General features: G+C 71.4%; 49 protein-coding genes and 1 pseudogene (1 of these 50 cut by a window edge). 29 read left to right on the forward strand and 21 right to left on the reverse strand.

Features of this window, described 5'->3' with window-relative positions:
• The first annotated feature begins 785 nt into the window (after positions 1-785).
• The 4 genes from F7R91_RS21525 (at position 786) to F7R91_RS21540 (ending at position 4,150) form a co-directional block, all read left to right on the forward strand.
• On the forward strand, positions 786-2,009 hold the full coding sequence (locus tag F7R91_RS21525; protein WP_150950725.1) for an NAD(P)-dependent malic enzyme: 1,224 nt from the start codon (positions 786-788) through the stop codon (positions 2,007-2,009).
• A 232-nt stretch (positions 2,010-2,241) separates the two neighbouring features.
• Positions 2,242-3,207 (forward strand): zinc-binding dehydrogenase, encoded by a 966-nt coding sequence (locus tag F7R91_RS21530; protein WP_150950726.1) that lies wholly within the window; start codon positions 2,242-2,244, stop codon positions 3,205-3,207.
• Positions 3,208-3,368: 161 nt separating this feature from the next.
• Positions 3,369-3,578, forward strand: a complete 210-nt coding sequence (locus F7R91_RS21535) for a helix-turn-helix domain-containing protein (protein ID WP_018571396.1) — start codon at positions 3,369-3,371, stop codon at positions 3,576-3,578.
• On the forward strand, positions 3,578-4,150 hold the full coding sequence (locus tag F7R91_RS21540; protein ID WP_150950727.1) for a Clp protease N-terminal domain-containing protein: 573 nt from the start codon (positions 3,578-3,580) through the stop codon (positions 4,148-4,150). Before F7R91_RS21535 ends, F7R91_RS21540 begins: the two co-directional genes overlap by 1 nt.
• A gap of 350 nt (positions 4,151-4,500) precedes the next feature.
• Here the strand turns inward: F7R91_RS21540 and F7R91_RS21545 are convergent, their stop codons facing one another.
• On the reverse strand, positions 4,501-5,562 hold the full coding sequence (locus F7R91_RS21545) for a PadR family transcriptional regulator (RefSeq protein WP_150950728.1): 1,062 nt from the start codon (positions 5,560-5,562) through the stop codon (positions 4,501-4,503).
• Position 5,563: 1 nt separating this feature from the next.
• Positions 5,564-6,490, reverse strand: coding sequence for a DUF4097 family beta strand repeat-containing protein (locus F7R91_RS21550; protein ID WP_150950729.1), 927 nt, complete (start codon positions 6,488-6,490; stop codon positions 5,564-5,566).
• A 146-nt stretch (positions 6,491-6,636) separates the two neighbouring features.
• Here F7R91_RS21550 and F7R91_RS21555 point away from each other — a divergent pair, with 146 nt between their 5' ends.
• Positions 6,637-7,485: a hypothetical protein gene (locus tag F7R91_RS21555; protein WP_150950730.1), complete on the forward strand. Its 849-nt coding sequence runs from the start codon at positions 6,637-6,639 to the stop codon at positions 7,483-7,485.
• A 521-nt stretch (positions 7,486-8,006) separates the two neighbouring features.
• Here the strand turns inward: F7R91_RS21555 and F7R91_RS21560 are convergent.
• Positions 8,007-8,186, reverse strand: a complete 180-nt coding sequence (locus F7R91_RS21560; RefSeq protein WP_023586593.1) for a DUF6104 family protein — start codon at positions 8,184-8,186, stop codon at positions 8,007-8,009.
• 188 nt (positions 8,187-8,374) lie between these two features.
• On the opposite strand from F7R91_RS21560, the gene F7R91_RS21565 reads away from it, so the two are divergent.
• From F7R91_RS21565 to fxsT, 8 genes are all read left to right on the forward strand, one after another.
• Positions 8,375-8,734 (forward strand): CU044_2847 family protein, encoded by a 360-nt coding sequence (locus F7R91_RS21565; RefSeq protein WP_150950731.1) that lies wholly within the window; start codon positions 8,375-8,377, stop codon positions 8,732-8,734.
• Positions 8,727-9,665: a S1 family peptidase gene (locus F7R91_RS21570; RefSeq protein ID WP_150950732.1), complete on the forward strand. Its 939-nt coding sequence runs from the start codon at positions 8,727-8,729 to the stop codon at positions 9,663-9,665. Before F7R91_RS21565 ends, F7R91_RS21570 begins: the two co-directional genes overlap by 8 nt.
• Complete coding sequence (locus tag F7R91_RS21575) at positions 9,563-10,681, forward strand: VMAP-C domain-containing protein (protein WP_150950733.1); 1,119 nt, start codon at positions 9,563-9,565, stop codon at positions 10,679-10,681. Before F7R91_RS21570 ends, F7R91_RS21575 begins: the two co-directional genes overlap by 103 nt.
• 148 nt (positions 10,682-10,829) lie before the next feature.
• Entirely contained in the window at positions 10,830-11,828 is a 999-nt protein-coding gene (locus F7R91_RS21580; protein WP_150950734.1) for an AAA family ATPase, read from the forward strand.
• A gap of 3 nt (positions 11,829-11,831) precedes the next feature.
• The gene (locus F7R91_RS21585) at positions 11,832-15,107 is read left to right on the forward strand and encodes an SAV_2336 N-terminal domain-related protein (protein ID WP_150950735.1); all 3,276 of its coding nucleotides are present in this window, start codon (positions 11,832-11,834) and stop codon (positions 15,105-15,107) included.
• Positions 15,104-15,256 carry a hypothetical protein gene (locus F7R91_RS42110; protein WP_161070013.1) on the forward strand — a complete coding sequence of 51 codons (153 nt, stop codon included), beginning with the start codon at positions 15,104-15,106 and terminating at the stop codon, positions 15,254-15,256. The genes F7R91_RS21585 and F7R91_RS42110 overlap by 4 nt, the downstream gene beginning before the upstream one ends.
• Positions 15,253-16,476 carry an FxsB family cyclophane-forming radical SAM/SPASM peptide maturase gene (locus F7R91_RS21590; protein WP_150950736.1) on the forward strand — a complete coding sequence of 408 codons (1,224 nt, stop codon included), beginning with the start codon at positions 15,253-15,255 and terminating at the stop codon, positions 16,474-16,476. Before F7R91_RS42110 ends, F7R91_RS21590 begins: the two co-directional genes overlap by 4 nt.
• 94 nt (positions 16,477-16,570) lie before the next feature.
• Positions 16,571-19,531, forward strand: coding sequence for an FxSxx-COOH system tetratricopeptide repeat protein (fxsT, locus tag F7R91_RS21595; RefSeq protein WP_150950737.1), 2,961 nt, complete (start codon positions 16,571-16,573; stop codon positions 19,529-19,531).
• A 432-nt stretch (positions 19,532-19,963) separates the two neighbouring features.
• Here fxsT and F7R91_RS21600 read toward each other — a convergent pair whose 3' ends face one another.
• The 4 genes from F7R91_RS21600 to F7R91_RS21615 form a co-directional block, all read right to left on the reverse strand.
• Entirely contained in the window at positions 19,964-23,788 is a 3,825-nt protein-coding gene (locus tag F7R91_RS21600) for a multifunctional oxoglutarate decarboxylase/oxoglutarate dehydrogenase thiamine pyrophosphate-binding subunit/dihydrolipoyllysine-residue succinyltransferase subunit (RefSeq protein WP_150950738.1), read from the reverse strand.
• Between the two features lie 287 nt (positions 23,789-24,075).
• Positions 24,076-25,176, reverse strand: coding sequence for a HAMP domain-containing sensor histidine kinase (locus F7R91_RS21605; RefSeq protein ID WP_150950739.1), 1,101 nt, complete (start codon positions 25,174-25,176; stop codon positions 24,076-24,078).
• Entirely contained in the window at positions 25,173-25,910 is a 738-nt protein-coding gene (locus tag F7R91_RS21610; protein ID WP_150950740.1) for a response regulator transcription factor, read from the reverse strand. The genes F7R91_RS21605 and F7R91_RS21610 overlap by 4 nt, the downstream gene beginning before the upstream one ends.
• Positions 25,911-26,030: 120 nt before the next feature.
• Positions 26,031-26,717, reverse strand: coding sequence for a spermidine synthase family protein (locus F7R91_RS21615; RefSeq protein WP_150950741.1), 687 nt, complete (start codon positions 26,715-26,717; stop codon positions 26,031-26,033).
• 120 nt (positions 26,718-26,837) lie between these two features.
• Here F7R91_RS21615 and F7R91_RS21620 point away from each other — a divergent pair, with 120 nt between their 5' ends.
• Both F7R91_RS21620 and lon read left to right on the forward strand, forming a co-directional pair.
• Positions 26,838-27,638: a rhomboid-like protein gene (locus tag F7R91_RS21620; protein WP_150950742.1), complete on the forward strand. Its 801-nt coding sequence runs from the start codon at positions 26,838-26,840 to the stop codon at positions 27,636-27,638.
• Positions 27,639-27,733: 95 nt separating this feature from the next.
• Positions 27,734-30,166: an endopeptidase La gene (gene lon, locus F7R91_RS21625; RefSeq protein WP_150950743.1), complete on the forward strand. Its 2,433-nt coding sequence runs from the start codon at positions 27,734-27,736 to the stop codon at positions 30,164-30,166.
• A 73-nt stretch (positions 30,167-30,239) separates the two neighbouring features.
• Here lon and F7R91_RS21630 read toward each other — a convergent pair whose 3' ends face one another.
• Positions 30,240-31,100, reverse strand: coding sequence for a lysozyme (locus F7R91_RS21630; RefSeq protein ID WP_150950744.1), 861 nt, complete (start codon positions 31,098-31,100; stop codon positions 30,240-30,242).
• Between the two features lie 149 nt (positions 31,101-31,249).
• Between F7R91_RS21630 and F7R91_RS21635 the strand changes: the two genes are divergently transcribed.
• The 3 genes from F7R91_RS21635 to F7R91_RS21645 all read left to right on the forward strand — a co-directional run bounded on the left by F7R91_RS21635 (position 31,250) and on the right by F7R91_RS21645 (position 32,840).
• A complete protein-coding gene (locus F7R91_RS21635; protein WP_150950745.1) occupies positions 31,250-31,741 on the forward strand; it encodes a MarR family winged helix-turn-helix transcriptional regulator in 492 nt (163 codons plus the stop codon).
• 68 nt (positions 31,742-31,809) lie between these two features.
• Positions 31,810-32,640 (forward strand): helix-turn-helix domain-containing protein, encoded by an 831-nt coding sequence (locus tag F7R91_RS21640; protein WP_150950746.1) that lies wholly within the window; start codon positions 31,810-31,812, stop codon positions 32,638-32,640.
• Complete coding sequence (locus F7R91_RS21645; protein WP_150950747.1) at positions 32,637-32,840, forward strand: DUF397 domain-containing protein; 204 nt, start codon at positions 32,637-32,639, stop codon at positions 32,838-32,840. Before F7R91_RS21640 ends, F7R91_RS21645 begins: the two co-directional genes overlap by 4 nt.
• A 1-nt stretch (position 32,841) precedes the next feature.
• Here the strand turns inward: F7R91_RS21645 and F7R91_RS21650 are convergent, their stop codons facing one another.
• Positions 32,842-33,630, reverse strand: coding sequence for a protein phosphatase 2C domain-containing protein (locus tag F7R91_RS21650; RefSeq protein WP_150950748.1), 789 nt, complete (start codon positions 33,628-33,630; stop codon positions 32,842-32,844).
• 378 nt (positions 33,631-34,008) lie between these two features.
• Here F7R91_RS21650 and F7R91_RS21655 point away from each other — a divergent pair, with 378 nt between their 5' ends.
• Genes F7R91_RS21655 through F7R91_RS21675 form a run of 5 tightly spaced genes read left to right on the forward strand, consistent with a single transcriptional unit; the run spans position 34,009 to position 39,561 of the window.
• On the forward strand, positions 34,009-36,729 hold the full coding sequence (locus F7R91_RS21655) for a sensor histidine kinase (protein ID WP_225320733.1): 2,721 nt from the start codon (positions 34,009-34,011) through the stop codon (positions 36,727-36,729).
• Complete coding sequence (locus tag F7R91_RS21660; protein ID WP_150950749.1) at positions 36,726-37,229, forward strand: roadblock/LC7 domain-containing protein; 504 nt, start codon at positions 36,726-36,728, stop codon at positions 37,227-37,229. The genes F7R91_RS21655 and F7R91_RS21660 overlap by 4 nt, the downstream gene beginning before the upstream one ends.
• Positions 37,226-37,660 (forward strand): DUF742 domain-containing protein, encoded by a 435-nt coding sequence (locus F7R91_RS21665; RefSeq protein ID WP_150950750.1) that lies wholly within the window; start codon positions 37,226-37,228, stop codon positions 37,658-37,660. The genes F7R91_RS21660 and F7R91_RS21665 overlap by 4 nt, the downstream gene beginning before the upstream one ends.
• Positions 37,641-38,282 carry a GTP-binding protein gene (locus F7R91_RS21670; protein ID WP_150950751.1) on the forward strand — a complete coding sequence of 214 codons (642 nt, stop codon included), beginning with the start codon at positions 37,641-37,643 and terminating at the stop codon, positions 38,280-38,282. The genes F7R91_RS21665 and F7R91_RS21670 overlap by 20 nt, the downstream gene beginning before the upstream one ends.
• Positions 38,283-38,307: 25 nt before the next feature.
• Positions 38,308-39,561: a styrene monooxygenase/indole monooxygenase family protein gene (locus F7R91_RS21675; RefSeq protein WP_150950752.1), complete on the forward strand. Its 1,254-nt coding sequence runs from the start codon at positions 38,308-38,310 to the stop codon at positions 39,559-39,561.
• A 17-nt stretch (positions 39,562-39,578) separates the two neighbouring features.
• On the opposite strand, the pseudogene F7R91_RS21680 reads toward F7R91_RS21675, so the two are convergent.
• From F7R91_RS21680 to F7R91_RS21695, 4 genes and pseudogenes are all read right to left on the reverse strand, one after another.
• Positions 39,579-40,148 (reverse strand): annotated as a pseudogene (locus F7R91_RS21680) (coiled-coil domain-containing protein); the annotation flags it as partial.
• Between the two features lie 142 nt (positions 40,149-40,290).
• A complete protein-coding gene (locus F7R91_RS21685; RefSeq protein ID WP_150950753.1) occupies positions 40,291-40,656 on the reverse strand; it encodes a hypothetical protein in 366 nt (121 codons plus the stop codon).
• Between the two features lie 10 nt (positions 40,657-40,666).
• Entirely contained in the window at positions 40,667-41,320 is a 654-nt protein-coding gene (locus F7R91_RS21690) for a TetR/AcrR family transcriptional regulator (protein ID WP_150950754.1), read from the reverse strand.
• Between the two features lie 71 nt (positions 41,321-41,391).
• Positions 41,392-42,330, reverse strand: a complete 939-nt coding sequence (locus F7R91_RS21695; RefSeq protein WP_150950755.1) for an AurF N-oxygenase family protein — start codon at positions 42,328-42,330, stop codon at positions 41,392-41,394.
• Between the two features lie 89 nt (positions 42,331-42,419).
• Between F7R91_RS21695 and F7R91_RS21700 the strand changes: the two genes are divergently transcribed.
• From F7R91_RS21700 to F7R91_RS21710, 3 genes are all read left to right on the forward strand, one after another.
• Complete coding sequence (locus tag F7R91_RS21700) at positions 42,420-43,529, forward strand: ferritin-like domain-containing protein (RefSeq protein WP_150950756.1); 1,110 nt, start codon at positions 42,420-42,422, stop codon at positions 43,527-43,529.
• Positions 43,530-43,584: 55 nt separating this feature from the next.
• On the forward strand, positions 43,585-44,460 hold the full coding sequence (locus tag F7R91_RS21705; RefSeq protein WP_150950757.1) for a hypothetical protein: 876 nt from the start codon (positions 43,585-43,587) through the stop codon (positions 44,458-44,460).
• Positions 44,461-44,567: 107 nt separating this feature from the next.
• Positions 44,568-45,203 (forward strand): Uma2 family endonuclease, encoded by a 636-nt coding sequence (locus F7R91_RS21710; protein WP_150950758.1) that lies wholly within the window; start codon positions 44,568-44,570, stop codon positions 45,201-45,203.
• Here the strand turns inward: F7R91_RS21710 and F7R91_RS21715 are convergent.
• Positions 45,200-45,706: a DUF3291 domain-containing protein gene (locus F7R91_RS21715; protein WP_150950759.1), complete on the reverse strand. Its 507-nt coding sequence runs from the start codon at positions 45,704-45,706 to the stop codon at positions 45,200-45,202. The two genes, F7R91_RS21710 and F7R91_RS21715, sit on opposite strands and share 4 nt — an antisense overlap.
• A 166-nt stretch (positions 45,707-45,872) precedes the next feature.
• Between F7R91_RS21715 and F7R91_RS21725 the strand changes: the two genes are divergently transcribed.
• The gene (locus tag F7R91_RS21725; protein WP_191971586.1) at positions 45,873-47,864 is read left to right on the forward strand and encodes a sensor histidine kinase; all 1,992 of its coding nucleotides are present in this window, start codon (positions 45,873-45,875) and stop codon (positions 47,862-47,864) included.
• Here F7R91_RS21725 and F7R91_RS21730 read toward each other — a convergent pair.
• The 6 genes from F7R91_RS21730 to F7R91_RS21765 form a co-directional block, all read right to left on the reverse strand.
• A complete protein-coding gene (locus F7R91_RS21730) occupies positions 47,841-49,313 on the reverse strand; it encodes a peptidoglycan D,D-transpeptidase FtsI family protein (RefSeq protein ID WP_150950762.1) in 1,473 nt (490 codons plus the stop codon). The genes F7R91_RS21725 and F7R91_RS21730 overlap by 24 nt on opposite strands.
• Positions 49,310-50,680 carry an FtsW/RodA/SpoVE family cell cycle protein gene (locus F7R91_RS21735; RefSeq protein WP_150950763.1) on the reverse strand — a complete coding sequence of 457 codons (1,371 nt, stop codon included), beginning with the start codon at positions 50,678-50,680 and terminating at the stop codon, positions 49,310-49,312. Before F7R91_RS21735 ends, F7R91_RS21730 begins: the two co-directional genes overlap by 4 nt.
• A gap of 43 nt (positions 50,681-50,723) precedes the next feature.
• Complete coding sequence (locus F7R91_RS44285; protein WP_408056053.1) at positions 50,724-51,605, reverse strand: SH3 domain-containing protein; 882 nt, start codon at positions 51,603-51,605, stop codon at positions 50,724-50,726.
• A gap of 79 nt (positions 51,606-51,684) precedes the next feature.
• Positions 51,685-52,956, reverse strand: coding sequence for an ATP-binding protein (locus tag F7R91_RS21755; protein ID WP_150950764.1), 1,272 nt, complete (start codon positions 52,954-52,956; stop codon positions 51,685-51,687).
• Positions 52,953-53,681 (reverse strand): hypothetical protein, encoded by a 729-nt coding sequence (locus tag F7R91_RS21760; RefSeq protein WP_150950765.1) that lies wholly within the window; start codon positions 53,679-53,681, stop codon positions 52,953-52,955. Before F7R91_RS21760 ends, F7R91_RS21755 begins: the two co-directional genes overlap by 4 nt.
• A 139-nt stretch (positions 53,682-53,820) precedes the next feature.
• A complete protein-coding gene (locus F7R91_RS21765) occupies positions 53,821-54,327 on the reverse strand; it encodes a protein-tyrosine phosphatase family protein (protein ID WP_150950766.1) in 507 nt (168 codons plus the stop codon).
• Positions 54,328-54,431: 104 nt separating this feature from the next.
• On the opposite strand from F7R91_RS21765, the gene F7R91_RS21770 reads away from it, so the two are divergent.
• Positions 54,432-55,235: a nuclease-related domain-containing protein gene (locus tag F7R91_RS21770; RefSeq protein WP_150950767.1), complete on the forward strand. Its 804-nt coding sequence runs from the start codon at positions 54,432-54,434 to the stop codon at positions 55,233-55,235.
• Positions 55,236-55,399: 164 nt separating this feature from the next.
• Here F7R91_RS21770 and ligD read toward each other — a convergent pair whose 3' ends face one another.
• Positions 55,400-56,281, reverse strand: coding sequence for a non-homologous end-joining DNA ligase (gene ligD / locus F7R91_RS21775; protein WP_150950768.1), 882 nt, complete (start codon positions 56,279-56,281; stop codon positions 55,400-55,402).
• A 72-nt stretch (positions 56,282-56,353) separates the two neighbouring features.
• On the opposite strand from ligD, the gene ku reads away from it, so the two are divergent.
• On the forward strand, positions 56,354-56,944 hold the 5' portion of the coding sequence (gene ku, locus F7R91_RS21780; protein WP_456243069.1) for a non-homologous end joining protein Ku. It continues 480 nt past the right edge of the window; 591 of the gene's 1,071 nt are visible here — the first part of the coding sequence; the start codon lies at positions 56,354-56,356; the stop codon falls past the right edge of the window.

Below are 56,944 nucleotides of genomic sequence, written 5' to 3' on the forward strand. Positions count from 1 at the left end.
TCGGCCAGCGGCGCCGCGGCGCTCGCCTCCGACGTACTGTCACTGCTGCCCTGGTCCGTCTGGTCACCGCAGGCGGTGAGCAGCAGCGCGCCTGCGACCGCGATCGCACCGACCGCGGCAATCCGGGAGCGCGCGGCGGTGGTACGACGGGTGGTGCTTGCGGTCATGGTGGGTTCCTCCGGCGGATGGGTGGAGTTGCCGATGGGGCTGAGCAGCCGCCGAGGGGTCGACGGTTGCCGTTGGGTTGACGAGAACACACACCTTCGAGTGTGGCGACCTCGTGTGATTACGGCATCTTGCCATTCGGACGAAGCCATTCAGGGGACCCGACATGTCAAAATCGGATAACGGGTGACCCCCGAACCACACCAGGTCGGTACATCACGACCGCACCTTCTGCGGGAATCTGCCCCTCGGGCCGGAAGATCTGCGGTCCATCTCAGGATATGGATGTTCGATTCGGATCGTTTGCGACTGTTTGGGTGTTGGTTGAATCTTCGTCAAGTGCTCGTCGCGGACTTGTCCAGATATCTGCTCATGATTCGTGTCACCGCTATGCGACCGTCGCGCTCCGGAATGTGACCTTGCACGTATTGGACTCGTCCCGGCGCAGTCCGTCCGGTAAGAAGGTTCTTTACACCCCTCATCCGGGGCTCAGGGCGCGTGTGCGGCGCGCCCGTCGCGTATGTCCCTTACGTAACACGACCTGGGCCGTGCGCGGTGCCCGCCCACTTCTCAACCAGGAGTGGCCACCCTCAACCATGAAGACCTAAGGGGTAAGACAAGTGGCAGCGGAGATCGTCAATCCTCGCAGCGACAACGACAGTTCGGATCAGGACGGGGCCGAGCCCCTCGATTCCTTCGATCCGGCGTTCGCGCTGCACCGCGGCGGCAAGATGGCTGTGCAGGCCACCGTGCCGGTCCGCGACAAGGACGACCTGTCCCTGGCGTACACGCCCGGCGTCGCGAAAGTGTGCAGCGCGATCGCCGAGCAGCCCGACCTCGTCCACGACTACACATGGAAGTCGTCGGTCGTCGCCGTCGTGACGGACGGTACGGCGGTGCTCGGACTCGGGGACATCGGCCCCGAAGCCTCCCTTCCGGTGATGGAGGGGAAGGCGATCCTCTTCAAGCAGTTCGGCGGCGTGGACGCCGTCCCGATCGCCCTGGCCTGCACCGAGGTCGACGAGATCGTCGAGACCGTGGTGCGCCTCGCGCCGTCCTTCGGCGGCGTCAACCTGGAGGACATCTCGGCGCCGCGGTGCTTCGAGGTCGAGAAAAAGCTCCAGGAGCGGCTGGACATTCCCGTCTTCCACGACGACCAGCACGGTACGGCGGTCGTCACGCTGGCGGCGCTGCGGAACGCGGCGAAGCTGACCGGGCGGGGCCTCGGGGACCTGCGCGCGGTGATCTCGGGCGCCGGCGCGGCCGGTGTCGCCATCGCGAAGATGCTGGTCGGGGCCGGGATCGGGGACGTCGCCGTCGCCGACCGCAAGGGCATCGTGTCCGCCGACCGGGATGACCTCACGCCCGTCAAGCGGGAACTGGCCGGCTTCACCAACAAGGCCGGGATCACCGGGTCGCTGGAGACGGCACTGCAGGGCGCCGACGTCTTCATCGGCGTCTCCGGCGGTACGGTGCCGGAGCCGGCGGTGGCCTCGATGGCGGAGGGCGCCTTCGTCTTCGCCATGGCCAACCCGAACCCCGAGGTGCACCCGGACGTGGCGCACAAGTACGCGGCGGTCGTCGCGACCGGGCGGTCGGACTTCCCGAACCAGATCAACAACGTGCTGGCGTTCCCGGGGATCTTCGCGGGTGCGCTCCAGGTGCGGGCCTCCCGGATCACCGAGGGCATGAAGATCGCGGCGGCGGAGGCGTTGGCGGCGGTCGTCGGCGATGATCTTGCCGCTGACTACGTCATCCCGTCCCCCTTCGACGAGCGGGTCGCTCCCGCGGTGACGGCGGCGGTGGCCGCGGCTGCGCGGGCGGAGGGTGTCGCTCGCCGGTGAGGTGAGGTGCTCCGACGTGTGAATGGCCCCGCCCATTTGGCCCCGTCCATCTGGGCGGGGCCATTCCTTTACCCGCCCACCGGTCCGTTCGGGTGACTTTGGGGGTGGACGTCAGGTGTACGGCCCGTCCGGCGTCCGAGGGCGAGGCCCCGCCCGGTGCCCGAGGCAAGAGGGCATGTGTCACAGAGCTCCGTTGTTCCCCGTGCAGCCGGCGGAGCCTATCGTCAAGGTCATGTTCGCTGCCTACGCCGCCCGAATCGACCGCGACCAGCCGCTGACCGGCCTCGAACTGGGGGAGCGTCCGGCTCCCGAGGCCCGGGCCGGCTGGAGCGTCGTCGACGTCAAGGCCGCCTCCCTCAACCATCACGACCTCTGGTCCCTGCGCGGCGTCGGCCTCCCCGAGGACCGGCTGCCGATGATCCTCGGCTGCGACGCTTCCGGCGTGGACGAGGACGGCAACGAGGTCGTCCTGCACTCCGTCATCGGCCAGACCGGTCACGGCGTAGGTCCCAGGGAACCCCGTTCCATCCTTACCGAGCGCTACCAGGGCACCTTCGCCGAGCAGGTCGCCGTACCGACGTGGAACATCCTTCCGAAGCCCAAGGAGCTCTCCTTCGCGGAGGCCGCCTGTCTGCCCACGGCCTGGCTGACGGCGTATCGGATGCTCTTCACGAACGCCGGTGTACGCCCCGGTGATTCCGTTCTCGTTCAGGGGGCCGGCGGTGGTGTCGCGACGGCGGCCATTGTGCTCGGGAAGGCGGCGGGGCTGCGGGTCTTCGCGACCAGCCGGGACGAGGCGAAGCGGAAGCGGGCCCTGGAACTGGGCGCGGTGGAGGCGGTGGAGCCGGGTGCGCGGCTGCCGCAGCGGGTGGACGCCGTCATCGAGACCGTCGGCGCGGCGACCTGGTCGCACTCGGTGAAGTCCCTGCGGCCCGGCGGCACGCTGGTGATCTCCGGCGCCACGAGCGGTGACCGGCCCTCGCACGCCGAACTGACCCGCATCTTCTTCCTGGAGCTGAAGGTCGTCGGCTCCACGATGGGCACGAAGGACGAGCTGGAGGACCTGCTGTCCTTCTGCGCCGCGACCGGCGTACGTCCCGTCATCGACGAGGTGCTGCCGCTGGACCGGGCCCGGGAGGGCTTCGAACGGCTGGCTGCAGGGGACCAGTTCGGCAAGATCGTGCTGTCGAACGTGTAGCGGTTACTGTCGGCCTGCCCAGGCCCTCCTCAAGGCTTCCTCGCGGCCGGTCCGGTTCCCGGGCCGGCTGTTGCCGTATACGGCATGTCGCATGCCGTATGCCGTTTGCCGCATGTCAACCGTGGTTGACAGGTTCGGGCTTGTCAACGTAGGTTGACGTCATGACCGAAGCAACGGATCTCGCTGAGCGTGCGGGAGACCGCGACCCCCGGGTCGGGCTGCGTGCCGTGGCCGCGCTGCGCAGGCTGCTGGAGCAGCTGGAGGCCGTGCAGGTGCGCAGTGCGCGCAACCAGGGCTGGTCGTGGCAGGAGATCGCCGCGGAACTCGGTGTGAGCAGGCAGGCCGTGCACAAGAAGTACGGGAGGCAGTGATGTTCGAACGGTTCACGAAGGACGCCCGTGCCGTGGTCGAGGGCGCGGTGGGGCATGCCGAGCGGGAGGGCGCGGAGCGGGTCGAGGAGACGCATGTACTGCTCTCGCTGCTCGACCGTGAGGGCACTCGCGGATCGTTCGCGCTGGCCTCGCTGGGTCTGCCGCCCGGCGGGCGGGAGGCGCTGGTGCGCGACCTGGCCGAGGCCCGCCGCCGTGGCGGCCTCTCCAAGGCCGACGCGGATGCCCTGTCCGGGCTGGGCATCGACCTGGCGGAGATCGTGTCCCGGGTCGAGGAGGCGCACGGCGAAGGGGCGTTGGGGGCCGTGGGCCGGGGCGCCCTCTTCGGGGGACGGTCCGGGCGGCGGCCGTTCAGCCGCGGGGCCAAGGACCTCCTCACCGCAACGCTGCGCGTCGCCCTGGCGCGCCGAGAACGGGCCATCGGTGACGAACACATCCTCCTGGCCCTGACGCTCCGCCCCGGCGTCCCCGCGGAGACCCTGGCCGACCACGGGGTGACACACAGCTCCCTGACACAGCTGCTGTACGGGGAGGGGGAGGCAAAGGCAGGCTGAATGCTTTGAACGGAACGGCCGCGAGGGGCAACCCCCGGGGGTGCGGGGCTGTACCGGTGTGGGGGTCCGCTGCGTGGGGGGCGACCTGTTGCAGGCGGCCCGCGTCCGCCGCTCGGTCGAATCGCCCGAGCTGTTTCGCCAGGCGGCGGGCCTCGCCGAGTTGTTCGCGTGTGGCGCCGTGGTCGCGGGCCGCGCCATCGGGCGCTGGCGACAGCACCCCTGAGATGCGGGGCTGTGCCAGTGTGCGGGCCCGCCGCGTGGGGGCGACCTGTTGCAGGCCACCCGCATCCGCCGCTCAGACGAATCGCCCGAGCACTTTAGCCTGGCGCCCAGTCCGAGCCCCCAGAGGCTCAGGCCTTGGGTGCACGCAGCAGCGCCCCGATATGAGCCGCCGCCGACGACAGATGGCGGCGGGCCTCGCGGAGTTGGTCGGCTGTGACCCCGTGATCGCGGGCCGCATCGCGGATGTCGTCACGGAAGCGGTCGAGCAGGCGGTCCAGATCGCGTGCCGGGTCACCGGAGGGATCCGCGCTCTCGTGGGCCCAGGCCGGTTCGTACTCGGCCGGGAAGTCCTGCGGGGTGTGCGAGTAGTCCGGCCGTGAGGCCTGCTTCTCGGCGCCGCCGCGTGCAAAGCCGAAGTCCTTTCCGAACTCCTTGCCGTAGTCCCTTCCGAACTCGCCGAACTCCTTGGCGAGTTCGGTCAGCCCCTCGCGCACGCCCGTCGGCCAGTCGCCCCGCGAGAAGTGGTCCTGCACCTGCTCCTGAACCCGCCGGGCGATGCGCTGCATCTCCTCCTGTGCCTGGGCCCGGGCCCGGTCCTGTGCCTCCTTGGCCTGGCGCCTGGCCCGCTGGGCCTCCTCGCGGGCCCGCCGGCTCTCGTCCTTGGCGCGCCGGGCCTGCTCCTTCCACTCCTGCTTGACGCGGCGCATCTCCTCCTTGGCGGCGCGCCACGCCTCCTTCTCGTCCCGATCGGTGAAGTCCCCGAAGGGGGAGTCTTGTTCGCCGCCGGCCCTGGTCCCATTGCGCCGGGCCTCGCTGGCCGCCGCCCGCATCTCGCGCCGCAGGTCGCCCGCCGCGCCACGCACATCGGCCCGGATCTCGGCGGCGAGTTCGGCGACCGACTCGCGGATCTCCAGTTCCAGGTCGGCCAGTTCGCCGCTGCGGTCGGCCAGTTCCTCGCGGCCCAGGTCGGTGATGGCGTACACCTTGCGGCCGCCCTCGGTGGTGTGCGTGACCAGGCCCTCGGCCTCCAGCTTGGCCAGTCGCGGGTACACGGTGCCCGCCGAGGGCGCGTACAGCCCCTGGAAGCGCTCCTCCAGGAGCCGGATCACCTCGTAGCCGTGGCGCGGGGCCTCGTCGAGCAGCTTCAGCAGGTAGAGGCGGAGGCGTCCGTGGGCGAAGACGGGGGGCATGTCAGAGCACCTTCTTGTCGGTCGTGCCGTCGGCCGGGGTGCTGGTCGAACCGCCGCCCGGACCGGAGACGGCATTCTCCCGCGAACCGGGGTCCCCGGTGTCCCGCTGCTCCTGCTCGTCCTCGGCCGGCGGCCGGCGCAGGAGGGCGATGGAGCCGGAGACGGTCGTTGCGCGCAGTCTGCCGGTGCCCGCCCCCAGACGGCCGGTGATCTTGTGGGCGCCCCACTGGCCGTGCACCCGCAGACCGTCGAAGGCGTTGGAGATCGTGCCGCTCGCGGTGTTCGCCTCGACCTCGGCGTCCGCCGGGGCGGGCAGCCGGATGGCGATCTCGCCGGAGACGCTGGTCAGGCTGATGTCGGTGGGGCCGTCCGGATCGAGGTCGACGATCATGGAGCCGCTGACCGAGTCGGCCCGCACGGAGGAGCCCGCGCCCTCGACGACGGTGAGGTCCCCGGAGACGGAGTTGAACCGGAGGTCGCCGGTGACCGCCTGGGCCTCCAGGTTCCCCGACACGGTGTCCGCGCGGACGGGGCCGGAGACGGCGACGAGGGTCGTGTCGCCCGTGACCCCCTTGATCGCCGAGGGTCCGCGCAGCCCGGACACGACGGCGCCGGCGCCCACCACACCCACCTCGACCCGGGTGTCGGCCGGCACGGCCAGGGAGACGACGGCACTGCGCCGCCAGCCCTTGCGGTCGAGCCACTTGAGGAAGCCCTTCCAGGGCAGGTCGTCGTACGCCACGGTGAGCGTGCCGGCCTGCTGGGTGACGACCAGGGGCGGTCCCACGATCTCGGAGACCTCCAGGCGGGCGGAACCCTCGTCCGTGCCCACCACGTTCACCGTTCCGTTGACCACGCGTACGTGGAGCTCTTTCACGGGCTCGTCGAACGTGAGCTTCCTCGGCTCTGTGACGGACCACTCGGACATGATCGACCTCCCCGTAGCGACGCGCCATATCGCGTCTTCCCGCTATTCACGATATATCGCGGCCGGGGAAAGTCAAGGCACCCGTTCCGGGGATGTCGAGGCTGCGAAAACGCTCAAACGGGGGTGGATCGCCCTAACGTGTGACTATGTCGACGGAACCTGCCCGTACCGGACCCGCCGGTGCCGCCCCCGGCGCCCTGCTCCTGTGCCGGGCCGCGCCCGAATCCGTCGCCCCCGCCGCACGGCTGCTGCGCGAGCGGATGCTGCTCGCGCGCGCGGGTGACGACTGGTGTGCCCTCGTGCCCGAGGGAAAGCCCTGGCTGCACGGTGGCGAACCGGTCGACCAGGTACTCACCGGCTGGGCCGCGGCTCTGGCCGTCGGCGCTTCCTGGCCCGTACTCGCCCTGTGGTGGGACGCCGACCACGCGGGCTTCACGCTCGCGTCCGGCTTCCGCCGCCCCGTCGGCTACGTCTGGCTCGCGAACGGCACTCCGGCCGGCGAGGACGAGGCCATGCGTACCTTCGCCGCCCGCCTCGGGCTCGACCCGGTCCTGGACGTACAGTCGCTGGACGAGCTGACGAAGCCGGACGCGGAGGCCGACGCCCGCGCCCGTCTGCACGGTCTGCTCGCGGTCCTCACGCGCGCGGGCGTGTCCTTGTCCGCCGGCCTCACCCCGGGCGAACCTCCGGAGCTCCTTCGCGAGACGGCCCTGGGCCGTCCGGACGCCCACGCCGTCGAGTGGCCCGACCCGGGCGAGGTGCTCCGCACCGGACCTGGCGCAGCAGCAGGCGGCCGACCGGGCCCGTACGTCCCCTGGCCCTGGACGGGTGGCCCCCAGGCCCGCACCCTGGCCCTCGCCCAGATGGCGGCCGGCATCCCCGTCACGGTCTGGGGCCTACGGCGCCGCAGCGGCGGCTGGATCACGGCGGGGGCGCTCCTGCTGGCCCATGGCGCGCTGGGGTTCTTCTATGGCCTGGCCCATCCGCTCGATTGACGGGCGTCGGCAGGGAGGTGCGGCCGTCGGGGCTCCCCAGCGGGGGAGTCCTCTCTCCGCGGCCGGGCGCGTGCGGCGCTGCAGCGCTGGCTGGATTGCGGCGGGGGTTCTCCGGCTGGCTCCCGGTGCGCTGGGGTTCTTCTACGGCCTGGCCCATCCGGTCGACTGACGGGCGTCGGCAGGAGGGGCGGTCGCCGGGGCTCCCCAGCGGGGGAGTCCACTCCGCGGCCGGGTGCCTGTCGCGCCAGCGCCAGCTGGATCTGCTGGCCCACCCGCTCGACTGACAGGCCTGGACAGAGAGGGGCGGCCATCCGGGCCCTCAGCGGGGGAGTCCTCTCTCCGCGGCCGGGTGCCTGTGGCGCCGCAGCGCTGGTTGGATCGCGGCGGGGGGCGCACCCTCCTCCTGCCCCACGGCGCGCTGGGGCTCTGCCGCGCCCTTGACCCGCCCGCTCGACTCACGCCTCGGCAAGAGACGGCCGCCGCACACGGCCCCCGCCGACGCCCCCGCAGGAAAGCCCGTCCTACTCCTCGTCCTCGTCGTCCAGTCGCGCCAGCCACGTCGCCAGTCGCTCCACCGGTACCTCGAAGTCCGGGTTCAGGTCGACGAACGTCCGCAACTGCTCGGCGAGCCACTCGAAGGTGACCTCTTCCTCGCCGCGCCGCTTCTCCAGTTCTTCGATGCCTCGGTCGGTGAAGTACAACTCTTGCTCCTGATGCGGACGGGACAGCCCTGGGGCCTACTCCCTCAGGGTAGGCCGTGGCACTCGGCGCCCGCGCCGCGCGGGTCGGGTGCGTCGTCCGCAACCAAGTGGGGTATGAGCCTCGTCGCAGTTCAAGTGGGCGCCGGTCACGGCAGGTCGGCCGGCGGAGAGCTCGACGGGGGAGCGGGATGAGTCACATCCAGGATGTCGAACTTCCGGACGGTACGGTGATCACCGCCCGGATCGGGGCGGGGGACGCGTACGGCGACCAGGAGGACGTGGGTTTCACCGAGGCCGCCGTCGCCAAGATCGAACAGCTCCAGGAGCTGATCAAGGGCGTCGGCGCCACCGTCCTCGACGCGGCCCGCACGGCCAAGCCCCACGAGGCCGCCATCACCTTCGGTGTGGAGCTGACCGCCAAGGAGGGCCTGGCGGTCGCCGTACTCGCCCGGGGTGAGGCCAAGGCCTCCCTGGAGGTCACGCTGACCTGGCAGTTCGACCGCAGCCCCGCGGCACAGGACGACGGGGACCCGGCCGCGCATGACTGAGCGGAACGACCGCCTCTACGAACTGGTCCGGGCCGCGACCGTCCATCTTCTGCCCACCGGGGCCGACACGGGCCCGCTGTGGGGCAGCGGCTTCTTCGTCGCGCCCGGCTGGGTGCTGACCGCCGCCCATGTGCTGCGCCCCCACCTGGCGGCGGACCGCGACACCGTGTTCCGGGTGCGCGGCGAGGGCGTGGACGCCGAGGCCCGGCTCGAGCAGTGGCTGCTCACCGACCCACGGCGTCCCGTCGTACCCCTGGAGGAGGACCTGGCGCTGGTGCGGCTGACGGGTGACGCCGACGAGCATGCGCACGAGTGTGTGTGGCTCGCCGACCGGGCCGCGCGTCACTCCGGGGCCCTCAAGGCGTGCGGTTACTACCCCGGACCTCCCGAGACGCACTTCAGGATCGTGGACGCCGAGATCAACGGCCACGAGGACACGTACGGGCTGATCATCAAGCCCGACATCGACTTCCCGAGCGGTGTCTCGGGCGGTCCGCTGCTCGACCCGGAGACCGGTGCCGTGGTCGGGCTGATCAAGTCGCGGCGCAAGGAGCAGGACGGCGGGAAGGCGGTGGCGATCTCCGCGCTGCGCCGCTTCGGGCCGGTGTACCGCACCCTCATGGCCGCCCACGACCGCTGGCACGGCGCCGAGCCGGTGTCCGGGACCGGGGACAATTGGATCGACCTGCAGGGCGGCGCGGGCACCGGCGGCGAACGGTGGACGCCCGCCGACCGCCGCGAGGCGCTCGGACTGCTTGCGGACCTGCCCGTGCCGCCCGACGCGCCCACCGTCGCCCTCCTGGCGAGACAGGCGCGCAGCGGCATGCAGTGGCCGGGCGGCACACCCGAGCTGCTGACCTGGCGCGACGGGTACGGGCTGCTCTACGAGGGGCGCATCCGCTGGAAGCCCTCACCTTCCTGCGCTACCTGAGGTATGTCGAGTCGTACATCCGCTCCCGGGGCGGCGACGGCGCCGCGCTCGGCGCATGGATACAGAAGCGGCTGCGCCGGGAGCCGCGCCGTGAACTGCACGCGCTCGTCCGCGACGTCGCCCTTCCCGACGCCCTGCGGCCCGCCTCCGAGGACGGGCCGGAGCGCGTCGTGATCCCCTACCCGGGCCCCGGTGAGGGCCCCACCGTGGCCGTCCTTCTCGACCCGGTGATCGGCTCGCAGCCCGCCCGGTTCTTCTGGGAGATCTGGCTCGACGCCGGGGACGGCGAACCCGAACTGTACGAGTCCGACGGCTCCGTCCGCGGTCATCTGCCCGGTGAGCTCGTCCAGGCCCTGCGCGAGCCGCTGGGCAGACTGCTGCGGGCCAAGGACCGGGAGGGCTGCCCCGTGCCGCTCGAAGTCGCCCTGCCCGCCGAGTACTTCGACACCGCCGTGCACCGCTGGCGGTTCGACGACATCGCCGAGCTGAACGACACCGGGCACCTGGGGGCGCGCCGCCGTGTCGTGCTGCGCTCCCTGGAGCGCCGGGGAGATCCGGACAAACTCTGGGCCGAACGCTGGCAGGCCATGGCGGCCGAGCAGCGCTTCGGCGGCTGGCGCACACCCGCGCGGGGCGCCGTGCACACCGACCGCAGCTACCGGGAGGCCGCGTTCGGTCTCATCCCCGTCATGTGCCGCCCGGCCGGACGCGAACCGGGGCGCGGCGCCATGCGGCTCGCCCTGGAGAACGGTCACGGCGTCGCGCTCTGGCACATCGACGGGCACACCTCCCGCGCCTGCCCCGAAACGTGCGACACGCTCTACGCCAAGGCCGAGGAACTGCTCGGCGCCCTCGGCTCGCCGGCCGAACTCCCGGACCGTCTGCGGCACATCCGCCAGGACATCAGCGAGCAGCGGGCCGACGGCGCCTGGGCGGAGCCGATGGCACTGCTGTACGACGATCCACGCCGTCCGCTGCCCGCGGAGGAGACCGGGACCGTGGACGCGCCGCTGTGACCGCTCCCGCGCCCCCGACCGCCCGCTGGCCGAAAACGCCGGTGCCGCAGGGCCTGCCTGGGTACATTCTCAGGGGCCCGTTGCGGGCGCACGACGCCCCCGTCGGCCAGGACGTGGACTACCACCGACCGTCGGCGAGGAGCGCACCATGAGCGAGTGGTACATCTACCGGGGGACCGGACGTCCGGATCCGGCCAGGATCGGGGAGCTGCCGGACCCGCCGCCGTGGCGCTCCTTCGACGCCCCGGTCGTCGACTACGACGTCCCGGAACTCGACCGTGCCACCCACCGCAGGCTCGGCTCGCGCACCGTACCCCTGCCCATCCAGGACCCCGACACCCTCGAACTCGTCAACGCCGCCCTGTATCTGAGGCGCCCGCTGCTCGTCACCGGCGAACCGGGCGTCGGCAAGTCGACGCTCGCGCACTCCGTGGCCTACGAACTCGGCCTCGGCCGGGTCCTGGAGTGGCCGGTCGTCTCCCGCAGCGAACTGCGGGACGGGCTCTACACCTACGACGCCATCGGCCGCCTCCAGGACGCGCAGCTGCCGGGGAACTCCGAGTCCGAGGACATCGGCCGGTACATCAAGCTCGGCCCGCTCGGCACCGCGCTGCTCGCCGCCGAAAAGCCCCGGGTCCTGCTCATCGACGAGCTCGACAAGAGCGACATCGACCTCCCCAACGATCTGCTGAACGTCCTGGAGGAGGGCAGGTTCGCCATCCCCGAGCTGGAGCGGATCGCCGACCGCGCCCCGGTCGTGGAGGTCCTCACCGACGACGGCCGCCGGGTCGCCGTGACAAACGGTCAGGTGAGCTGCCGCTCCTTCCCGTTCGTCGTCATGACCAGCAACCGCGAGCGCGAGTTCCCCGCCCCGCTGCTGCGCCGCTGCATCCCGCTCGACCTGAAGGCCCCGCGCGACGAGCGCCTCGCCGCCCTGGTCCAGGCGCACTTCGGGCAGGGCTCGTACGACGACAACCGCGACCTCGTCGACCAGTTCACCCAGGCCGAGGCGGACGGCGCGCTGCGCCCCACCGACCAGCTGCTCAACGCCATCTTCCTCGCCCAGTACGCCGCGCGGGACGCGGCCGAGCGACGCGAGGAGATCTCGGAGCTGCTGATGCAGCCCCTGGACCGCGGGCCGCGGTGACCGATGTCCGCACCGGCTTCCGACACCCCGCCCGACGACGTGAGCCACGCGCTCACGGCGCTGGTCGCGCGGCTGCGCGACGCGGGTGTCGCACCGGGCGTCGAGGAGCTCGCGGACGCACTGTGGCTGGCCCGCTGGCTGCCGCCGGGCGACGGGCGGACGGCCCGGCCCGTGCCCGATCCGGCGGGCCCCGAACCCGAACGCCGCGACGGCACCGGCTCCTTGCCCCAGCCGTCCGGACCGGTCCGCGCCACCTCGGGTGCGCGGGAGTCCCAACAGGCTGACGGTGCCCGGCTGTTCGCCCCCGGTCCGGGCAGCGACGACGATTCCGACTCCGGCACCGGCTCCGGCACCCGGATGACACCCGTCCGGGTCCCCTCCGCACCCGCCCTGCCCGAACCCCTCGCCCTGCAACGGGGGTTACGCCCCCTCCAGCGCTACCGGGCCCCCGTCCGCCCCGTGGCCCGCACCCTCGACGAACACGCCACCGCCGACCGGGCCGCCGAATCCGGGCTGGTGCTGCCCGTCCTGCGGCCCGACCGACGCCGTGAGGCACGGCTGCTGCTCCTGATGGACGTCTCCACCTCCACCGTGGTCTGGCAGCAGGCGTTCGACGAGCTGTGGCAGGTCTGCGCCCGGGCCGGCGCCTTCCGCGAGGTACAGACGAGGTATCTGCACGAGAGCCCCGGCGGTCTGCCCGGCTGCTCCGCCCGTCCGGACCCCCGGGGCCCGCTGCACGCCCCCGAGCAGCTCAGGGACCCGACCGGGAGGCGCGTGACGCTGGTGCTCAGCGACTGCGCCGGGCCCATGTGGCGCAGCGGCCGGGTGCAGCGGCTGCTGCACGGCTGGGCCGCGACCGCGCCCGTGGCCGTCGTACAGCCGCTGCCGCAGCGCATGTGGCTGCGCACGCATCTGCCCGCCCGGCGCGGGCTTCTGCACCGCAGGGAAGGACCCGCGGGGGCGCTGGAGTTCCTGCCCGACCGGGGGCGCGCGGAGCGTGGTGCGCTGCCCGTCCCGGTGCTGGCGCTGCGCCGGGACTCGGTGGAGGGCTGGGCGCGGCTGGTGTCCGGCGCCACCGGACAGTCGCTCGCCGCCGCGGCCGGCTGGGTGCGCGCCGGCCATCCGGCGTCCGGGGCGCCGGTGCGGGCTGCCGAGGAGCTGACCGGCGAGGAACGCGTCCGCGCGTTCTGGCGCCCGGCGTCCGCGGAGGCCCGCCGGCTCGCCGTGTATCTGTCGGCGGTGCCGCTGTACCTGCCGGTGATGCAGCTGGTCCAGCACGCGATGCTCGCCGGGAGCGGGCCCGATGTGCTCTCCGAGGTGCTGCTCAGCGGGCTGCTCAGACGCCGGGAGGACCCGGACGACCCGCGGGCCGTGCGGTACGACTTCCTGCCGGGGGTCGCCCGGGAGCTGCGCGAGCGGCTGTCCGTCGACGAGGTCGAGCTGCTGTTCAAGCACTGCTCCGAGTACGTGGAGCGGAAGTTCGGGCGCAGCGTGCGCAACTTCCCGGCGCTGGCGGGGGCGTTCCTGCGCGGGGCGGTCGCCCCCGGGGGCGAGCTGTCGCCGCTGACGGGCGGTCCGGCGGGCGAGGGGGAGCCGGCCGGGCTGCGGGCGTTCGCCGAGGTGTCGGCGGAGGTGCTGCGGGATCTGGGGGCGCGGCTTCCGGCGGTGCCGGTGGAGCGCGGGCTGACCGCGGGGGAGCTGCTCAGCAAGGGGCGGGAGGCCGTCGGCCGGTTCCTGGGGGAGGGCCTCACCCGGGAACTCGACGCCGCGGTGGAGTATCTGCGCAAGGCGGTCGACGTCGCCCGGTCGCAGGAACAGCGGACGTCCGCCGGTGAGGAGCTGGCGAACGCGCTGCTGGCCCGGTGGCGGGTCCGCGGGGTGGGGGAGGACCTCCGGGAGGCGGGGGAGGCGATCGCCGCACCGGCCGCCGTCACCGTACGCGGGAGCCTGATCCTCGGCCTGGTCAGCTGGGCCCAGGCCCAGGGGGTGGTCGCGAGCGGGATCGACTTCGCGGGCCTGCCCGCCGGGGTGCGGGACTGGGCGCTGACCGCCCCGGACCGGCCCGAGGACCACGCCTGCGCGCTTCTGCTGTATCTGGCGGACCGGGACCTGACGACGGTCCTGCACGACGCCGACACGGCGCCCCACGCGCTCGCCCGTCGGCGGACGGCGGCGGAGGCGCTGGCCGCGGTGCGCCGGGCTGTCGCGGAGCTGGGTCCCGGGGTCGGGGGAGGTGCCGGGCCGCCCTTCACCGCCGAGGAGTGGTACGTCGCTCATCTGCACCGGGCGGCCGAGGCCGCGGGGGCACGGCTGGCCTTTCCCGAGCCCGAGCGCGCTCGGGTCGTACGGGGGCGGCTGTGGCTCGCCCTGGCCCGGCAGCACCTCGGGCGGGGGCGGGTGGAGGCGGTCGTCGACCTGGACCGGCTGCACGCGGAGTACCTGGCAACACTCGCCACCGAGGACTTCCTGGCGGCCGTGGGCGACGAGAGCGCGCTGCCGGCAGCCGAGCGCTGCCGGGTGTGGCTGGACGCGGCGGCCGCCATCGAGATCCAGCAGCCCCTGCGCGGCGACGGCCGTGAGCGCCGCATGCTGCTGTACGCGGTCGATCAGGCCCTCGCGGCCGCCGGCGACGACGATGCGCTGCGCTTCGAGTGTCATGCGTGGGCCGCGCGGATCTACCGGGCCCGGTACGACGAAACCGGGTCCCTCGACCAACTGCGACGTGCCGTCGAGGCATGGACGCAGGCCGAAGGGCTGCTCGGCGAGGACGATCCCAGGCGGCCGACGGTGCTGACCGAGTTCGGCCTGGTCCTCTTCGAGACGGCCCGGATCGAGGGGACGCACGGCGATGCCGGCAGGGCCGTCGAGCTGCTGCGCCGCGCGATCGACGAGTCCCCGCCGGAGGACCCCGGGCTCCCGGAGCGGCTGGCGGACCTGGGGCTGGCCTATTTCACGCGCTACACCTTCCAGCACGTCCTGTCCGACCTGTACGAGGCCGAGTGGCTGTTCGGCGAGGCCGTCCGGGGCTCCGACGACCCGGTGTTCCTCGCGCAGTGCTGGATCAGGCGGGGGTCCACGCTCCTGTTCCTGCACGACCGCACACACTCTCGCTCACGCCTGGAGCAGGCGCTCGAGTGCTACGGCAGGGCAGCCGAGTACGCCGAGGACGCCGAGGTTCCCGAGGCGCTGGCCGACGCCCTCCGGGGCCGGGACGAAGCCCGGAACCGGATCAGCGGCGCTCACGCCTCCGGCCCGGACCCCGAGACGGCCACCGAGTGACCGCCCCCGCCCAGGACGCCCGCACACCCCTCCCGGACATTCCCCGCCCCGACCACACCGACCACCCGGTATTGGCCGCCATCCTGGCCGAACTCCGTGTCCGCGACCGGGAGTCCATCGTCGTCGCCCGCTACGAGGACGCGCCATGACGACGCACCCGCACCGGCCGGCGCACCCGACATGGCCCCACGCGCTGCTCGACACCTCCGGCCACGACCCCGTCCCCTTCCGTCAGTTCGTGCTGAAGGTGCACAGCCGCTGCAACCTGGACTGCACGTACTGCTACCTCTACCGGGGCCGGGACCACAGCTGGCGCGAGCGCCCGGTCCGGGTGCCGGGCCGCACCGTGCGGCACACCGCGGCGCGGATCGCCGAGCATGTCCGCACGCACGGGCTCGACGACATCCGCATAGAACTCCACGGCGGCGAACCGCTGCTCGCCGGCCCCGCCCCCGTCCTGGCCTACGCCCGCGCCGTACGCGAGGCCGTCCCCGCGGGCTGCCGGGTCACCGCCACCGTCCAGAGCAACGGCACCCGTCTGACCGCCCCCACCCTCGACCTGCTCGCCGGGGCCGGGATCCGGGTCGGCCTCAGTCTCGACGGCGGCCGCGCCGCCCACAACGCCCGCCGGGTCGACCACGCCGGGCGCCCCGCCTGGCCCGCCGCCCGGGCGGCAGCCCTGCGGCTGGCGGCGCATCCGGGGTCGTACGCCGGAATCCTCTGCACCATCGATCTGCGCGCGGACCCCGTGGACGTCTACCGCTCGCTGCTCGAACTGCGCCCGCCCGGTGTGGACTTCCTCCTCCCGCACGCCAACTGGGGGCACCCGCCCCCGGGCCTCGACCCGCGGCGGCCCGGCCGGCACCGGCCCGGCCCCACCCCCTACGGGGACTGGCTCGCCGGCGTCTTCGACGTCTGGTGGGACGAGGGCCGGCTGCGCACCCGGATACGGCTGTTCCAGGAGATCGTGGCCCTGCTGCTGGGCGCGCCGAGCGGTGCCGAGGCCGTCGGGCTGTCGCCGGTGGCCGCCGTGGTGATCGAGACGGACGGCGCGATCGAGCAGGTCGACTCGCTCCGGTCCGCGTACGAGGGCGCCGCGGAGACCGGGTTCGACGTCTTCCGGCACTCCTTCGACCTGGCCCTGCGCCATCCCGGTGTCGTCGCACGACAGCTGGGCGGCCGCGCGCTGGCCCCGGAGTGCCTGGACTGCCCCGTCGGCACGGTGTGCGGGGGCGGGAACTACGTGCACCGCTACGCGCCGGGCAGCGGCTTCCGCCATCCCAGCGTCTACTGCGCCGACCTGGAACGGATCGTCCGGCATGTCGCCCACCGGCTGGAGCGGACGGCAGCGGAGGGCGATGGAGTCTGACCCGCGCTCAACCCGGCCCCCCTGGAGTCGTTTTGACGCACAATTGAATAACCTGTGCACTGTCGTGACCAGGTTCGGCTGAGGGGACAGCGAGATGGTGGCGGAGCTCGGACACGTCACGGTGGTCTTCGCCGGGCAGAGTGAGTCCTGGGCCAAATGGATCGACCACCAGATCAAGGCAGCGGGACGGGCCACCACCCTGGTGCGGTGGAATCCCCTGCGCCGCCTGCCGACCGACCAGGCCCTCACCGACCTGCTGAGCGCGCCGGGCCGAGTCCTGCTCGTCATCGACGACTGGTACGAGCGGCTGGGCCACGGCCGCTTCGAGGCATGGGCCGACGTGCTGCGCCAGGTGCTGCCGGAGCACCACGAGCGCATCGCCGCGGTGAGCATCACCGCCCGGCCCATGCCGGACGCCGTCATCGCCCTGGCCCCCGTCGAACTGCGCGGTCTCAGGCCGGAGGTGGCACGCAGCAGGGTCCTGGAGTGCGCCGGGATACCCGCGCCGGGCACCCTGGTCGACCTGCGCCGCGGCCCCCGCTTCCCGGACGATCCGCCGGAGGTGTGGCAGGCCCCGCGCCGCAACCACCGCTTCGTCGGCCGCACCGAACTCCTGGAGAAGGTGTACGGCGCCTTCTCCGCCGCCGGACCCGACGGCGCCGCCGTGGCCCTGCTCGGCCCCGGTGGCCTCGGCAAGACCCAGCTGGCGCTGGAGTACGTGCACCGGTTCGCCGGTGAGTACGACGTCGTCTGGTGGATCAGCGCCGCCCAACGCGTCACCGCCCGGCAGCAGTTCGCCGAACTCGCCCCGCACCTCGACGTGCGGGACGCCGGGGACCTCGCGGGCACCATCAAGGCCGTACGACGTGAACTAGACCGCACCGCCCGCCCCTGGCTGCTCGTCCTGGACGGGGCCGGCGATCCCGCGCGGCTGCGCGACCTCCTCCCCGAAGGGCGCGGCCACGTCCTGGTCACCACGCACCGCAGCGAGTGGGGCGCCCACGCCCAGACCCTCGCCGTACCCGTCTTCGAACGCCGGGAGAGCGTCGCGTTCGTCGCCCGCCGGACGGACCGGCTGAGCGACGGCCAGGCGGGCCGGCTCGCCCAGGCCGTCGAGGACATGCCGCTGCTGCTGGACCAGACGGCCGCCTGGCTGGACCAGAACCCGGCCGCGCTCGTCGAGGACTACATCCGGGACATCCGGGACGGCCGCCCGGACCGCTTCGGCGTGGTGGCGTCCGGCGAGTACCCGGAGAGCTTCGAGGTCGCCTGGGCGAAACTCGTCAACACCCTGCGCGACGGCTCCGAGTCCGCCTGGCACCTGCTCAACCTGCTCGTCTGCTTCTCGCCCGACGTCGTCCCGGTGCGGCTGCTGCAGACGGCCCGGCACGGCGACCTGCCGCCCGGTCTCGCCGATCTGATCGCCGAGCCCAGCAGCTGGAACACCGCCCTGCGCCGGCTGTCCGAGATCACCTCCATGCGGATCGAGTACGAACAGGGCCCGCGCCTGGACACCCAGACCGTCGGCACCCTGCGGATGCACCGCCTCTTCCACCGGTTCGTCCGGTCCATCCAGTCGCCCGAGGACGCCGGGCGCTACTCGGCGGCCGCCCGCAAGGTCCTGGTCTCCGCCGACCCGCGCGACTCCTCCTCGCCGGGCAACTGGGCCCGCTACGCCACGCTCATCCCGCACCTGGCACCCTCCGGCGCCCTGGAGTCCGCCGACGACGACGTGCGCGAACTCGTCCTCAACTGTGTCGAGTACCTGCGGATGCGGGGAGAGTACGACGACGGCTGGTCGCTCAGCCGCAGGGCCGTCGAACACTGGCGCCGGACCTCCGGGGACACCGACCGCTCCGTGCTCGTCGTCGTGCACCAGCTCGCCAACATGCTGCGCCGGCTGGGCCGTTACACGGAGGCGGAGAAGGTCGGCCGGGAGACTCTCGGCCGGCTCACCGGCGCCGAGGGCGTCCGGCCGATCGAGCTGATCCGCGCCAAGGACGGCCTCGGCGGCACCCTCATGGCCCTCGGCCGGTACACCGAGGCGCGCACCCTGTTCGAGGAGGCCGCCGAGAGCGCCGCCGCGGAACTCGGCGACGAACACGTACCGCGCACCCTCACCATCCGCAGCAACCTCGCCGTCGCCCTCGGCCTCCAGGGCCATTACGCCGAGTCCCTCGCCCTGCACCGCAGGGTCTTCGAGGCCCGGGTGGAGCTCCTCGGCGGCAAGAACGCGCTCACCCTCAACTCGGCACTCCACTCGGCCTGGATGCTGCGACTGCTCGGCAACTACCGCGAGGCGCTGGCCATCCAGGGCCACAACTCCCGCGTCCACAGCCAGATCCTGGACCGCACCCACAGCCAGACCCTGCTCGCCGAGCACAATCTCGCCCTGTGCTCCCGCCGCGTCGGCGACCTCCAGTTCGCGCACGCCCTGATGCGCGGCGTCCGGGACAAGCTGCTGCGCCGCCGTGGAGCGGCGCACCCGGAGACGCTGATGGTCTCCTGCGACTACGCGATGCTGCTGCGCGACCTGGACCGCACGGAGGAGGCCAGGGAGCTGGCCGAGAACACCGCCGCGCAGTACGCGGCCCAGCTCGGCGACGGCCACCCGTACGCGATCGGGGCGCGGGACAACGTCGCCACCGTGATGCGGGACATGGGGGAAATCCGGGGGGCGCTGGAGCTGTCCCGGCGCACCACGCGGCAGATGGCGCGGGCGGTCGGCCCGGACCATCCGTGGGCCATCGGCTGCGCCAAGAACGACGTGGCCGCGCTCGCCTCCGCCGGCGAGTCCGAGGCCGCCGCCGAGCTGGGCCGGGAGGCCGCCGACCGGTCCGCCCGCGTCCTCGGCGAGGCACACATCCTCACGATCAGCCTGCGCGCCGGGCTGGCGCTCGACCTCGCGGGCCTGGGCAGGCCCGAGGAGGCCGACGCCCTGCACCGGGAGGCGGTCACCCGGCTCACCGCCCTGCTCGGCGCCGACCACCCGCACACCCGGTACATCCTCGAACGCCGGCGCCCCTACTGGGACTTCGAACCCCAGCCGATCTGAGCACGCCCATCGGACGCGCACGCCGGGGGCCCGTGCCCGACGCCTCACGAAACCAGTTGCTCCGGCTTCCTGGTACCGCTTCACCGAACCACCGTCGGATAGGAGGAGCTCGTGCGCTGCCGCCCTGCGGGGAGCTCGAATCCGGGCCGGCCTGAGCATCGCCGATCGGACGCGTCCGCCGGGGGCCCGTGCCCGACGCCTCACGAAACCAATTGCTCCGGCTCGTGCTCGGCCTGGTGCCGCTTCGGCGAACCCGCCGCGGGCGGCGAGGTGGTCGAGCGGTGGCGCCCTGCGGGGGAGCTCGAATCGGGGCCCGCCTGAGCATCGCCGATCGGACGCGTACGCCTTGGGCCCATGCCCGACACCTCCCGCATGTCGAGGGGCCCGCCCCCGAGACGTACTCGGTGGCGGGCCCTTCGTGTGCCGTGAGGCCTACGCCTCGAACACCTCACGCACCAGCTGCTCCTGCTCGGCCTGGTGCCGCTTCGCCGAACCCACCGCCGGCGACGAGCCGTGCGGGCGGGAGATGCGGCGCAGCCGCTCCCCGTGCGGGACGTCCGCGCCGACCGCCAGGTCCAGGTGGTCGATCAGGTTGAGCGCGATGAACGGCCAGGCACCCTGGTTCGCCGGCTCCTCCTGCACCCACAGGTACTTCTCGGCGTTCGGGAACTTGGCGATCTCGGCCTGGACCTCGGCACCCGGCAGCGGGTACAGGCGCTCCAGGCGGATGATCACCGTGTCCGTGACACCGCGCTTCTGACGCTCGGCGTCGAGGTCGTAGTAGACCTTGCCGGCGCAGAAGACGACCTTCTTGACGTTGGCCGGGTCGACCGAGGCGTCGCCGATGACCGGCTGGAACTGGCCCGTGGTGAACTCCTCCGCCTTCGAGGCCGCGGCCTTGAGGCGCAGCATCGACTTCGGGGTGAAGACGACCAGCGGCTTGTGGTGCGGGTTGTGCACCTGCCACCGAAGGAGGTGGAAGTAGTTCGACGGGAGCGTCGGCATGGCGACCGTCATGTTGTTCTGGGCGCACAGCTGGAGGAACCGCTCCGGGCGGGCCGAGGAGTGGTCCGGGCCCTGGCCCTCGTAGCCGTGCGGGAGGAGCAGGGTGACGCCGCTCGTCTGGCCCCACTTCTGCTCCGCCGACGAGATGAACTCGTCCACGACCGTCTGGGCGCCGTTGACGAAGTCGCCGAACTGCGCCTCCCACATCACGAGCGCGTCGGGGCGGGCCAGCGAGTAGCCGTACTCGAAGCCCATCGCCGCGTACTCGGACAGCAGGGAGTTGTAGACGTTCAGGCGCGCCTGGTCCTCGGAGAGGTACAGCAGCGGCGTGAAGTCCTCGCCGGTGGCGCGGTCGATCAGCACCGCGTGGCGCTGGCCGAACGTGCCGCGCTGCGAGTCCTGGCCGGCCAGCCGGACCGGGACGCCCTCCAGCAGGAGGGAGCCGATCGCGAGGGTCTCGCCCATGCCCCAGTCGATGGTGCCGTCCTCGACCATCGACGCCCGGCGCTGCAGCTGCGGCAGCAGACGCGGGTGGACGGTGATGTGGTCGGGGACGTTGACCTGGGACTCGGCGATCCGCTTGACGACCTCGGTGGTGACCGCGGTGTTCACGGCAACCGGGAACTCGGCCTGCGGCTCGGCGGGCTGCGCCGACGCAGGCTGCGAGGTGGCCTCACGGACCTCGGTGAAGACCTTCTCCAGCTGGCCCTGGTAGTCCTGCAGCGCCTGCTCGGCCTCTTCCAGGGTGATGTCGCCGCGACCGATCAGGGACTCGGTGTAGAGCTTGCGCACCGAGCGCTTCTTGTCGATCAGGTCGTACATCAGCGGCTGGGTGAAGGCCGGGTTGTCCGACTCGTTGTGACCGCGGCGGCGGTAGCAGATGAGGTCGATCACCACGTCCTTGTTGAACGCCTGGCGGAACTCGAAGGCGAGGCGTGCGACCCGCACGACGGCCTCGGGGTCGTCGCCGTTCACATGGAAGATCGGGGCCTCGATCATGCGGGCCACGTCCGTGGCGTACATCGAGGAGCGGGAGGACTCCGGGGCGGCGGTGAAGCCGACCTGGTTGTTGATGACGATGTGGACCGTGCCGCCGGTGCGGTAGCCGCGCAGCTGCGACATGTTCAGGGTCTCGGCCACCACGCCCTGGCCCGCGAAGGCCGCGTCGCCGTGGAGGGCGACGGGCAGGACGGTGAAGTCCGTGCCGCCCTTGTTGATGATGTCCTGCTTGGCTCGGGAGACGCCCTCCAGGACCGGGTCCACCGCCTCCAGGTGCGAGGGGTTGGCGGTGAGCGAGACCTTGATCTGCTCGCCGTCCAGGCCGGTGAAGGTGCCCTCGGCGCCCAGGTGGTACTTCACGTCGCCGGAGCCGTGCATCGACTTCGGGTCGAGGTTGCCCTCGAACTCGCGGAAGATCTGCGCGTACGACTTGCCGACGATGTTGGCGAGGACGTTCAGACGGCCGCGGTGGGCCATGCCGATGACGACCTCGTCGAGACGGGACTCCGCCGCCGAGTCGAGGACCGCGTCGAGCAGCGGGATGACGGACTCGCCGCCCTCCAGGCTGAAGCGCTTCTGGCCGACGTACTTCGTCTGCAGGAAGGTCTCGAAGGCCTCCGCCGCGTTCAGACGGCGCAGGATCCGCAGCTGCTCCTCGCGCTCCGGCTTGGTGTGCGGGCGCTCGATGCGGTCCTGGATCCACTTGCGCTGCTTGGGGTCCTGGATGTGCATGAACTCGACGCCGGTGGTGCGGCAGTACGAGTCGCGCAGCACGCCGAGGATGTCGCGCAGCTTCATCAGGGACTTGCCGGCGAAGCCGCCGACGGCGAACTCGCGCTCCAGGTCCCACAGGGTGAGGCCGTGCTCGGTGATGTCCAGGTCGGGGTGCTTGCGCTGGCGGTACTCCAGCGGGTCGGTGTCGGCCATGACATGGCCGCGGACCCGGTAGGAGTGGATCAGCTCGAAGACCCGGGCGGCCTTGGTGACGTCGTCGTCGTGCGAGGCGTCGATGTCCTTGAGCCAGCGGACCGGCTCGTAGGGGATGCGCAGCGCCTCGAAGATCTCGTCGTAGAAGCCGTTCTCGCCGAGGAGGAGGTTCGCGACCTGGCGGAGGAACTCGCCGGAGGCGGCGCCCTGGATCACCCGGTGGTCGTAGGTCGACGTGAGCGTCATGACCTTCGAGATGCCGAGCTTGTTCAGGGTGTCCTGGGAGGTGCCCTGGAACTCCGCCGGGTAGTCCATGGAGCCGACGCCCATGATCACGGACTGGCCGGGCATCAGACGCGGCACGGAGTGCACGGTGCCGAGGCCGCCGGGGTTCGTCAGGGAGACCGTGACGCCGGTGAAGTCGTCCATCGTCAGCTTGCCGTCGCGGGCGCGGCGGACGATGTCCTCGTAGGCCTGCCAGAACTCGAAGAAGTTCAGCGTCTCGGCCTTCTTGATGGCCGCGACGACCAGCTGGCGGTCGCCGTTGGGCTTCACCAGGTCGATGGCGAGGCCGAGGTTGACGTGCGCCGGCTTGATGAGGGTCGGCTTGCCGTCCTTCTCGCCGAACGCGTAGTTCATCGACGGCATGGCCTTGATGGCCTGCACCATCGCGAAGCCGATCAGGTGCGTGAAGGAGATCTTCCCGCCCCGGGCCCGCTTGAGGTGGTTGTTGATGACGATGCGGTTGTCGAACAGCAGCTTCACCGGGACCGCGCGCACGGACGTGGCCGTGGGCAGCTCCAGGGAGGCGTTCATGTTCTTCGCGACCGCGGCGGCGGGGCCGCGCAGCGTGACCAGCTCCGGGCCGTCCGCGGACGCGGCACCGGCGGCGGGCGCGGCCTTCGGCCTGGCGGCGGCGGGCTTCGCGGGAGCCGGAGCCGGGGCGGCCGCCTGGGCGGGGGCCGGAGCCGGGGCGGCCGCCTGGGCGGGGGCCGGAGCCGCGGCGGCGGGCTTCGGGGCCACGGGGGCCGGAGCGGCGACCGGGGCCGCGGGCTGGGCCGGGGCGGCCGGCGCCGTCGGAACGGTGGTGGTGGTCCCTGCGGCCCCCGCGGCCGCAGTGCCCGCCGCAGCCGGGGCGGCCACCGCGCCCGACTTGTAGTCGGCGAAGAAGTCCCACCAGGCTCGGTCCACCGAATTCGGGTCCTGGAGGTACTGCTGATAGATCTCGTCGACGAGCCACTCGTTGGGACCGAATGCGGCCGCGGGGTTCTTCCCCGCTTGGTCGTCGGTCGAGATGCTCGCATTACTGGGGGACTGTGGCGACACGGCGGTAACCGCCCTCTTCCGCTTCACAAGGTGATGGACAGCGGGAATAAAGGCTACGCCTCCCTGACCGGGAAGGTCAGGTCGGGCCCGTCCATCGTCGTGTAAGTCACATCGAACAGCGTGTTTCGGGGGTTGGAATGGCGGGAAACAAGCGTGGTTCCGCTTCGCGAGGCATGGGCGGACCAGGGCCATCCACGCCGCACGCGCGGGCCTCTGCCTGATCACACGTGTCCGTCAGCGCGGACGCCCGTGGATCTTGTCGTTCCACTTCGAACCTTACGTCAACCTCAGCCGGATGACTCTCCCGGAAGGGTGACGATAATCCGGCAGCCCCGGTCGGATTCGGCCACACCGATCCGGCCGCCGTGCAGATCCACCGCCCACCGGGCGATCGCCAGGCCCAGTCCCGTACCGCCGTCGCTGCCGGGACCGTGCGGCAGATTGACGCTGCCGCGGTTGAACCGCTCGAAGACGCGGTGCCACTCCGACCTCGGGATGCCGGGCCCCTCGTCCAGCACCTCCAGCTCCAGCGACTCGGGCCCGGCCCCGCGCCGCGCCCGGACGGTGACACGGCCGTGCGGCGGGCTGTGCTTGACCGCGTTGTCGATGAGATTGGCGACGACCTGGTGGATCCGCTCCGGATCCGCGTACATGGTCAGCTCCGGCGGCGACACGTCGAGGTGCAGATGGACGTCCGTGCGCGTGTGGCTGCCGGACCCGGAGGCGATGCCCGCGCGCGCGGAGGCGACCATGTTGGCCTCCTTCAGCACGCCCGACAGATACGGCCACACCTCGAAGCGGCGCATCTTCAGCGGTACGACGCCGTTGTCCAGCCTGGACAGGTCCAGCAGCGTCTCCACGAGACGTCCCAGCCGCTCGGTCTGCTTCAGGGCCGTCCGCATGGTCTCCGGGTCGGCCCGGGTGACGCCGTCGACGATGTTCTCCAGCACCGCCCGCAGACCCGCGATGGGCGTGCGCAGCTCGTGCGAGACGTTGGCCACCAGCTCCTTGCGCTGGCGCTCCTGCGCCTCCAGGTCGTCGGCCATGCGGTTGATCGTCTGGGCCAGGTCGCCCAGCTCGTCCCGGCGGTTCTCGCGCACCCGGCGTGTGTAGTCGCCGTGCGAGATGGAGCGGGCCACCGCGTTCATCTCGTCCAGCGGCGCGGTGAGTGAATGCGCAACGAACTGCGTAATGAGCAGTGTGGCGATCATCGAGAAGACCGTGATGAAGCGCAGCTCCGTCTTGGTGTGCACCGCGATCACCGACAGCCCGGTGGTGATCAGCACCGCGATGACGACCAGCGCGCCCAGCTTGGTCTTGATCGAGAACGGGCGTACGCCGCCCCAGGGCTCCTGGACGCCTCTGCGCGCGGCCGGCCCTTCGCTCATGGCGTCGGTGTCTCCAGCGCGTAGCCCACGCCATGCACGGTGCGGATCCGCTCGGCGCCGATCTTCCGCCGCAGGGCCTTGATGTGGCTGTCGACGGTCCGGGTGCCGGAGGCGTCCGCCCAGTCCCACACCTCGGCGAGCAGCTGCTCACGGGAGAGCACCGCGCGCGGGGTGTTGGCCAGGCACACGAGGAGGTCGAACTCGGTGGGGGTCAGATGCACGTCCTCGCTGCGCACCCGCACCCGCCGCTGCGCGTGGTCGATCTCCAGCTCGCCCAGCCGCAGGATCCCGCTGCGCGGGGTCGACGCCGCGATCGCGGCCCGCTCCACGCGGCGCAGCAGGACATGCACCCGGGCGGCCAGCTCACGCATCGAGAACGGCTTGGTCATGTAGTCGTCGGCACCGACGCCGAGCCCGACCAGCATGTCGGTCTCGTCGTCCCGCGCGGTCAGCATCAGCACCGGCACCGGGCGGGCGGCCTGCACACGACGGCAGACCTCCAGACCGTCGAAGCCGGGCAGCATGATGTCGAGGATCAGCAGATCGGGCTGCCAGGCCTCGGCCGTGTCCACCGCGGACGGGCCGTCGCTCGCCGTTTGCACGAGGAATCCCTCTGCACGCAGGCGGGTCGCGATGGCGTCCACGATCGTCGGATCGTCCTCGACGACCAGAACCCGGCGCTGTGCGCCCGGGGTCGCCGCCGTGCCGTTGTGCGAGGTGTGTGTCTGCTCCATCGCCCGCCCCTGAGTTGCTTTCCGGAATCCGTGGGGTGATCCCTTGTCTGCGCATGACTGCGATTGACGCTTGAATGATCGGCGTCGGGAAGCAGCGTACGGGGAGTCACCGCGCCTTTGCTATCCAGGTACGACGGCGAGGTGCACGACGTCCGGAACGCCCCGGGCAACGGGGATCTCTTCGGTACGCACCTGCTGGAAACCGGCATTCCATAGGGATCCTTCAAATTCCGGGGAGGGCTGCGCCGACCACACGGCTAGCACTCCGCCCGGTCTCAACACCCGTGCGCAGTCCGCGAGTCCGGCCGGCGAGTAGAGGCTGTCATTGCCCTCGGTGACGGTCCAGCCGGGCCCGTTGTCGATGTCGAGGCACAGCGCGTCGTACGTGGCGGATGTCTCATGGACGAATGCGACAAGATCTGTTTCCACAATGCCGGTGCGCGGGTCCGCGAGTGCCTGCCGCGAAAGTGCGGACAAAGGCCCGTCGAGATGCCAGTCGATGATCGCGCGCTCGCGCTCGGCGACCGTGATCCGGCCCCAGCGGGGATTCGCGGCGGCGTGTGCGAGCGAGAACCCGACTCCGAGCCCGCCGATCAGCACGCCCGGCTCGGCCCGCCCGTCGAGCGCGCCGAGCGCCGCGTCCACCAGGAGCCGCTCGGACCGGCCGTCGGACGTGTCCATCAGAAAGCAGCCGTTGGCGATGATCTGGAGCAACCGGCCGTGCCGCCTGAGCACGACTTCGCCGTACGGGCCCTCGCGACGGTCCAGGACTTCGGGCGTTTCGGGAGTGTCGTACGAGGTGGGCATCGGCCCATCCTGACAGGTTCCTGTGAATCGGTCCCGCGCGTGGCGTTGTTCATGGACAGTGGCGGGAGCGGAAGCGAAGGGTTGGAGCGACAGGGCCGGGAGCGGAAGGAGCGCCTCACCGTGGAACCCACCACACCGCCCGACACGACCACCTCACCCTGCCCCCTGCCGGACGTCTCCGGACTCCTCAACGGGATGCCGCGCCAACGAACGGCGGAGTCACCCGTTCCGGTGAACGCACCCGAGGCGCCCGCACCGCCCGAAGCCCCCGCAGCGTTCGCCGCACGCGTCTTCCCCCGCCCCTGGCGCCTGCTCCCCACCCCCACCGCTACACCGTTCACCCTCGCCTACGCGGCACTCCTCGCCGTCACGTCCCTCATCACCACCCACGCCGACCCCGCCGTCGTGCACGCCCTCCACCAGGCCTCCAGCACCGATGTCGCCCACCTCGCACAGGCGCCGGTCACGGTGCTGCTGGCGAGCGCCCTGTGGATCGCGGGCGGGATCACCTCGCCGTACGCGATCGGCCTCCTGCTCGTGCTCACCGCACTGGAACGCCGCACGGGCGCCCTCCGCACGGCCGGCGTGTTCCTCCTCGGCCATGCAGGGGCCACTCTCGCCACGGAGGTCCCGGTGGGCCTCGCCGTCCTGGCGGGCCGTCTCCCCGACAGCTCCCTGCACCGCCTCGACTACGGCGTGAGCTTCGGCGTGGCCGCCTGCGTGGGCGCCCTGGCCGGCCTGCTCACCCCCTGGCTGCGCGTCCCGCTCCTGGCCGCGTTCGGCGCCATGCTGACCCTGGACCTGCTGGCCCTCACGGACCCCCTGACGAACTGGGGCCATGTGATCGCACTGGCGACGGGGGTGGCGACCTGGCCGTGGATGCGGGCCTCCCGCGGGCGCGCCCCGAGCCACCCCGCGTGATCGCCCACAGCGAACGACCGCCCACCCCGGGAACAAGAGAAACCCCCCTGTGCATTGAGTCGGCATAACTCAACTTGACTGCCTAAGGGGAGATCATGGCTGCTGAGTCCACGGCTTTCACACCGCTCACCCTGCCCGTGCTGCCGCTCGACGACGAGGTCGTGCTGCCCGGAATGGTGGTGCCGCTGGACCTGAACGACGCCGATGTACGCGCCGCGGTGGAGGCCGCGCAGGCCGCCGCCCGGTCCGAACCCGGAAAACCGAAGGTCCTGCTGGTGCCTCGCATCGACGGGTCGTACCCGGGCACCGGAGTCCTCGGCACCGTCGAGCAGGTCGGACGGCTGGCCGACGGTGACCCGGGCGCGCTGATCCGCGGCCGCGGCCGGGTGAGGATCGGCGCCGGGACCACCGGCCCGGGAGCGGCGCTGTGGGTCGAGGGCACGAGGATCGACGAGAGTGTGCCCGAGCCGCTGCCGGGCCAGGTCGCCGAGCTGGTCACGGAGTACAAGGCCCTCGCCACCGCCTGGCTGCGCAAGCGCGGCGCCTGGCAGGTCGTCGACCGGGTCCAGGCCATCGACGACGTCTCCGCGCTCGCCGACAACTCGGGCTACTCGCCGTTCCTGACCACCGAGCAGAAGGTGGAACTGCTGGAGACCGCGGACCCGGTCGCCCGCCTCAAGCTCGCCACCCAGCAGCTGCGCGACCACCTCGCCGAACAGGATGTCGCCGAGACGATCGCCAAGGACGTCCAGGAGGGCGTCGACAAGCAGCAGCGCGAGTTCCTGCTCCGCCGCCAGCTGGAGGCGGTCCGCAAGGAGCTGCGCGAGCTGAACGGCGAGAGCGACGGGGAGGAGTCCGACGACTACCGCGCCCGCGTGGAGGCCGCCGACCTGCCGGAGAAGGTCCGCGAGGCGGCCCTGAAGGAGGTCGACAAGCTGGAGCGGTCCTCCGACCAGTCGCCCGAGGGCTCCTGGATCCGCACCTGGCTGGACACCGTGCTCGAACTCCCGTGGAACGAGCGGACCGATGACAAGGCCTCCGCGTACGACATCCAGGGCGCCAAGGCGGTCCTGGACGCCGAGCACGCGGGCCTGGAGGACGTGAAGGAGCGGATCACCGAGTACCTGGCGGTGCGCAAGCGCCGTCACGACCGTGGCCTGGGTGTCGTGGGCGGACGCCGCGGCGGTGCCGTACTGGCCCTCGTCGGGCCGCCCGGCGTCGGCAAGACCAGCCTCGGCGAGTCCGTCGCGCACGCCATGGGCCGCAAGTTCGTCCGGGTCGCCCTCGGCGGCGTCCGCGACGAGGCGGAGATCCGCGGCCACCGGCGTACGTACGTCGGCGCGCTGCCCGGCCGGATCGTGCGCGCGATCAAGGAGGCCGGGTCCATGAACCCGGTGGTGCTCCTCGACGAGATCGACAAGGTGGGCTCGGACTTCCGCGGCGACCCCGCGGCGGCCCTGCTGGAGGTGCTGGACCCCGCCCAGAACCACACCTTCCGTGACCACTACCTGGAGGTCGAACTCGACCTGAGCGATGTCGTCTTCCTGGCCACGGCCAACGTCCTGGAGGCCATCCCGGAGGCCCTGCTCGACCGTATGGAGCTGGTCCGCCTGGACGGCTACACCGAGGACGAGAAGATCGTCATCGCCCGTGACCACCTGCTTCCGCGTCAGCTGGAGCGGGCCGGGCTCAACAAGGACGAGGTCGTCATCGCCGAGGACGCGCTGCGCAGGCTCGCCGGCGAGTACACACGCGAGGCGGGCGTCCGCAACCTGGAGCGGTCGATCGCACGGCTGCTGCGCAAGGTCGCCGCCCAGCACGAACTGGGCGAGCGGGAGCTGCCGTTCACCGTCGGCGAGGACGACCTGCGCGGGCTGATCGGCCGGCCGCACCATGTGCCGGAGTCGGCCCAGGACCCGGCCGAGCGCCGGACGTCCGTCCCCGGTGTGGCGACCGGACTCGCGGTGACGGGCGCGGGCGGCGACGTCCTGTTCGTCGAGGCGTCCCTCGCGGACCCCGAGACGGGCGCGGCGGGACTGACCCTCACCGGCCAGCTGGGCGATGTGATGAAGGAGTCCGCGCAGATCGCGCTGAGCTTCCTGCGCTCGCACGGCGCCGAACTGGAACTCCCCGTCGGCGATCTGAAGGACCGGGGCGTGCACATCCACTTCCCGGCCGGCGCGGTCCCGAAGGACGGCCCGAGCGCGGGCATCACCATGACGACGGCCCTCGCGTCGCTCCTGTCCGGGCGTCTGGTCCGCACGGACGTGGCGATGACCGGCGAGGTGTCGCTGACCGGCCGCGTGCTGCCCATCGGCGGCGTGAAGCAGAAGCTGCTCGCCGCACAGCGCGCGGGGGTGACGACCGTCATCATCCCGAAGCGCAATGAACCCGATCTGGACGACGTCCCGGCGGAGGTGCTGGACAAGCTCGACGTCCACGCCGTCACGGACGTGCGCCAGGTCCTGGAACTGGCCCTGTCGCCGGCTACGAACGGCGCGGCGCCGGAGGTTCCGGTCGCGGCGTGACGGACGCGATCGGACGGGAAGGCCCGGGTCCCGTGAGGGAGGCCCGGGCCTTCGCCGTGTACGGGATTGCGGGTCAGCCTCTCGCCAGAGCCTGTACGCGGTCCAGCGCGCCGTTGAACTTGTCGTGGTCCCCGACGATCGGACCGGAGGAGGTGTACTGCCACATCGTGTAGAACGACCAGCCCGCGGGCAGCGGCCCCGGGGTCGAGGCGTAGCGGGCGATCCACAGCGGATTGACCGAGCCGAAGCCGCCGTAGTTGCCGGTGCACTGGGTCCACCAGCTGGTGGCCGTGTAGATCACGGCGGCACGGCCGGTGCGGGCCTTGTACTGGTTCAGGAAGCTCCTGATCCAGCTCACCATCCCGCTCTGCGTCTTGCCGTAGCACGCGGCCCCGTACGGGTTCCACTCGATGTCGAGCACGCCCGGCAGCGTCTTGCCGTCCCGCTGCCAGGTGCCACCGTGGTCGACGAAGTAGTTGGCCTGGGTGGAACCGGGCGTGGTGTCCGGGGTGGCGAAGTGGTACGCGCCGCGGATCATGCCGACGTTGTACGAGCCGTTGTACTGCGCGTTGAAGTACGGGTTCCGGTAGTAGGTGCCCTCCGTCGCCTTGACGTAGGCCCATCTGACCCCGCTGCTCCACAGCGACGGCCAGGCGACCGTGCCCTGGTGGCTGGAGACGTCCACGCCTTCCGTCTGCTGGACGGCGAGGCTGGTGAAGAAGCCGGAGAAGAGGCCGTTCATGGCCATGGGGCTGCCGTGCCGGCCGTCATGGGCGGGCACACCCATCCCCATGTACGCCGAGCCACGCGCAGGCGTGTCCGCCGCGGAGGCGGCCGGGGCGGTCAGGGGGAGCGTGAGGGAGAGGACGGAGAACAGGAATGCGGCGAACCTGAGCCGCCGGGAGCGAAGCGATCCGGGTCTGAGCACGGGCATAGCGTGCCTGCGAAGACCCGGTGATTCCCGGAGCCACTGGGAGGAGTCGCTCGGCATGCCCCGTATGGCGCAGCGGCCCGGAGTCCGCCGAAGGCCCGGACCTGCGAAATACTTGCCTCAGGACCAGGAAACCCGAGGCAGGGACTGACGTGCACGAAGACGGAAACGGCGAGGTACGCCGAGTCGGATCGGGTGTGGCGCCGAGCGGTGCCGACCAGGAGTATCTGTCCCTGGAGCGCGAGCTGACCGTTCTGCTGCGGCGGGCCCGCGCCAGCCAGGGCGAGATGGCGCGCGAGGTCCATCCCGACCTGGAGTCCGCGGCCTACGGTCTCCTCGTCCGCCTCGACGAGAGCGGCCGGCAGCGCGCCACCGAGCTCGCCGCGTACATCGGCGTCGGCAAGGCCACGATGTCCCGCCAGCTGCGCGCCCTGGAGGACCTCGGCCTGGTCGCCCGCGAACCCGACCCGGCGGACGGCCGCGCCTGGCTCGTCCACCTCACGCTGGAGGGCCGGAGCCGCGTAGGCAAGGTCCGCGAGGCCCGCCGGGCCCGCTACGTCAGCCAGCTGTCCCACTGGGACCGGCAGGAGGTGGCGGAACTGGCGCGGTTGCTGCGGCAGTTGAACCAGGGGATGGAGAAGTAGGCGACTTTCACGTTCTGTGTCCGTCCGGCTCCGCTGTGTCTCTACTCTTGTCGCCGGGAGGGAGTCACATGTCTCAGCCGAAGCATCTGGACCCTGCGTCCATGGGGGAGTTCTACGGCGCGGAGTTGCGGCGGCGCCGCGAGGACGCGGGGATGTCGCAGAGCGGACTCGGGGAGTTGGTGTACTGCTCGGGGGCGTACATCGGCCTGATGGAGATGGCCAGCCGCAGGCCGCAGTTGGACCTGTCCGAGCGGATCGACGCGGCACTGAATACGGACGGGTTCTTCCGGCGGTTGTGCGAAGCCATCCTCAAGGCGTCCAAGTTCGCGGGCTACTTCGCGGCCGCCGCCGAGTTGGAGCAGCGGGCCCTGACCATCTCCGACTTCGCCACGATGGTCGTACCCGGCCTGCTCCAGACTGCTGCCTACACCCGCTCCCTCGTCGAGTCCGCCCGGCCGCTGGTCGACCCGCAGGAGATCGAACGGCGCGTCAGCGTACGGCAGGAGCGAGCGCGCGCACTGCTGAAGGACCCGGCCGACCCCGAGCTGTGGTTCATCGTCCACGAGGCGGTGCTGCGTGTGCCGGTCGGCGGGGACGGGGTGATGCGCGAGCAGTTGGAGCACTTCGCCGAGGTCATCCGGAATCGGCAGGCCGTGATCCAGGTCATGCCGTTCTCGGGCGGGGTGAATCCCCTTCTGTACGGGACGACGACGCTCATGACCTTCGCCGATGAGCCGCCGGTGGCGTATACCGAGAGCGCGTACTCGGGCCAGTTGATCGAGGATCCGACGGTGGTCGCCGGCAACGCCAAGTCATACGATCTGGCCAGGGCCGCTGCCATGTCCCCGGAGGCGTCCCTCGCGTTCATCGGTCGACTCACGGAGGACTACACCCCATGAACGGCACGCACGATCTGCGGAGTGTCCGCTGGCGCAAGTCTTCGTACAGCAACGCGGACGGCGGTTCGTGCGTCGAAATAGCCGACGGAATCCCCGACATAGTCCCCGTCCGCGACAGCAAAACCTCCGCCGGCCCCGTCCTCCTCATCTCCCCCGACGCGTGGACCGCGTTCATCCGGCAACCCCCCGTCAGGGCCTAGCTCACAACTCGACGTACACCACCGTCGCGTCGTCGTGGGTCTTGCTGCGCCGCAGATACGTGCGCGTCTCCTCGTCCGCCCGTTCCAGCGTCCGTACCTGCTCCACCAACTCCCGCGCCCCTTCTTTCCGTACGAGCGCGAAGCAGTCTTCCCAGTCCCCCTCGCGGAATCTGTCCACCCACCGTGTCGCACCGTCCGTGAGTGCCGCCAGAGCGCGGACCTCGGAGCGTGGCAGCACCCCCGTCACCGCCCGTGCCGCCACCGAGGGATCCGCCGCCGCCGTGAAGAAGCCGCCCTCCTTGTTGCGGACCGTGGTGTCCACGACCGCGTCCGTGGCCAGTGAGGCGCGCGGCAGACGGGACAGACGGTCGTCCAGTACGGCGGTGACCGCGCCGTCGGGGGCCTGCATCAGGAGGGCCGAGTCCGACAGGACCAGGTACTCGACCGTGTCCGGCGACCACCGTGCGATCACGACGGTTGCCTGGGGCGTGCGTGGGTGAGAAAGGTCACAAGATCCCTTGTGGGCCTCGGCAGTTCGGAGGATTGCCCGGGAGAGGGCCCCGGCCAGCGTCAGATCTCGGTTCGAAACGGTCAGATCGGTCAGGGCTCCGCCGAGCCGTGCGGTGAACCAGGGGACGGAATGCAGACAGCCCGTCCCGCCCCGGGGAGGTGTCACTCCGTCCAGGATCACCAGTGCACCGCCCTGTCCGGACGCCGGTAGGGCGATGCTCGCGAAGTCCTCGTTGGGGCGGTCCGGACGGCCGGCCTCCGAAACAAGTTCAGTGCGCATCCGGCCAGTCTGCACGAGCTCTTCACGAGGTTCACCAAAGGCTGGCATTGGTTGGCGAATCGACCCACACGCCCAGGTCAGACGCCGGATTTGGGAGGGAATGACAGGCTCCCGAGGGGCGCGGTGGCGAATACTGCCACCGCCCGCCGCCGACGTCCAACCGGCCCGCCGTTCATGGTCCCGGCGGGCGTAAGAGGAACTTGCCCGTCAACTCTCCTCCGGGGTTCACTCCTTCAGGTGGCGGGAGAGTGTGATGGGCGTCCACTGCGCACCGGCACTGGGAGGGTCGGGAACCGTCAGGTTGCACGCACAGTCGCCGCCACTTGACGGAACGTCACCCGGGCCCATGGGGATCACGAGTCAGGAATGCGAGCACCGGTGCAGAAGACGCGGCCTCGTCGCACAGGCAAGCAGACGGCCTCCGAAGGGGGCGCCCAGCGCACCTCTGGCACCCCCGGCATCACCAGTACCACCAGCACCCCGAGTGCCCCGGTGGGCAAGGGCCGCCCCACGCACGTACGCACCCGGCTCATCCTCGCCGTCGCCGTCGTGGCCGCCACCATCGCCGGGGCCGGCGTCCCCTCCCTCGTCGACTCCTCCGGGCAGCTCAGCGACTCCCAGGAGCTGGTGACGCTCGCCGGGCAGACCCAGGACGCCCTGTCGCTCGCCCATGCGCTCGCCGACGAACGCGACGAGGTCACCCCGTACATCGCGGCCGGCCGCCCCAAGTCCAAGGCGCCCTCCGAGGAGCGCGGCGCCCGCGTGGACCGGCAGGTCGCGGAGCTGCGCGCCGACACCGACACGCCCGCCGATCTGCGCGCGGACCTCGACGGCATAGCGGCCGTGCGCAGGGCCGCGCTCACCGGGAAGAGCAGCGCCCTCGACGTGCACCAGGCCTACTCGGCCGCCATCACCGAGCTGCACGCGCTCGCCGAGCAGCTGGCCGAACGGATGCCGGAGCGCGCAGGGGCCGGGGCCCACGCCCTGGCCGAGCTGGACTCCGCGGTCCAGCAGGCCGCCGCCGCCCGCGGGCTGCTCCTCGCCGCCCTCAGCGTGCCCCGCAGCACCCAGACCGTCATCGACCCCGTCACCGGGCTGCCGACCGAGACCGTCACCTCCTCGGACGCCGACACCAAGCAGCGCGACGCCCTCACCGCCGCCGCCCAGCAGGCCCGCCTGCGCTCGGACGGCGCCCTGGCCGACTTCCGGGACACCGCGCCCAAGGACGCCCGCGCCTCGTACGACTCCACGGTCACCGGCCCCGAGGTCAACTCCGCGGAGAAGTACCTCGCCGCCCTCACCGACCAGCCGACCCTCTCCGACGGCGAGCTCGGCACCGGCGTGCAGAAGGCCGATGCCGCGCTGTCCGCCCGCGTGGATCTGATGCGCGGCGCGGAGTCCGCCCTCTTCGACCGCCGTACCAAGGAACTCGCCCAGCTGCGCGACGACGACGTCACCGCGCTGGAGATCCGCATCGCCGTCCTCGGCGCCCTGATGCTGCTCGCCGTCGGCATCGCCACGGCCATGGCCCGCACCCTCACCCGCCCGCTCTCGGTCCTGCGTCGCGGCTCCGCCCGGCTGGCCGGGGCCGCGGACCCGGCCGCCGAGGAACCCGTCACCTTCACCGGCCGCAACGACGAGTTCGCCCAGGTCGTCCGCTCCGTCAACGCCCTGCACGCGCACGCCGTCGCCCTCCACGAACGCATCACCACCCTGGAGGCCGACCGCAAGCACCTTGTCGGGCAGCGCCAGAAGATGGCCGACGCCCGCGAGGAACTGCACTCCGAACTCACCGAGTCCGCTGACCAGTTGGAGCGGCTGCGCAGCAGCATCGGCGGCACCTTCGTCAACCTCGCGCTGCGCACCCTCGGTCTCGTCGAGCGTCAGCTCGCGGTCATCGAGAACCTGGAGGAGCGCGAGCAGGACCCGGACCGGCTCGCCACCCTCTTCAAGCTCGACCACTTCGCCACGGTCATGCGCCGGCACAGCGAGAACCTGCTCGTCCTGTCCGGCACCGAGCATGTCCAGCAGAGCGCCGGGCCCGTCCCGCTCGTCGACGTCGTACGGGCCGCGGTCAGCGAGATCGAGCGGTACGAGCGCGTCCGTATCGCCGCGCTCCCGCCGCACGCGCACGTGGCCGGCTTCGCCGCCGACGACCTCTCCCACCTGCTGGCCGAACTCATGGAGAACGCCACCTCGTTCTCCCCGCCCGACCTGCCCGTCGAGATCTCCGGCTGGCTCCTGGAGAACGGCGAGGTGATGCTCTCCGTCCAGGACGAGGGCATCGGCATGAACGCCGAGCGGATGAGCGTCCTCAACGCCCGCCTCGCCGACTTCGACCCGGAGACCCCCTACGAGCAGGAGGGCGAGGAAGGCCTGGGCCTCGGCCTGTACGTGGTGGCCCGGCTCGCCCACCGGCACCACGTCCGTGTGCAGCTGCGCGAGCAGAAGCAGGGCGGGATCGCGGCGGTCGTCGTCCTCCCGAAGACCCTGCTGGCGGCGGCACCCCCTGCCGCCGTACCGGCCTCCGGGCCCGTGGTCGGCGGCACCCAGTCCCTCTCCCTGCCGGGCGCGGACGCGGAGGCCAACTCCAACGTCCTCAAGGGCCGTTCGAAGCCGGAGGACGGGGCTCCCGAGCCCGCGCCCGAGTCGACGATGGAACTCATGCTTCCGGAGACCACGACCCCCGGACCCGCAGCCGCCGACGACGAGAACCCGCCACAGGAGCCACTCGCACCCGACAACGAACGTCGCACGAGTGGTGCGGGTGGGAACAACAAGGCCGGAGACGAAGGCGAGGCCGAGGCCGAACACGCACGCACCCCAGACGCCGAGGAGGACCCACTCACGGACAAGGGCCTCCCCAAGCGAACCCCGAAAATCACCGCCCCCGTCCCAGCCCAGCGCCGGCGCCAACGCTCCGTTGACGCAGAAGCACTCCGCCGGCGTCTGGGCGGCTTCCGCCGGGGGGCGGAAGCGGGCTATCGCGACGCCGACGCGGAGATCGCCGAGAAGACCGGCCAGACGGCGACACCGGCCACGGAAACAGCCGTATCCGAGGAAGCCACGGGGGGCACAGTCGAGGAGGCAAGCAGTTGACCGCGCCCAGTACCTTCGGACTGAGCAGTGAAGCCCGCAACCTGCACTGGCTGCTGACGAACCTGGTCGAGGAGGTGCCGGGCATCCAATCGGTTGCGGTGGTCTCCTCCGACGGCCTGCTCCTGCTCTCCTCGGACCCGGGCCGCAACGCCGCGGCACGTCAGGCCCTGGAGGGCCGGCCGACCGGCCCGCGAGGCTCCTCCGCCGACCTCGCGGCGGTCGTCTCCGGCATCGGCAGCCTCACCGTCGGCGCCGCCAGGCTGATGGAGTTCGGCGGGGTCAAGCACACGATGGTCGCGATGGACGAGGGCACGCTCTTCGTGATGTCCATCAGCGACGGATCGCTGCTCGGAGTCCACGGCTCCGCGGACTGCGACATGAGCGTGGTGGCGTATCACATGGCGCTCTTCGTGGGCCGCGCCGGACACGTCCTGACTCCTGAACTCCGCAGTGAGCTACGGAGGTCCCTGGAGGACGAGTCGACAGGGGGCGCCCGATGAGCGGCAGTGCACCGAAGAAGCTCCCCGTGCGCGGCGGCGACCGCAAACCCGCCCGGGTGCGCCCGTACTCGCTCACCGGCGGCCGGACCCGCTTCGGGCATGTCCTGCTCGTCGAGACGCTCGTGGCCAGCACGGCGGGCACCGTCGCCGCCCTCGAGGCGCCCCCGGAGCGCAGGGAACTGACGGCCGGTTCGCTGACCAACCGGGTCATGCCGGAGATGCGGGCCATCGTCGAACTGTGCCGCCGTATGCGCACGGTGGCCGAGATCGCCGCGCTGTTGAGGATGCCGCTCGGCGTGGTCCGTGTGCTCCTGAGCGACCTCGCGGACCAGGGAAAGATCCGTGTGTACGGCACCGGTACCGGTCACGGTACGGGCCGACCCGACCGCGCTCTGCTGGAAAGGGTGCTGAGTGGACTCCGTCGTCTCTGACGCCGCCGCCTCCGGCGTCGCCCCCCTCCTCGACGAAGAGGAGGAACTGCGGTCCTGGCAGACGGACCGTACCCGTGCTCCGATCGCCACGAAGATAGTCGTGGCCGGAGGTTTCGGCGTCGGCAAGACGACGCTGGTCACCGCCGTCTCGGAGATCACGCCCCTGCAGACCGAGGCGCTGATGACCGAGGCGAGCGAGGAGACCGACGACCTCACGGCCACGCCAGGCAAGCTCACCACCACCGTGGCGATGGACTTCGGCCGCATCACCCTCGACGACGACCTGGTCCTCTATCTGTTCGGCACACCGGGCCAGCAGCGGTTCTGGTTCATGTGGGACGACCTGGTGCGCGGTGCGATCGGCGCCGTCGTGCTCGCCGACACTCGCCGCCTGAAGGACTGTTTCCCCGCGCTCGACTACTTCGAGAGCACCGGACTGCCGTACGTCGTCGCCGTCAACCACTTCGACGGCAGCGAGCGGTTCGAACCGGAGGACGTGCGGGAGGCATTGACGATCCCCGCGCGCGTACCTGTAATGATCATGGATGCGCGCCGCCGGATCTCGGTGATCGAGACCCTCCTGTCCCTCGTGGGCCACGCCCTCGACGAAACGCCCGAGTAGTCGCGATTTAGGAGTCACCACCCGCATGCGGAAGATACTCGTCGTCGGAGCCGGGCAGTCCGGTCTCCAGCTCGCCCTCGGACTCCAGTCGCACGGGTACGAGGTCACCCTGATGTCCAACCGGACCGCGGACGAGATCCGCTCCGGGCGGGTCATGTCGACGCAGTGCATGTTCGACACCGCGTTGCAGCACGAGCGCGACCTCCAGCTGAACTTCTGGGAGTCCCAGGCCCCGAAGATCGAAGGACTCGGTGTCTCGGTCGCCGCGCCCGGCTCGCACGACCCGGGGCCGACCCAGCGGGCGATCGACTGGGTGGGCAGGCTCGACGGGTACGCACAGTCGGTCGACCAGCGGGTGAAGATGTCCGGCTGGATGGAGACGTTCGCCCAGCGCGGCGGTCAGCTCGTCGTCCATGGCGCGGCGGTCGGCGACCTCGACTACTTCTCCCGCACGTACGACCTGGTCCTGGTCTCGGCGGGCAAGGGCGAGCTGGTGTCGATGTTCACGCGGGACCCCGAGCGCTCCCCGTACGGCGAGCCGCAGCGCGCCCTCGCGGTCTCCTACGTCCACGGCCTCGGCCCGCGCCCCGAGCACCCGGAGTACGAGGCGGTCCGCTGCAACCTGGTCCCCGGCGTCGGCGAGCTGTTCGTCATGCCGGCCCTCACCACCTCCGGCCGCGCCGACATCCTGTTCTGGGAGGGCATACCCGGCGGCCCGCTCGACGTCTTCAACGGAGTCAAGGACCCCGCGGAGCACCTGTCCCTGACCCTGGAACTCATGGAGACGTTCACGCCCTGGGAGTACGCGCGGGCCACCAAGGTGGAACTGACCGACGCGGGCGGCACACTGGCCGGCCGCTACGCCCCCACCGTCCGCAACCCGGTCGGTGTCCTCCCGGGCGGCGGACTGGTCCTCGGCGTCGCCGACGTGGTCGTCGCCAACGACCCGATCACGGGCCAGGGCGCCAACTCGGCGTCGAAGTGCGCGGCTTCGTATCTCGCCTCCATCCTCGAACACGGCGAGAAGGAGTTCGACGAGACCTGGATGCGGGCCACGTTCGACCGCTACTGGGACACGGCCCAGCACGTCACCAAGTGGACCAACGCGATGCTGGCTCCGCCACCGGAGCACATCCTGAACCTCATCGGCGCGGCAGGCCAACTGCAACCGGTCGCCGACCGTTTCGCCAATGGGTTCAACGATCCGGCGGACTTCGAGAACTTCTTCTACGACCCGGCGAAGACGGAGGCCTACCTCGCTTCGGTGGCCGGTTCCTAGTCGCCTTCCTGGGGAAGCTCGAACTCGGCCAGCGCCGACAGTTGTTCCGGGGTCAGTGAGGCGAGCAGTTCCTCGATGTCCTTGAGGCGCTGGTGTACGACGTTGCGCTGCTTCTTCTGCTGGGCGGTCAGGGAGAGCTGGTCGTCGAGGGCCTTGCGGGCCCGGCGGGCCAGCTCGTCGGCGTGGCGCTCGCTCGCCGCCAGTCGGCCCACCGTTTTCGCCCGCTCCCGCGCCAACTGCCCGATCACATGGCTCTGTTCGAGCGCGCGCTGCGGATCGTGTGCGAGCAGCAGTCGTACGTACGGGGAGATGTCCGTGCTGCTCTGGTACTGCTGCCGGGCCAGCCGGCCCGCCGCGTCGCGGCCGGCGTAGAGGGAGAGCCGGGCGCGGGAGAGCCGGGATTCCAGCAGGTCGAGCTCGGCGCGCCGGCGGTTCAGCTTTGCCGTGGTGGCGTTGTACGTTCCGGTGGCCTGTCCGGCCTTGCGGTACATCCGCTGAAGGTCCGTCAGCAGTTGGGCGACGGACCGCTCGGGAGGCTCGGGCACCGCCGCCGCGGGAAGCGGCGCGAGGACGGCCGCGGCCGCCATCGCCGCCGTACAGACCAGATGCAGAAGCTTTCCTGACACATCATCACCTCCGATGCGCAGCGGCCCCTCCGCTCCGCATCGCGAGCATCAGACGTGCGCGCGGGGTCCGCGCGCCGGGTGTGCGCGGTTCGGCGCAACCCGGTCACCCGTCCGCGTCATCCGGCTTGCCGCCCGGCGTGGCGTCTGGCTCGGAGTCCGGCTTGGGGTCCGGTGTGGTGTCCGGCTTGGGGTCCGGTTTGGACCAGGGCCACTTCAACCGGGTTCCCTTCGTCCCCGCCCCCTTTCCACCTTCGGAGGCGTACTCGTACTTCCAGCCCTGGTGCAGCCCGAACCGCTTGCTGTGCCCGCGCGGCACCCTGCGGTAGACCAGCACGGTGGGCGGGCCGCCGGCGGCGTCCGGGACGGGGATGCGGTACGTCTTGGGGGGATGCCCCGTGGGCCCCAGCAGCACGGGCAGCACCCGCCCGTCCATGGGCCCGCCCTCGAAGGGAGTGTCTTCGCTCTTCACGGCACCAGTGTCAGCCATCCGCCGCGACGGCCTCGACCACCGCGGCCGTCTGCGGATCGTGCCTGCCGGTCACCGACAGCATCGCCACGAGCTGCTCGACCAGCCAGTCCCGCAGCTCACCGACGGGCGGCTGCTTGTCCTCGTCCAGCCAGATCAGGGAGGCCGCCTCGACCGCCGTGATCCACATCCGTACGGTCATCCGCAGCCGCAGGCTGGGCTCCGTGACCCCCAGATGGCTCAGGATGTGCTCGGCGGCGGCCCGGCGTACGCCGTCCACGATGGCGGTCGTACGGGAGGTCTCCACCACGCTGCCGCCCTGGAGCAGCGCGCTGAATCCGGCGTCGTGCTGGTCGACGAACGCGAGATAGCGGTCGAGGGCCCGCGCCAGCCGGGGGAGGAGCGGGCCCAGTCGCGGTTCGTCGAAGCACTGCTGGAGCTCCTCGGCGGCGGAGCGGAGGGCGGCCTCGTAGAGCTGCTGCTTCCCGCCCGGGAAGTACCGGTAGACCAACGGCCGCGACACCCCGGCCGCCTCCGCCACGTCGTCCAGCGACACGTCCTCCGGGGCACCGTGCGCGAAGAGCGACAGCGCGGCTTCGAGCAACTGACTCCGACGCTCCTCGACGCTGAGGCGACGGTAGGCGGGGGTGGGGGCGGAGGCGGTCATACCGGGCAGCGTAACCGCACTGCCCGACGTCATCGCTACGCCCGGAATCCGGACACCGCCCATGGCCGTCATCAGGCCAGCAACCCGGACGCGCGCCACAACCGCCGCCCCACCCCCCGCAGCACGCCGATGTCGTCCAGGAAGTCCGTCAGCCGCTTCGCCCCCGTCTGCATGACCTCCCGCCGATGCCCGCTGGCCTTCACCTGCGCCATGGCCTCCCGTCTGTCCAGCCCCACATTCGTGTAGACCTCGGGATTCACGAACGCCACGGAGAACACCCGGGCGAACTCGCCCGAGGTGACCCGGGTGAACTCCTGCGACCACCGCGGCGCCGTGACCATCTGCCGCCGCAGCTCCTCACGCGCGTACCGCACATGCCGCGCCTCCTCCACCACATGGATCCGCGTCACGCCCCGGACGAGCGGCTGCACCCGCTCGTCGGGGAACGTCAGCCGCTGCATCCAGTCGAGGACCTCCTCGCCGAGCAGCGTCGCCGTGAAGGACCCGGGTGTGGTGGAGATCGTCTTGAACAGGCGCCCCAGGTTCCGGTGGACCCGGCTCACCGGATACCAGGGCGTACCCCCGTGGGAGATCAGCCGCGCGAACATCTTCGAGTGCCGGCACTCGTCCTCGATCTCGGTGAGCGCGTACCGCACATGCGCGCTCGTCGCCGCCTTGTCGTAGATGTGCCGGACGAGCAACTGCATCAGGATGATCTCGAACCAGATCCCGAGCGAGGCGAGCGCGGCGGCCTCGTGCTGCGACAGCAGGATCCGCTGCTCCTCGCCCATCCGCTTCCACAGCGGTGTGTCGTACAGCGACACGAGCTCCGGCGGCCAGAACCACTTGCCCTCCTCGAACGGCGCGTCCCAGTCGAGCTCCTGGTCCGGGTCGAAGGAGTGCCTGGCGGAGGAGGCGAGCAGCCGCTCGGCTACCTGCTCCCGGTCCTTGAGCAGTCCGAGCGCGTCGCGCAGCCCGTCGAGCGCCTCGGCTTCTGTGAGGGTCGTCATGGTCTTATGAGACTGCTTGTCAGCAAGCCCGTCAATCCCCTGTGCGTGACTTGTTGACCCGGCGTCTACTACATGTGAACCTGCGAAACATGCCGACCCACGACCTGTACGCCATGGACCACGGAGCCGCCCTCTGGCAGGTGCCCGCGACCGGCGCGGCACGTTTCAACTGGGAGTACGACGACGGCAGAGAGCGTCTCCTCGCCCTGTACCAGAAGGGCAAGGACAAGCAGTGGGACGGCCACAAACGCATCGACTGGGCCCTTGAGGTCGACCCGGACGACCCGCTCGGCACCCCCGACGAAGCCCTGTCCCTCTACGGCACCCCGCACTGGTCGAAGCTGACCGACCAGGACAAGGGCGAACTGCGCAAGCACTACGCCTCCTGGCAGTTCAGCCAGTTCCTGCACGGCGAGCAGGGAGCGATGATCTGCGCGGCCCGTATCGTCGAGTCGGTCCCCGACCTCGACGCGAAGTTCTACTCGGCGACCCAGACGATGGACGAGGCACGGCACGCCGAGATCTACGGCCGCTTCCTGCGCGAGAAGATCGGCATGCTCTACCCGATCAACGACAACCTCCAGTCCCTGCTGGGGGACACCCTGCGCGACTCTCGCTGGGACATGCCGTACCTGGGGATGCAGGTCCTCATCGAGGGGCTGGCGCTGGCGGCCTTCGGCATGATCCGCGACACGACCGACGAACCGCTGCCGAAGCAGATCCTTTCGTACGTCATGCAGGACGAGGCCCGCCATGTGGCCTTCGGCCGCATGGCGCTGCGCGACCACTACCGGCAGCTGAGCGACGCCGAATTGCGCGAACGCGAGGAATTCGTCATCGAGGGCTGCTACTTGATGCGCGACCGGCTGCGCGGAGTGGAGGTCCTGGAGAACTTCGGCATTCCGAAGGCGGAGGCCGAGCAGTACAGCGAGCAGTCCGAATTCCTCGCCCTGTTCCGCAAGCTGCTCTTCTCCCGCATCGTGCCGTGCGTCAAGGACATCGGCCTGTGGGGCAAGCGCCTCCAGCAGGCCTATGCCGACATGGGTGTCTTCGAGATGGGCGACTCGAACCTCGACCTGCTGATGGCCCAGGACGAGGAGATCGCCGAGAAACTGGACGAGGAACGCTTCGCGGCGGAGGAGGCGGAGCGGGTGGCGGAGGTGGAGCGGGCCATCGAAGCGGGAGTGCCCGAGTCCTGACGGATCAGCCGATACGGGTGGCTTCGCTGGCACCCCCTTGCAGTAACGTTCTGGCGTGTCCACGCCCTCACAGCCTCAGAACCCGTACGGCCAGCAGCCGCCCCAGGGCCCTTACGGCGGTCCGTACGGCGGCCCGCCCGGGCCCTACGGTCAGCAGCAGCCCGCCCCGCCGTACGGAGCGGCCCCGTACCCCCAGCCGGGTCAGCCCGGTATGCCCGGTCAACCCGGTGTGCCCGGTCAGCCCTACGGCGGCTGGGGGGCGCCCCCGATGGTCCCGCCGCCTGAGAAGAAGCGCCGGACCGGTCTGATCCTCGGGATCGTGGGCGGATCCCTGGGCGGGGTCATCGCGATCGTCGCCATCCTCGCGATGATCGGAACGGCGGCCCAGAACAGCTTCCCCGAGGCCAAGTTCGTCCTGAGTCTCCCCGAGACACTGGTCGACGGGCGCTACGAGCTCACCCAGGACCTGTCCGACTCCGAAGGACAGAAGATCGAGGACGAGGCCGACGGGGCCTGGGACGCCAAGATTGCCGGCGCCGTGGTCGGCCAGTACAGCCTGGACGGCGACGAGAACAAGGGAACCCTGGTCGTCTCCGGCATGTACGGCCGGTTCAAGAACACCGACGAGGCCCGCGACAACATGATGAAGGGCGCGGCGGAGGGCGGCGGCGCGAAGGTGGCCGTACCGCCGAAGGACTTCCACCCGACCGGCTCGGGCGGCATCACGGTCACCTGCGAGGTCCTCACCCAGACCCAGCTCGGCACGGAACTGACGGTCCCGGTCTGCGGCTGGACGGACGACAACACCGGCGCGTCGGTGGCCGAGGTGACGGTCGACACGATGTCGAAGGACCCCGCCGACATCGACCTGGAGGCCGCCGCGAAGACCACGCTCCAGATCCGCTCGGAGATGCTGAAGGCGATCGAATGACCTGAGCGTCAACCGCGTGCTCGATGATCACTCCCTGGAGCGGCGGACCGGCGTTCTGCCTGGGTAGGCTGGTCGTATCTGCCAGGCTCCGCCGCATGGGAGTAATCATGAGCGCCGCACGCGAGTACGGGCTGGACGACGACTACGAGTGGCCTCGTCCGCCGGCCGGCGGCTGGACGGCGGACGACCTGGACCGACTCCCGAATCTTCCTCCGCATACGGAGCTGATCGACGGGAGCCTCATCCTCGTGAGTCCGCAGACCCGATTCCACATGCGCACTCTGCGACTGCTGGAGCACGCTCTGCTGAGCCAGGCACCCGATGCGTTCGACGTCGACCGTGAGTTCAGCGTCAGGCTCGACCGGCGCAACCGGCCGGAGCCCGACGTATTGGTGATCCGGGCGGACGCCGACACCGGACCGCGGCAGACCTGGCTGCATCCCGACGAGGTCGTCCTCGCCGTCGAAGTCGTCTCGGACGACTCCGAGGAACGAGACCGCAAGGTCAAGCCCGTGAAGTACGCCGAGGCGGGGATTCGGCACTTCTGGCGTGTGGAAGAGAGCGGGGGACTGCCCGTGGTCTACGTCTACGAGCTCGACAAGTCCACCGACGCCTACAGCCTCACCGGCATTCACCACGACCAGTTGAAGCTGACCGTCCCCTTCCCTCTCACCATCGACCTGACCGCGATCAACGGCCGACCGCCGCTCGGCGCTCCTCCGGAGGAACCTGCATCCGACTAGACCGAGCACCCCAGATCCTCGGGAACCGCCATCGCGACCGGTTCCGCCGCCCCCGGTGCGAAGGACGTGCGGAAGGTGAAGGCGTACGGGGTGGGGCCGTGGGTGCGGAGGTGGAGGAGGCGGGACTCCGCCTCGGCGACTGTCGGGCGGTGGCCCGCCGGGACCCACCACAGGACCGCCATGGCTTCCTGCACCCGCTCGAACCACTCGCGGCGGCGGGCCAGCATCTCCCGGTGGCGGCCCTGGTACATGAACGCGGTCAGGGCGTTCGTGTCGCGCCACACCGACATGTTGATGATCAGCCACTCGTCGCCGAAGACGGCCACGTCCGTCGCGTCGCCGGAGTCGTCCTGGAGGCGCCAGACGAAGCCGTCGGCGGCGTCGGCGTCCGCGTTCACGGGGTCGAGGCTGTCGACGAAGTCCTTCAACTGCGGTGAGTCCAACGGGGCTTTGAGGCGGGCGATGTTGACCTGGGCGAGTTGGTACGCGGCGGATGTCGTCATGAACCGAACGATAGGTCGGGAGCCCGGGCCGGGCCCAGACGCGTCTCATCACGTGAGCATTGCCCGGCTCTCACGGCGCTCCCGCCCCAGACGTGAGTACCTGTGAACCACCGTCTTACGGAAGGGAAACCGCCCCCTGACCGCCCCCGCCGTAACCTCACGGGGCATGACGGGGAACTTACTGCCCAGCCTCCGGTCTGCCGCCCTGCGACCGGCCACCGTCCGACCGACCGCCCTGCCCGGCTGGAACTCCATCCGCGGCCGCATGGCCATCGTCCTGGCCGTCCCGACCTGCCTTCTGCTCGCCCTGACCGGCCTCGGCGTCGCCGACCGCGCCACCGACTGGTCCGCCGCCCGTGAGACCGAGACACACGTCGGCGTCCTGCTGCGCGTGCAGGATCTCGTACGGGAGGTGCAGCGCGAACGCGGGCTCACCAACGGGCTGTTGGGCGGCGCCGAGGAATACCGGGACGACGTACGCGCCCAGCGGGAACACACCGACCGCGCGCGGGACCGGCTCAGGACCGCACTCGCGGGCGCGCGCGACGATCTGCCGCAGACCGCCGTCTCCGCCCTCGACGCCACCCGGGTGCCCCTCGCCGGGCTGGCCGGTCTGCGGGCCGGCGTCGACTCCCGCACCGCCGACCGCACCCGCACCCTGACCACGTACACCAAGGCCGTCACCGCCCTGATCGACGCCGAGGCCGCCGGCGCACCCACCGGGGACCGCCGTATCACCCAGGGCGTGCAGGCGTTGCAGGCCCTCGCCCGCGCCACCGAAGCCGTCGCCCTCGAACGGGGCTCCCTCAACGGCGTGTTCGCCGCCGGACGGTTCCGCTCCGGCGAGTACCTCGACTTCACCGAGATCCGCGCCACCCGCGTGGCCCAGCTCGCACAGTTCCGTCAACTCGCCGCCCCCGCCCGGACGGCCGCCCTCGACGCCGCGTTCGAGACGCCTGCGGCCCGCCGGGTCGCCTCCTACGAGCAGAACGCCGAGCGCGCCGCCGGCGGCTCCGCGACCGATGTCGCCCCCGCCGCCTGGTGGGCCGACATGACCAGGCTCGTCGACGATCTGCACGACGTGCAGAAGCAGACGGGTGACGCCGTGCGCGACCGCGCCGAGGAGACCGGCGACGCCGCCACCCGCCAGCTCGTCGGCTTCCTCGCCCTCGGCGCGCTGATCCTCGCCGTGGCCGGCGCCCTCGCGGTGTTCTCGGCCCGCTCCATCACCCGCCCCCTGGGCGCCCTCGCCGACGAGGCGGACGCGGTCGCCGGTACCCGTCTGCCCGCCGCGGTCCGGCGCATCCAGGAGGCCGGTCCCGACGCCCTGCCCGCCGCCGGGGCCGACGCACCGCGGGGCGCGCCGCGGGTCAAGGACAGCGCCCGGGAGATCGACCGGCTGGCGGCCGCCCTGCGCAACGTCGAACGGACCGCCGTCGGCCTCGCCGCCGAGCAGGCGGTTCTGCGCCGCACCAGCACCGAGTCACTGGCCAGCCTGGGCCGCCGCAACCAGGCGCTCCTCAGCCGCCAGCTCGGCCTGATCACCACTCTGGAGAGCCAGGAACTCGACCCGGACGCGCTCGCCGAACTCTTCGAGCTCGACCATCTCGCCACCCGGATGCGGCGCAACGCCGAGTCGCTGCTCGTCCTCGCCGGAGAGGAGACCCCCGCCCGCTCGTGGTCGGGGACGGTGCCCGTCTCCGATGTGGTGCGCTCGGCGGTCTCCGAGGTCGAGCAGTACCGGCGGGTGACCTCCGTCGACATCGAGCAGTGCGGAATCCGCGGCCACTCGGTCGCCGAACTCTCCCATCTGCTGGCCGAGCTGGTGGAGAACGCGCTGATGTTCAGCCCGCCCCACCAGCCCGTCGAGGTCTACGGCTGGCGCGACGGCGGCGAGTACTGCCTCGCCGTGCTCGACCGCGGCATCGGGATGACCGAGGAACGTATCCGGGAGGCCAACGACCTGCTGTCCGGAAGGAACAGCGCCCTGCACACCGCCACCACCCGGTTTCTCGGCCACCATGTCGTCGGCGCCCTCGCCGCCCGACTCGGCGCCCATGTCGAACTGCGGCCCACCCAGGGCGCGGGCGTCACGGCCTATGTCGCCCTGCCCGCCAAACTCGTCCAGGAGCCGTCAACGGCTGTGCTCCGAAGGTGAGTTCAGCACGGCCTCCATCACCGCCCGGGCGATCGGCGCCGCCATCCCGCCCCCGCTGATGTCCCCCCGGTCCGCCGACCCGTCCTCCACCACCACCGCGACCGCCACCCTCGGCTCCAGGTCGTCGTAGCCCTGCGCCCAGGACACGAACCAGGCGTACGGCACACCGGAGTTGCCGATGCCGTGCTGGGCGGTGCCGGTCTTGCCGCCGACCCGGGCGCCGGGGATCGCGGCGTTCCCGCCGGTCCCTTCCCGCACCACGTCCTCCATCAGCTCCTGCATCCGCATCGCGGTCGCCGGATACATGGCCTGCCGCACCGGGTGGGAGCGGGTCGTGGTGAGGGCCGCGCCGCTTGCCGTCGTCGTGTCCTCCACCAGGTACGGCGACACCAGCTGCCCGCCGTTCGCCACCGCCGCCGACACCATCGCCATCTGCAACGGCGTGGCCCGCGTGTTGTACTGCCCGATCGACGACAGCGCGAGCTGCGCCCTGTCGACCGAGGTGTCGAAGGTGCTCTGTGCGACGGAGAACGGGATCCGCAACGCCGTGTCGTTGAAGCCGAAGTTCCGCGCGGTGGCCGTCATCATGTCCACCCCCACGTCCACGCCCAGCCTGGCGAACACCGTGTTGCACGACCACTCGAACGCGGCCCGCAGCGAGGCGTCCTCGCACCCCTCGCTCTCGTTCGTCAGCGAGGTCGTCGTCCCGGGCAGGCGGTACGGCGCCGGGGAGTCGGTCGGCGCGTCCACGTCCGCGATCACGCCCGAGTCCAGCGCCGCCGCCGCGGTGACCACCTTGAACGTCGAACCCGGCGGATAGGTCTGCCGTACGGCCCGGTTGAGCATCGGCTTGTCCCGGTCGTCGTTCAGCCGCGCCCAGGACCGCTCCACCGCCGACCCGTTCCCGGACAGCACCGCGGGGTCGTACGACGGAGTGGACACCAGCGCCAGGATCCTCCCGGTGGCCGGTTCGATCGCGGTCACCGCGCCCTTGCGCCGGCCCAGCATCGAGTACGCCGCCTGCTGCGCGGCCCGGTTGAGCGTGGTCACGACGTCGCCGCCCGGGCTCCGGGCCCGGATCAGCTCGTTCCACAGCGGGAACGGCGAGAGCATCGGATCCGTGCCGGACAGCACCGCGTCCTCGGAGTGCTCCAGGAACGCCGTGCCGTACTCCTGCGAGGCGAAGCCGGTGACGGGCGCGTACAACGGGCCGTTCCGGTAGGACCGTTCGTAGCGCAGCTGCTCGCCGGTGTCCGTGGAACCGGTGACCGGTACGCCGCCGACCAGGATGTCGCCGCGCGGGTGGTCGTAACGGGCGATGTCCTGGCGGCGGTTGGCCGGGTTGTCGTCGTACGACCCGGCCTGGAAGACCTGGACGCGGGTCGCGTTCACCAGGAGCGCCAGCAGCAGGGCGCAGAAGACGGCGGCGAGACGGATGTACCGCGTCATGAGACGTCCTCCCCGTCGTACTGGCTGCGGGCCGAGTCGCTCACCCGGATCAGCAGCGCCACGATCGCCCAGTTGGTCACCACCGACGAGCCGCCCTGCGCGAGGAACGGCATCGCCATGCCGGTCAGCGGGATCAGCCCGGTCACCCCGCCCGCGATCACGAACACCTGGAGCGCCACGATGGAGGCCAGCCCGACCGCGAGCAGCCGGCCGAAGGGGTCGCGCAGGGCCAGGCCCGCCCGGTAGCCCCGCTCCACGAGAAGCCCGTACAGCAGGAAGATCGCGGAGAGCCCGGCCAGGCCCAGCTCCTCGCCCGCCGTCGCCAGGATGAAGTCCGACTTCGCCGCGAAGCCGATGAGGATCGAGTGGCCGAGGCCGAGGCCGGCGCCGAGGATGCCGCCGGCGGCGAACGCGAACAGGGACTGGGCCAGTTGGTTGGGCCCCTGCCCCGCCTCGATGGTCGCGAACGGGTGCAGCCAGTCCTCGATCCTGCCGTGCACATGCGGCTCCAGCCAGCCGACGGCGGCCGCACCCAGCGCGGCGAGCAGCAGGCCGACGGCGATCCATCCGGTGCGGCCGGTGGCGACGTACAGCAGGACCACGAACAGCCCGAAGAACAGCAGCGAGGTGCCGAGATCCCGCTCCAGGACCAGGACACCGACGCTCAGCAGCCAGATGGTGACGATGGGGCCGAGCACGCGGCCGGTGGGGAGCTGAAGCCTCTTGAACCTCCAGATCTGCCGGCCCGCGTACGCCAGCGCGTTGCGGTTGGCGGCCAGATACGCGGCGTAGAACACCGCGAGCAGCACCTTCGCGAACTCGCCGGGCTGGATGGAGAATCCGGCGATCCGGATCCAGATACGGGCGCCGTTCACGGCCGGGAAGAAGATCGGCAGGGTGAGGAGGCCGAGCGCTCCCACGACGCAGACGTAGGCGTAGCGCTGGAGCACACGGTGGTCGCGCAGCAGGACGACGATGACGATGAAGAGGGTCACCCCGAGCGTCGACCACACCAGTTGGGCCGGGGCCGCCTTGTCGCCGGGCGTCTCCAGGTCGAGACGGTAGATCAGGACCAGCCCGAGGCCGTTGAGCAGGACACCGATCGGCAGCAGCAGCGGGTCGGCGTACGGGGCGCGCAGCCGCACCGCGAAATGCGCGAGGAGTGCGAGCACCCCGAGCCCGGCGCCGTAACCGGCGGCGCCGGGCGGGACGGTGCCGTTCTTGGCGAGGCCGACGCCGCAGTAGCCGTACACGGACAGGAGGACGGCCAGGACGATGAGGGCCAGTTCGATGCCACGGCGCCGGGGGAGACGGACCGCTGGAGCGGGCGGGTCCGCCCGCTCCACGGTGGTTCCGGCGTTGGTCATGTCCGGAACTTACCTAAATGAGGTGTCTTGAATGCCTCTGTCGTCAGCACCAGCGTGGCGCGGCGCCGATGTTGTCGATGTAGCGGGCGGCGCCCCAGGCCCAGGTGCCGTCGGTGAGCAGGTACCAGAGCGGGTTGCCGTCGATGTTCTCGCCCGGGGTCTTGCAGAAGATGGAGACGACCTCGCCCCGCTCCGCGTACCGGATGATCTGCCCGCCACGGTTCGGCGCGCTGCGCAGGGCGAGTGAGCTGGCCGTGACGACACCTCGGTAGAGGGTCTGACCCTGCTGGTCACCGGGGCGGCCACCGCCGCTGTCGGGGCGGCCGGAGCTGGTGCTGCTGCTGTCGCCATTGCCGGTCGGGCGTCCGCTGCTGGTGCTGCTGTTGCTGTTGCTGTTGGGCCTGCCTGAGCTTGTGCTGCTGTTGCTGTTGGGTCGGCCTGAGCTGGTGCTTGCGCTGTCGCCGTTGCCGGTCGGGCGGCCGGTGCTTGTGCTGGTGGGGCGGCCGGTGCTTGAGCTCGTGCCGGTTCCGTTGTCGCTGGGGCGGCCGGTGCTTGAGCTGGTGCTGTTGCCGCTGTTGGTGGGGCGGCCGGTGCTTGAGCTCGTGCCGGTTCCGTTGTCGCTGGGGCGGCCGGAGCTCGTGCTCGTGCCGTTCCCGTTGTTCGTCGGGCGCCCGGTGCTCGTGCTGCTGGGGCGGCCCGAGCTCTGACTGGCGCCGTCCCCGTCGTCGGTGGGGCGTCCGGTGCTTGTGCCGTTGCTGCTTCCGTTGCTGTTCCCGTTCCCGTTCCCATTGCCGGGGCGGGAGCCCTGGTTGCTGCTGCCCCAGTCGCCGTCCGCGACAGCGGGGGTGACCGCGGCCGCGGTGACGAGGGCGCCGGCGGCGGTCGCTATGGCGAGGCGGCGGGCGAGCGAGGAGCGCAGGGGCATGAGAGATACCTCCATAAAGGGGCGAAAGGGTCTAAGTTGACCAATCGCCACATTAGGAGCGTTCGAAGGGCGTCGCCCGTCACACTGCGCCATCGGGGAGGCCCTGCGCACCAGGCTTCCCCTGAGGCAGCGTCAGCCTCGCGCAGGCCCCGCCGTCCGGCGCGTTCCCGAACTCCAGCCCCGCGCCCAGCACCTCCGCCTGCCCCAGCGCGATCGTCAGCCCCAGCCCGTGCCCCCTCGTCCCGCCCTCCGTGCGGAACCGCTGCGGCCCGTGCTCGACGAGGTAGGCCGGATAGCCGTCCCCGTGGTCCCGCACGGTGACGGCGGGCCCGTCCACGGTCAGTACGACCGGCGCCCGTCCGTGCCGATGCGCGTTCGCGACGAGATTGCCGAGCACGCGCTCCAGACGCCGCCGGTCCGTCTCCACATGGGCGTCCCGTACGACCCTGACGTCGGAGTCGGTTCCCGACGCCCGCACCACCCGTTCGGCCAGCGCCGCCAGCTGCTCCGTGTCCAGGTCCAGCCGCTCGCGCCCGGCGTCCAGGCGGGAAATCTCCAACAGGTCCTCGGTGAGCGTGCGCAGCGCGGCCACCCGGTCGCGCACCAGCTCGGTCGGGCGCCCCGGCGGCAGCAGTTCGGCCGCCGCGTGCAGTCCGGTCAGCGGGGTGCGCAACTCGTGCGCCACGTCCGCCGTGAACCGCTGCTCGCTCAGTAGCTTGCTCTGCAGCGACGCCGCCATGGAGTCCAGCGCGGCGGCCACCGCGGCGACCTCGTCCTGCGGCCGCGCCGGCTGCTTCGTACGAGGGTCGTCGACGCGTGCGTCCAGGTCGCCCGCGCTGATCCGCCGGGCCACCTGCGCGGTCGCGTGCAGCCGCCGCGTCACCCGGGTCACCGCGAGCGCGCCGACCAGCAGTGTCGCCCCGATCGCCAGCGCCGACGACCACACGATCGCCCGGTCGAGCCCGTCTATCGTGCGCTTGCCCTGCGAGTAGTCGACCTCCACGGCGATGGCCCGCCCGCCGTCCACCGGGCCCGCCGCCCACATCGTCGGGCGCCCGCGGTACTCGCCGACCATCGTGCCGCGCCCCCCGGCCGCGGCCAGCGCCCTCAGCTGCGCCGGCAGGCCGACCGGGTCGACACCGGTGCCCGGCACCAGCGTGTCCCCGGCCTCGTACGCCGCCGTCGCCTCGGCCAGCCGGTCCAGCGCGAGCTCGCGGGCCTGGCCGACCGTCTGGTTCGTCACCGAGACATGCACGAGCACGCCGAGCAGGGCGGCGAGCGCGCAGCACATCACGGTGATGAAGGCCGCGGTCTTGGCGCCGAGCGAGCCTGCCCACCGGGGGAGCCTCATCGCGCGCTCGCGGACGCCGACGGGGAGGGGGAGGCCGACGCGGAGGGGGAGTGCTTTCCGCTCCCCGTGCGCAGCATCTCGTCGTGCGTGAGCAGCATGAGGCGCTGGTCAGGGTCCCAGGTCCACTGGAAGCGGTACTCGTAGTCCGCGATGTCGGACGGCGAACGGATGATCACGGACCGCCCCGCCAGCTCGACCCCGGTCACGGCGTCGTCGTTCGACATGACCTGGACCAGCCGGCCGCCCTGGACGGTGTAGACACGTACGGCCGTCTGATGGCCGGGCAGCAGCCGGAACCCCAGTGTCAGGTCGTCGTGCCCGTCGCCGGTCAGATCGCGGTAGTAGGCCTTGAGGACCGGACACCGGCCGCCGGTCACCTGCCGGCGGCAGTAGGTCATCCGGCGGGCCGTCTCACGGTACGGCGCCTTCGCACCCGTATACGAGTCCGGGTGCTGGACGATCTCCGTCCGTACGACGGCCACCGGGTCCACCCTGTGGATGTCGTCGCCAGGAACCGCGATGCCCTTCATCAGCTCGGCCTCGCCGTCGTCGTAGTCCCAGGCCGGACTGGACGCCGGCGCCAGATCCGGCCACAGCTTGTCCGGGCTGGTCGCGGTCGGGATCGAACCCTCCCCGCGCAGCCCGCCGGCGTCACCGCAGGCCGCGACGGCCGCCGCCACGAGGGCGATGAAGGCGGCGGCAGGGGCGGGTCGACGGGCGGGCACTGTGCTCCAGGGGTTCGGGCAAGGGGGAGAGGGCGGAGAGGCAAGGAGAACAGGGGAAGAGGGCAAGGGGAAGAGGGAGGGAGACGGCGGGACCGTCCATCGGCCAGGCGGTCGACAGCCCCGTACACCCTATGCACGACTACTCGGTGAGCTCCTCCAGCAGCCGGGCCGTCGGCAGCCCCGCCCGGAGGTACTCGACGAAGAGCTCGTTGTGCAGCGCCCACGGCGAGCGACGGGACCGTATCAGCCGTATCGCCTCGTCCGCGGGCTGCCCCAGGCGGACCAGCGCGTGCGCGACGACCAGGCCCGAGCGGTTGTAGCCGTGGTAACAGCGGACCAGGACCCGGCGGCCCCCGTCCAGCGACTCGCACGCGGCCTGTGCCAGACGGATCACGCCCGCGAGCTGCGTCCCGTCCAGCGGTCCGTCGGGAATCGGCCACACATGATGCTCGACGCCCGGATCGGGCCCGTGCCCCGGCAGCCTCAGCAGGGTCTGCACAAGATCGAACTGGTCCCGTACGACGGCGAACTCGAGCTGCCCGGAGAGCCCCGTGAACTCATGCCCGCCCATCCACAGACCCGGCACGATCTCACTCCACGGGCTGTCCGGAGCCGGTACGTCGGGTGGATTCCTGCGTGTCCGCAACGGCGCCTCCCCAAGCCCCTGCCCCAGCCAACTATCCCCAAAGGTAACCGGCTTCTTGCCCCTGGAGCACCCCGTCTGTTCCCATGGTCGAGGGGTGATGGTGCATGAGCGGACTGCGCGTCATTCCGACCTGGCGGCACGGTCAGGAGCGGCTGTACGTATGCCTCACGGACGGCAGGAACATCGCCTGGTACGACCGTGAGGCAGCTCGCGTCAACCTGCTGAGCGAGGACCGCAGAGACGAGATCCTCGCGGCCCTCGGACCCTTCATCACGGGCCCGGTGGCGGTGGGCCCGCCGCCCGTCCCGACCCCCGCGGAGCTCACCCGCCTCTCCCTCCACCCGGACGACGACCTGGCGCCGAACCGCCCCGGCGAGGCGCTCCAGGTGGCCCTGGACCGCGATCCCGGCCCGGCACACCGCCTGCGCCCCGACCCGCGCCGCAGGGCGCTGGCCGCGGAACAGACGGTGGGGGAGGCCCTGGACCGTCTCGACGGCGCGGGCTGGCACACGCTGCACTCCGTCCCGCTGCCCGGCGGGGACCGTATCCATCACCTGGTGATCGGCCCCGGCGGCCTGTTCGCCGTCCACGCGCTGTACGCCCGCAGGACGCGGGTCACGGTCGCCGACCCCATCGTCACGCTGGGCCGCCACGAACCCCGCCCGCTGCTGCGCGGCGTCCGCGCCGACGCCGACCGCGCCTCCTACGCCCTGACGGCCGAGGTCCACCCGGTCCTCGCCCTCGCCGGCCCCACTGAGGTCGCGATCACCGCCCCGCTCCGGGACCTCCGCGTCCTCACGGACGAGGAACTCTCGGGCCTGGCCCGCCTGGGGGGAATGCTCAAACCGGCGGACGTGGAGGCCTTGCACGCGATGGCGCGGGATCGGAATACGTGGGGGCGGGTGTGAGCGCGGGGTGACCGCGTGACGGGGCCGCGGGGTGAGCCGGCCGTGACCGCGGAAGGTGGTCAGGGCGGCGAGCCCGCCCGCTCCGGGTGCGGTGGCGGGCCCTTGGGATCGCCACGTTTACGGGCCGCAGGGCGCGAGCCGGCCGTGACCGCCGAGCATGGTCGTCATGGCAGTGAGCCCGCGCGCTCCCGGTCGAGCAGTGGGCCCAGCAGATCGCCGTAGTCCTGGAGGCGGGGCGCGAGATCCTGTGCCCGGAACGTCAGCTGTGCCGGCGCGCCGCATTCCTCCACCTCGCTCCAGGTGACGGGCGCGGAGACCAGCGGTTCTGCCCGTGCCCGCAGGGTGTAGGGCGTGGCGGTGGTCTTGCGGGCGGCGTTCTGGCTCCAGTCGACGAAGACCTTCCCGGGCCGCAGGCTCCGTGTCATCCGGTGGACGACGAGCCGCGGCATGGCCTTCTCGGCCTCGACGGCGAGCTCCTTGGCGTACTCGGTGGCTCCCTCGGACGGACACGGCTGGAGGGCAGCCAGCAGATGCAGCCCCTTCGACCCGGACGTCTTGGCGTACGCCTCGATCCCGTCCGCCGCCAGCCGCTCCCGCAGCCACAGGGCGACCTCGCAGCACTCGACGGCGGTCGCGGGCGGACCCGGGTCGAGGTCGAAGACAAGCCGGTCGGCCCGGCCGGGCGCGTCGATGACCCACTGGGGTGTATGGAACTCGGTGACGAGATTCGCGGCCCAGATGAGGCTGGCCAGGTCCTGCACCAGCACCATCCGGGCCGGCCCCTCCGACCGGGGCACCTCGGCGGTGGTGACCCAGTCGGGCGTACCCGGCGGCACGTTCTTGGCGAAGAACATCTGCCCGTCCGGCCCGTCGGGATAGCGCAGGAAGGACAGGGGCCGGTCACGCAGATGGGGCAGCAGGACGGCCGAGGTGGTCGCGTAGTAGTGCAGCACCTCGCCCTTGGTGAACCCGGTGGCGGGATACAGCACCTTCTCCAGATTGCTGAGCGCGACCCGCCGCCCCTCCACCTCTGTGATCGGCGTCATACGATAAGAATCCCAAAGATTCGGGCTGAAGTGATCTGAAATTGCCGCAAACCGTTCGAAAGGGTGCTGCACGTGCGATCCATCTGGAACGGCGCCATCTCGTTCGGCCTGGTCAGCATCCCGATCAAGTTGGTGAACGCGACCGAGAGTCACTCGATCTCCTTCCGCCAGATCCACCTGGAGGACGGCGGCCGCGTCCGCTACCGCAAGGTCTGCGAGCTGGAGGACCGCGAGATCAGCGGGGCGGAGATCGGCAAGGGCTACGAGGACGCCGACGGCACGATCATCCCGATCACCGACGAGGACCTGGCCCACCTGCCGCTCCCGACGGCGAAGACGATCGAGATCGTGGCCTTCGTGCCGACAGACCGGATCGACCCGCTCCAGATGGACGCCGCGTACTACCTGGCGGCGGGCGGCGCCCCGGCCGCAAAGCCGTACACACTGCTGCGGGAGGCCCTCAAGCGCAGCAACAAGGTGGCGATCGCGAAGTTCGCGCTACGGGGCCGCGAGCGCCTGGGCATGCTCCGGGTGGTGGGGGACGCCATCACCATGCACGGCCTCCTGTGGCCGGACGAGGTCCGCGCCCCCGAGGGAGTCGCCCCCGACACGAGGGTCACCGTCAACGAGAAGGAACTCGACCTGGCAGACGCGCTGATGGAC

Origin of the sequence: Streptomyces luteolifulvus, from assembly GCF_008806595.1 — a bacterium.
GTDB classification, from domain to species: domain Bacteria; phylum Actinomycetota; class Actinomycetes; order Streptomycetales; family Streptomycetaceae; genus Streptomyces; species Streptomyces luteolifulvus.

Excerpts from the sequence above, each read along its gene's own strand:
- F7R91_RS21530 (WP_150950726.1), top strand. The coding sequence starts at position 2,242 with ATGTTCGCTGCCTACGCCGCCCGAATCGACCGCGACCAGCCGCTGACC.
- F7R91_RS21535 (WP_018571396.1), top strand. The coding sequence starts at position 3,369 with ATGACCGAAGCAACGGATCTCGCTGAGCGTGCGGGAGACCGCGACCCC.
- F7R91_RS21540 (WP_150950727.1), top strand. The coding sequence starts at position 3,578 with ATGTTCGAACGGTTCACGAAGGACGCCCGTGCCGTGGTCGAGGGCGCG.
- F7R91_RS21545 (WP_150950728.1), bottom strand. The coding sequence starts at position 5,562 with ATGCCCCCCGTCTTCGCCCACGGACGCCTCCGCCTCTACCTGCTGAAG.
- F7R91_RS21550 (WP_150950729.1), bottom strand. The coding sequence starts at position 6,490 with ATGTCCGAGTGGTCCGTCACAGAGCCGAGGAAGCTCACGTTCGACGAG.
- F7R91_RS21555 (WP_150950730.1), top strand. The coding sequence starts at position 6,637 with ATGTCGACGGAACCTGCCCGTACCGGACCCGCCGGTGCCGCCCCCGGC.
- F7R91_RS21565 (WP_150950731.1), top strand. The coding sequence starts at position 8,375 with ATGAGTCACATCCAGGATGTCGAACTTCCGGACGGTACGGTGATCACC.
- F7R91_RS21570 (WP_150950732.1), top strand. The coding sequence starts at position 8,727 with ATGACTGAGCGGAACGACCGCCTCTACGAACTGGTCCGGGCCGCGACC.
- F7R91_RS21580 (WP_150950734.1), top strand. The coding sequence starts at position 10,830 with ATGAGCGAGTGGTACATCTACCGGGGGACCGGACGTCCGGATCCGGCC.
- F7R91_RS21585 (WP_150950735.1), top strand. The coding sequence starts at position 11,832 with ATGTCCGCACCGGCTTCCGACACCCCGCCCGACGACGTGAGCCACGCG.
- F7R91_RS21590 (WP_150950736.1), top strand. The coding sequence starts at position 15,253 with ATGACGACGCACCCGCACCGGCCGGCGCACCCGACATGGCCCCACGCG.
- fxsT (WP_150950737.1), top strand. The coding sequence starts at position 16,571 with ATGGTGGCGGAGCTCGGACACGTCACGGTGGTCTTCGCCGGGCAGAGT.
- F7R91_RS21605 (WP_150950739.1), bottom strand. The coding sequence starts at position 25,176 with ATGAGCGAAGGGCCGGCCGCGCGCAGAGGCGTCCAGGAGCCCTGGGGC.
- F7R91_RS21610 (WP_150950740.1), bottom strand. The coding sequence starts at position 25,910 with ATGGAGCAGACACACACCTCGCACAACGGCACGGCGGCGACCCCGGGC.
- F7R91_RS21615 (WP_150950741.1), bottom strand. The coding sequence starts at position 26,717 with ATGCCCACCTCGTACGACACTCCCGAAACGCCCGAAGTCCTGGACCGT.
- lon (WP_150950743.1), top strand. The coding sequence starts at position 27,734 with ATGGCTGCTGAGTCCACGGCTTTCACACCGCTCACCCTGCCCGTGCTG.
- F7R91_RS21630 (WP_150950744.1), bottom strand. The coding sequence starts at position 31,100 with ATGCCCGTGCTCAGACCCGGATCGCTTCGCTCCCGGCGGCTCAGGTTC.
- F7R91_RS21640 (WP_150950746.1), top strand. The coding sequence starts at position 31,810 with ATGTCTCAGCCGAAGCATCTGGACCCTGCGTCCATGGGGGAGTTCTAC.
- F7R91_RS21645 (WP_150950747.1), top strand. The coding sequence starts at position 32,637 with ATGAACGGCACGCACGATCTGCGGAGTGTCCGCTGGCGCAAGTCTTCG.
- F7R91_RS21650 (WP_150950748.1), bottom strand. The coding sequence starts at position 33,630 with ATGCGCACTGAACTTGTTTCGGAGGCCGGCCGTCCGGACCGCCCCAAC.
- F7R91_RS21665 (WP_150950750.1), top strand. The coding sequence starts at position 37,226 with ATGAGCGGCAGTGCACCGAAGAAGCTCCCCGTGCGCGGCGGCGACCGC.
- F7R91_RS21675 (WP_150950752.1), top strand. The coding sequence starts at position 38,308 with ATGCGGAAGATACTCGTCGTCGGAGCCGGGCAGTCCGGTCTCCAGCTC.
- F7R91_RS21690 (WP_150950754.1), bottom strand. The coding sequence starts at position 41,320 with ATGACCGCCTCCGCCCCCACCCCCGCCTACCGTCGCCTCAGCGTCGAG.
- F7R91_RS21695 (WP_150950755.1), bottom strand. The coding sequence starts at position 42,330 with ATGACGACCCTCACAGAAGCCGAGGCGCTCGACGGGCTGCGCGACGCG.
- F7R91_RS21700 (WP_150950756.1), top strand. The coding sequence starts at position 42,420 with ATGCCGACCCACGACCTGTACGCCATGGACCACGGAGCCGCCCTCTGG.
- F7R91_RS21710 (WP_150950758.1), top strand. The coding sequence starts at position 44,568 with ATGAGCGCCGCACGCGAGTACGGGCTGGACGACGACTACGAGTGGCCT.
- F7R91_RS21715 (WP_150950759.1), bottom strand. The coding sequence starts at position 45,706 with ATGACGACATCCGCCGCGTACCAACTCGCCCAGGTCAACATCGCCCGC.
- F7R91_RS21725 (WP_191971586.1), top strand. The coding sequence starts at position 45,873 with ATGACGGGGAACTTACTGCCCAGCCTCCGGTCTGCCGCCCTGCGACCG.
- F7R91_RS21730 (WP_150950762.1), bottom strand. The coding sequence starts at position 49,313 with ATGACGCGGTACATCCGTCTCGCCGCCGTCTTCTGCGCCCTGCTGCTG.
- F7R91_RS21735 (WP_150950763.1), bottom strand. The coding sequence starts at position 50,680 with ATGACCAACGCCGGAACCACCGTGGAGCGGGCGGACCCGCCCGCTCCA.
- F7R91_RS44285 (WP_408056053.1), bottom strand. The coding sequence starts at position 51,605 with ATGCCCCTGCGCTCCTCGCTCGCCCGCCGCCTCGCCATAGCGACCGCC.
- F7R91_RS21755 (WP_150950764.1), bottom strand. The coding sequence starts at position 52,956 with ATGAGGCTCCCCCGGTGGGCAGGCTCGCTCGGCGCCAAGACCGCGGCC.
- F7R91_RS21770 (WP_150950767.1), top strand. The coding sequence starts at position 54,432 with ATGAGCGGACTGCGCGTCATTCCGACCTGGCGGCACGGTCAGGAGCGG.
- ligD (WP_150950768.1), bottom strand. The coding sequence starts at position 56,281 with ATGACGCCGATCACAGAGGTGGAGGGGCGGCGGGTCGCGCTCAGCAAT.